This window comes from Nonomuraea sp. KM90 (assembly GCF_052246675.1).
GTDB lineage: Bacteria > Actinomycetota > Actinomycetes > Streptosporangiales > Streptosporangiaceae > Nonomuraea.
The window spans coordinates 57,672-102,982 of sequence record NZ_JBQQCB010000028.1; the positions used below are offsets into that span (position 1 = coordinate 57,672).

General features: G+C 72.8%; 40 protein-coding genes. 20 read left to right on the forward strand and 20 right to left on the reverse strand.

What is annotated here, in order from left to right:
- Positions 1-15 precede the first annotated feature (15 nt).
- The 7 genes from ACTWPW_RS26730 to ACTWPW_RS26760 are packed head-to-tail and all read left to right on the forward strand — an operon-like array spanning position 16 to position 6,061.
- Complete coding sequence (locus ACTWPW_RS26730) at positions 16-549, forward strand: SigE family RNA polymerase sigma factor (protein ID WP_375110770.1); 534 nt, start codon at positions 16-18, stop codon at positions 547-549.
- A complete protein-coding gene (locus ACTWPW_RS26735) occupies positions 546-1,715 on the forward strand; it encodes a hypothetical protein (RefSeq protein WP_443170237.1) in 1,170 nt (389 codons plus the stop codon). Before ACTWPW_RS26730 ends, ACTWPW_RS26735 begins: the two co-directional genes overlap by 4 nt.
- 53 nt (positions 1,716-1,768) lie before the next feature.
- Positions 1,769-2,986 carry an ABC transporter substrate-binding protein gene (locus ACTWPW_RS26740; RefSeq protein ID WP_375110772.1) on the forward strand — a complete coding sequence of 406 codons (1,218 nt, stop codon included), beginning with the start codon at positions 1,769-1,771 and terminating at the stop codon, positions 2,984-2,986.
- The gene (locus ACTWPW_RS26745) at positions 2,983-3,843 is read left to right on the forward strand and encodes a carbohydrate ABC transporter permease (protein ID WP_443170238.1); all 861 of its coding nucleotides are present in this window, start codon (positions 2,983-2,985) and stop codon (positions 3,841-3,843) included. The genes ACTWPW_RS26740 and ACTWPW_RS26745 overlap by 4 nt, the downstream gene beginning before the upstream one ends.
- Positions 3,843-4,658: a carbohydrate ABC transporter permease gene (locus ACTWPW_RS26750; protein ID WP_375110774.1), complete on the forward strand. Its 816-nt coding sequence runs from the start codon at positions 3,843-3,845 to the stop codon at positions 4,656-4,658. The genes ACTWPW_RS26745 and ACTWPW_RS26750 overlap by 1 nt, the downstream gene beginning before the upstream one ends.
- A gap of 43 nt (positions 4,659-4,701) precedes the next feature.
- Entirely contained in the window at positions 4,702-5,280 is a 579-nt protein-coding gene (locus ACTWPW_RS26755; RefSeq protein WP_443170239.1) for a TetR/AcrR family transcriptional regulator, read from the forward strand.
- A gap of 19 nt (positions 5,281-5,299) precedes the next feature.
- A complete protein-coding gene (locus ACTWPW_RS26760) occupies positions 5,300-6,061 on the forward strand; it encodes an SDR family NAD(P)-dependent oxidoreductase (RefSeq protein ID WP_443170240.1) in 762 nt (253 codons plus the stop codon).
- A 6-nt stretch (positions 6,062-6,067) separates the two neighbouring features.
- Here ACTWPW_RS26760 and ACTWPW_RS26765 read toward each other — a convergent pair whose 3' ends face one another.
- The 3 genes from ACTWPW_RS26765 to ACTWPW_RS26775 form a co-directional block, all read right to left on the reverse strand.
- Positions 6,068-6,778 carry a hypothetical protein gene (locus tag ACTWPW_RS26765; protein WP_443170241.1) on the reverse strand — a complete coding sequence of 237 codons (711 nt, stop codon included), beginning with the start codon at positions 6,776-6,778 and terminating at the stop codon, positions 6,068-6,070.
- Between the two features lie 42 nt (positions 6,779-6,820).
- Positions 6,821-9,004, reverse strand: coding sequence for a hypothetical protein (locus ACTWPW_RS26770; RefSeq protein WP_443170242.1), 2,184 nt, complete (start codon positions 9,002-9,004; stop codon positions 6,821-6,823).
- A gap of 188 nt (positions 9,005-9,192) precedes the next feature.
- Positions 9,193-10,704, reverse strand: coding sequence for a golvesin C-terminal-like domain-containing protein (locus ACTWPW_RS26775; protein ID WP_375110780.1), 1,512 nt, complete (start codon positions 10,702-10,704; stop codon positions 9,193-9,195).
- A gap of 290 nt (positions 10,705-10,994) precedes the next feature.
- Here ACTWPW_RS26775 and ACTWPW_RS26780 point away from each other — a divergent pair, with 290 nt between their 5' ends.
- From ACTWPW_RS26780 to ACTWPW_RS26805, 6 genes are read left to right on the forward strand one after another with little or no spacing between them, the layout of a single operon-like run.
- A complete protein-coding gene (locus ACTWPW_RS26780) occupies positions 10,995-11,780 on the forward strand; it encodes a glycoside hydrolase family 10 protein (RefSeq protein WP_443170243.1) in 786 nt (261 codons plus the stop codon).
- Entirely contained in the window at positions 11,777-12,835 is a 1,059-nt protein-coding gene (locus ACTWPW_RS26785; protein ID WP_443170244.1) for a golvesin C-terminal-like domain-containing protein, read from the forward strand. Before ACTWPW_RS26780 ends, ACTWPW_RS26785 begins: the two co-directional genes overlap by 4 nt.
- Before the next feature lie 54 nt (positions 12,836-12,889).
- Positions 12,890-13,981, forward strand: a complete 1,092-nt coding sequence (locus tag ACTWPW_RS26790; protein ID WP_375110782.1) for a sensor histidine kinase — start codon at positions 12,890-12,892, stop codon at positions 13,979-13,981.
- A gap of 50 nt (positions 13,982-14,031) precedes the next feature.
- Positions 14,032-14,853: a hypothetical protein gene (locus ACTWPW_RS26795; protein WP_443170245.1), complete on the forward strand. Its 822-nt coding sequence runs from the start codon at positions 14,032-14,034 to the stop codon at positions 14,851-14,853.
- A gap of 26 nt (positions 14,854-14,879) precedes the next feature.
- A complete protein-coding gene (locus tag ACTWPW_RS26800) occupies positions 14,880-15,191 on the forward strand; it encodes a hypothetical protein (protein WP_375110784.1) in 312 nt (103 codons plus the stop codon).
- A gap of 5 nt (positions 15,192-15,196) precedes the next feature.
- On the forward strand, positions 15,197-15,691 hold the full coding sequence (locus tag ACTWPW_RS26805) for a WXG100-like domain-containing protein (protein WP_375110786.1): 495 nt from the start codon (positions 15,197-15,199) through the stop codon (positions 15,689-15,691).
- A gap of 7 nt (positions 15,692-15,698) precedes the next feature.
- Here ACTWPW_RS26805 and ACTWPW_RS26810 read toward each other — a convergent pair whose 3' ends face one another.
- The 7 genes from ACTWPW_RS26810 to ACTWPW_RS26840 form a co-directional block, all read right to left on the reverse strand.
- Positions 15,699-15,998 (reverse strand): YrhB domain-containing protein, encoded by a 300-nt coding sequence (locus ACTWPW_RS26810; RefSeq protein WP_364114083.1) that lies wholly within the window; start codon positions 15,996-15,998, stop codon positions 15,699-15,701.
- Between the two features lie 12 nt (positions 15,999-16,010).
- Positions 16,011-16,721: a toxin glutamine deamidase domain-containing protein gene (locus ACTWPW_RS26815; RefSeq protein WP_375110787.1), complete on the reverse strand. Its 711-nt coding sequence runs from the start codon at positions 16,719-16,721 to the stop codon at positions 16,011-16,013.
- 40 nt (positions 16,722-16,761) lie between these two features.
- Complete coding sequence (locus ACTWPW_RS26820; protein WP_443170246.1) at positions 16,762-18,183, reverse strand: pyridoxal phosphate-dependent decarboxylase family protein; 1,422 nt, start codon at positions 18,181-18,183, stop codon at positions 16,762-16,764.
- A complete protein-coding gene (locus tag ACTWPW_RS26825) occupies positions 18,180-19,505 on the reverse strand; it encodes an MFS transporter (protein ID WP_443170247.1) in 1,326 nt (441 codons plus the stop codon). Before ACTWPW_RS26825 ends, ACTWPW_RS26820 begins: the two co-directional genes overlap by 4 nt.
- The gene (locus ACTWPW_RS26830; RefSeq protein ID WP_443170248.1) at positions 19,502-20,131 is read right to left on the reverse strand and encodes a TetR/AcrR family transcriptional regulator; all 630 of its coding nucleotides are present in this window, start codon (positions 20,129-20,131) and stop codon (positions 19,502-19,504) included. Before ACTWPW_RS26830 ends, ACTWPW_RS26825 begins: the two co-directional genes overlap by 4 nt.
- A 55-nt stretch (positions 20,132-20,186) precedes the next feature.
- Complete coding sequence (locus ACTWPW_RS26835) at positions 20,187-20,609, reverse strand: hypothetical protein (RefSeq protein WP_443170249.1); 423 nt, start codon at positions 20,607-20,609, stop codon at positions 20,187-20,189.
- Between the two features lie 90 nt (positions 20,610-20,699).
- Positions 20,700-23,231, reverse strand: coding sequence for a glycoside hydrolase family 9 protein (locus ACTWPW_RS26840; protein WP_375110792.1), 2,532 nt, complete (start codon positions 23,229-23,231; stop codon positions 20,700-20,702).
- A 168-nt stretch (positions 23,232-23,399) separates the two neighbouring features.
- On the opposite strand from ACTWPW_RS26840, the gene ACTWPW_RS26845 reads away from it, so the two are divergent.
- Positions 23,400-24,431 (forward strand): ABC transporter substrate-binding protein, encoded by a 1,032-nt coding sequence (locus ACTWPW_RS26845; protein WP_443170250.1) that lies wholly within the window; start codon positions 23,400-23,402, stop codon positions 24,429-24,431.
- On the opposite strand, the gene ACTWPW_RS26850 is transcribed toward ACTWPW_RS26845, so the two are convergent.
- A complete protein-coding gene (locus ACTWPW_RS26850) occupies positions 24,355-27,831 on the reverse strand; it encodes an ATP-binding protein (protein ID WP_443170251.1) in 3,477 nt (1,158 codons plus the stop codon). The two genes, ACTWPW_RS26845 and ACTWPW_RS26850, sit on opposite strands and share 77 nt — an antisense overlap.
- Before the next feature lie 174 nt (positions 27,832-28,005).
- Between ACTWPW_RS26850 and ACTWPW_RS26855 the strand changes: the two genes are divergently transcribed.
- A complete protein-coding gene (locus ACTWPW_RS26855; protein WP_375110795.1) occupies positions 28,006-28,479 on the forward strand; it encodes a hypothetical protein in 474 nt (157 codons plus the stop codon).
- A 52-nt stretch (positions 28,480-28,531) separates the two neighbouring features.
- Complete coding sequence (locus ACTWPW_RS26860) at positions 28,532-29,800, forward strand: PucR family transcriptional regulator (RefSeq protein WP_375110796.1); 1,269 nt, start codon at positions 28,532-28,534, stop codon at positions 29,798-29,800.
- A gap of 6 nt (positions 29,801-29,806) precedes the next feature.
- Here ACTWPW_RS26860 and ACTWPW_RS26865 read toward each other — a convergent pair whose 3' ends face one another.
- The 5 genes from ACTWPW_RS26865 to ACTWPW_RS26885 form a co-directional block, all read right to left on the reverse strand.
- Entirely contained in the window at positions 29,807-30,664 is an 858-nt protein-coding gene (locus tag ACTWPW_RS26865) for an SGNH/GDSL hydrolase family protein (protein ID WP_375110797.1), read from the reverse strand.
- A gap of 45 nt (positions 30,665-30,709) precedes the next feature.
- Positions 30,710-31,837 (reverse strand): alkaline phosphatase PhoX, encoded by a 1,128-nt coding sequence (locus ACTWPW_RS26870; protein ID WP_375110798.1) that lies wholly within the window; start codon positions 31,835-31,837, stop codon positions 30,710-30,712.
- Positions 31,838-31,963: 126 nt separating this feature from the next.
- Complete coding sequence (locus ACTWPW_RS26875) at positions 31,964-32,599, reverse strand: GNAT family N-acetyltransferase (RefSeq protein ID WP_443170252.1); 636 nt, start codon at positions 32,597-32,599, stop codon at positions 31,964-31,966.
- A gap of 23 nt (positions 32,600-32,622) precedes the next feature.
- Positions 32,623-34,116: an APC family permease gene (locus tag ACTWPW_RS26880; RefSeq protein ID WP_375110800.1), complete on the reverse strand. Its 1,494-nt coding sequence runs from the start codon at positions 34,114-34,116 to the stop codon at positions 32,623-32,625.
- A 25-nt stretch (positions 34,117-34,141) separates the two neighbouring features.
- Positions 34,142-34,774, reverse strand: coding sequence for a GOLPH3/VPS74 family protein (locus ACTWPW_RS26885; RefSeq protein ID WP_375110801.1), 633 nt, complete (start codon positions 34,772-34,774; stop codon positions 34,142-34,144).
- Between the two features lie 312 nt (positions 34,775-35,086).
- Between ACTWPW_RS26885 and ACTWPW_RS26890 the strand changes: the two genes are divergently transcribed.
- Together ACTWPW_RS26890 and ACTWPW_RS26895 are read left to right on the forward strand one after the other, a co-directional pair.
- Positions 35,087-36,769 carry a carbamoyltransferase C-terminal domain-containing protein gene (locus ACTWPW_RS26890; RefSeq protein ID WP_375110802.1) on the forward strand — a complete coding sequence of 561 codons (1,683 nt, stop codon included), beginning with the start codon at positions 35,087-35,089 and terminating at the stop codon, positions 36,767-36,769.
- Positions 36,770-36,836: 67 nt separating this feature from the next.
- Positions 36,837-37,649, forward strand: coding sequence for an N-acetylmuramoyl-L-alanine amidase (locus ACTWPW_RS26895; protein WP_443170253.1), 813 nt, complete (start codon positions 36,837-36,839; stop codon positions 37,647-37,649).
- On the opposite strand, the gene ACTWPW_RS26900 is transcribed toward ACTWPW_RS26895, so the two are convergent.
- Complete coding sequence (locus ACTWPW_RS26900; RefSeq protein ID WP_375110804.1) at positions 37,630-38,268, reverse strand: TetR/AcrR family transcriptional regulator; 639 nt, start codon at positions 38,266-38,268, stop codon at positions 37,630-37,632. The two genes, ACTWPW_RS26895 and ACTWPW_RS26900, sit on opposite strands and share 20 nt — an antisense overlap.
- A 102-nt stretch (positions 38,269-38,370) precedes the next feature.
- On the opposite strand from ACTWPW_RS26900, the gene ACTWPW_RS26905 reads away from it, so the two are divergent.
- Positions 38,371-39,471, forward strand: coding sequence for a serine hydrolase domain-containing protein (locus ACTWPW_RS26905; protein ID WP_443170254.1), 1,101 nt, complete (start codon positions 38,371-38,373; stop codon positions 39,469-39,471).
- Positions 39,472-39,498: 27 nt separating this feature from the next.
- Here ACTWPW_RS26905 and ACTWPW_RS26910 read toward each other — a convergent pair whose 3' ends face one another.
- Positions 39,499-39,684 carry a hypothetical protein gene (locus tag ACTWPW_RS26910; protein ID WP_375110807.1) on the reverse strand — a complete coding sequence of 62 codons (186 nt, stop codon included), beginning with the start codon at positions 39,682-39,684 and terminating at the stop codon, positions 39,499-39,501.
- A gap of 335 nt (positions 39,685-40,019) precedes the next feature.
- Here ACTWPW_RS26910 and ACTWPW_RS26915 point away from each other — a divergent pair, with 335 nt between their 5' ends.
- Positions 40,020-41,144 (forward strand): SAM-dependent methyltransferase, encoded by a 1,125-nt coding sequence (locus ACTWPW_RS26915; protein ID WP_443170255.1) that lies wholly within the window; start codon positions 40,020-40,022, stop codon positions 41,142-41,144.
- A 284-nt stretch (positions 41,145-41,428) separates the two neighbouring features.
- On the opposite strand, the gene ACTWPW_RS26920 is transcribed toward ACTWPW_RS26915, so the two are convergent.
- Both ACTWPW_RS26920 and ACTWPW_RS26925 read right to left on the reverse strand, forming a co-directional pair.
- The gene (locus ACTWPW_RS26920) at positions 41,429-42,571 is read right to left on the reverse strand and encodes an FAD-dependent monooxygenase (protein WP_443170256.1); all 1,143 of its coding nucleotides are present in this window, start codon (positions 42,569-42,571) and stop codon (positions 41,429-41,431) included.
- A 38-nt stretch (positions 42,572-42,609) separates the two neighbouring features.
- The coding region (locus ACTWPW_RS26925; RefSeq protein ID WP_443170257.1) for an ATP-binding protein at positions 42,610-45,311 on the reverse strand (2,702 nt) is incomplete at its 5' end.

A 45,311-nucleotide genomic window follows, 5' to 3' on the forward strand; every position in this document is an offset into this window, starting at 1 on the left:
GCGTCTGAGAGGGTGATGTCGATCCCCCTGGAGGTGACCGTGGACGCCGCGGACGAGCAACGGTTCCGCGAGTTCGTCGCGGCGCGTTCGCCTGCCCTCATGCGGCTCGGGTTCCTGCTCACCGGTGGTGACCAGCACGCGGCCGAAGACCTGGTGCAGACCGCGCTGGCGAGGCTGGTGAGCAAGTGGCGGCGGGTGCAGGCGCCGGAGGCGTACGCCCGGCAGATCATGTACCGGCAGCAGGTCAGCTGGTGGCGGGCGAGCGTGCGGCGCGGTGAGGTGGTGCAGGCGAGCCCGCCCGAGCGCGAGGAGCGCGACGCGCACCACCAGAGCGAGCTGCGCATGGTGCTGCGCGCCGCCCTGGCCAGGCTCACCGCCCGCCAGCGCGCGGTGCTGGTGCTGCGGTATTTCGAGGATCTGCCCGAGCAGGAGGTCGCCCGGATGCTGGGCTGCTCCGTCGGCACGGTCAGGAGCACCGCGCACCGGTCCCTGGCCAGGCTGCGCGAGATCGCCCCCGAGCTGGCACAGGCACTGGAGGTGGCCAGGTGACCCGACTGCTGCGCGACACGCTGGAGGAATGGGCCGGCGAGGCCAGGGTGCCGCACGACCTGGCCGACCGGGCGCTACGGAGGCGTGCCTGGAAGCCCGTGGGAGCGGCGGTGCTGGTGGCGGTGATGATCGTGGCCGTCGCCGTGTTCGTCGGCGGCCGGCGGGAGCCGGAGCGCGTCGTCGTCCCGGCCACCGGCATCACGCTGCCGGCCCGGCCGTCGCCCGCCCCGACGGACGTGCGGACCGACACCGGGAACAGCCCGCCGGCCAAGCTGATCGCCGCGGGGGGCATGGCCGTGTCGGCGTACTACGTGACCCGGCGAGAGGAGATCTCGGAGACCGAGCAGCGCGTACGGCGGACCTGGTCCCTGTACGACCCGCGCACCGGCGGCTACGAGGAGACCCCGTACGCCTGGGTGGACGTCGCCCCAGGGCTCCAGGTGGCGGCCGTGCTCGAAGGCGACCTGATCAGCAGGCGGCTGGGCGTGCTCGACCTGAACACCCGCCGGATGCTCACCTGGATCGACCTGGAGCACCCCGTGGGGTCCGTGGCGTGGTCCCCCGACGGCACCAGGATCCTGGCCACCGCCTACTCCCGCTACCCCGACCTCCTCGAAGGCAAGGGCGACCAGGCGGCGCCACCGCGGGGCGGGAGCCCGCGCATCGGCTACTACATCGTCGACGTGCGGGCGGGGACGGCCGACTATCACGTGTTGCCGCCCTACAACCTGAACGGTCGCCAGGACCTGGGCTGGAGCCTGGACGGCACGATGATCTGGACGCCCACGGACACCGACCCGGACCGGATCTTCCTCACCCTCGACGGCCGACGGCGGGAGGCCCCCCAGGACCAGCGGTACGTCGGTTACTCGCGGATCTCGGCCACCTCGCCCGACGGCCGGCTGGTCCTGGGCCGGGACGGCCTGCCGACGGAGATCACCGAGGTCGCGACCGGCAGGGTCGCCGGCCGGCAACGGGTGCTGCAACTGCACGCCTGGGCGGACAACGACAACGTCCTCGCGCTGGGCTGCGCCGGCAGGTGCGAGGACGAGTTCGACAACGGGCTGGTGCTCGTCAGCGTGGACGGCTCCAGGATGACCCAGCTCGCCGCCAACCGTAAGAGCGACAAGGACGGCGCCTGGCGGTGGGTCCTCACACCCAGATAGCCGGATGGCGGCCGGGAGACATGACCGGGCGTTGACGGGGCAGCGACCCGGTCATGAAGCGGACCGCCCTCTTCGTGGCCGGGGTGCTGCTCATCACCGCCTGTGCCGCGCAGCCCGCGGACACGCGGGTCACGCTGGAGTTCTTCCAGTTCAAGCCGGAAGCGATCGAGACCTTCGACCGGATCATCAGGGACTTCGAGGCCGCGAACCCCGGCATCCACGTCGTGCAGAACCACACGCCCACGGCCGAGAGCGCCATCAGGGCCAGGCTGGTCAAGGACGACGTCCCCGACGTGATGGCGCTGAACGGCAACGGCGTCTTCGGCGAGCTGGCCTCGGCCGGGGTGTTCTACGACTTCTCCGGCACCCCGTCCCGCGTCTCCCCGCCCATCCAGCGCATCCTCGACGACCTGGGCGTGCACCGGGCGGGGGAGCGCAACGGGATGCCGTTCGCCTCCAACGGCAACGGCGTCATCTACAACAAGGACCTGTTCGAGCGGCACGGCGTGCGGCCGCCGACCACCTGGCCGGAGGTGGTCGCCGCGGCCAGGACGTTCCAGGCCGCCGGGGTCACGCCGTTCTACGGGACGCTGGCGGACGCGTGGACGGTGCTGCCCGCCTTCAACGCGCTGGCCGCGAACGCGGCGCCGCCCGACTTCTTCGCGCGGCGCGCGGCCGGGCGGACCTCGTTCGCCGCCGCGTATCCGGCGGTGGCGGCCAAGTTACGGGAGCTGTTCGGGTTCACCCAGCCGGACCGGCACTCCCGGACGTACGAGGACGGCAACCTCGCCTTCGCCCAGGGCAAGGCGGCCATGTACCTGCAGGGCAGCTTCGCCCTCCCGGCCATCGCCACCTCCGGCCCCCGCTTCGAGATCGGCACGTTCGCCCTGCCCGCGACCGGCGACCCCGCGGCCACCCGGCTGGTCTCGGGCGTGGACGTGGCGCTCACCATGCCCCGCGAGCCGGAGCACCCTCGGGAGTCGCTGGCCTTCATCGAGCACCTCCTGCGGCCGGAGGTGATGACCGCCTACGCGCGGGAGCAGCGCGCCGTGCCGCCGATCGAGGACGCCGCCTCCGGCGACCCCGCGCTGGCCGGGCTGATGCCGTATTTCGAGGAGGGACGGCTCACCGGCTACGCCGACCACCACATCCCGCTGGCGATCCCGCTGGAGCAGCTCCTGCAGCAGTTCCTGATCGACGGTGACCAGGCCCGCCTGTTACGCGACCTCGACCGCGAGTGGGACAAGGTCGCCGCCCGGAGCACCTCATGACGACCTCCCGCGCCTACTACTGGATGGTTCTGCCGGCCCTGGTCCTGTTCCTGGTCTTCCACACCGTGCCCGTCCTCCAGGGCTTCTACTACAGCCTCACCGACTCCCCGGGGTACGGCACGTACGGATTCGTCGGCCTGCGCAACTACGTGAACCTCCTCAGGGACGACCGGATCCTCGACGCCTACCTGTTCACCTTCCGGTTCGCCGTCGTGGCCACCGTGATGACCAACGCCCTGGCCCTGGCCATCGCGCTCGGGCTCAACGCGCGCATCCGCTTCCGCACCGCGCTGCGCGGGATCTTCTTCATCCCGAACGTGCTGGCCATCCTCATCATCGGCTACATCTTCAACTACCTGTTCGCCAACTCGATCCCGGCCGTCGCCCAGGCGCTCGGCATCGAGGCGCTGAGCACGAACCTCCTGGCCGACCCCGGGCTGGCCTGGCTCGGCATCGTCGCCGTGGCCGTCTGGCAGGCCGCCGCGTTCAACATCATCATCTATCTCGCCGGGCTGCAGACGATCTCCGACGACGTGCGGGAGGCCGCCACGATCGACGGCGCGGGCTCGTGGCGGCAGTTCAGGTCGATCGTCTTCCCGCTGATCGCGCCGTTCTTCACGATCAACATGGTGCTGTCGCTGAAGAACTTCCTGCAGGTCTTCGACCACATCGTGGCCCTCACCAACGGCGGCCCCGGCACCGCGACCACGTCGGTCTCCCTGCTCATCTACAGCGGTGGCCTGGAGGGCGGCGAGTACGCGTATCAGACGGCCAACGCCATCGTGTACTTCCTCGTCATCGTCGCCGTCTCCGCCTTCCAGCTCCGCGTCCTGCAACGCCGCGAAATGAGCGCCTGATGCGACACACCAACCCCTGGCTGACCGCCCTGATGGCGGCCTGCGCGCTGACCGTGCTCGTCCCGCTGTACTTCACCGTGGTCACCGCGCTGAAGGAGCCGGCCGAACTCGCGGGCGCGGGCTTCGGCCTGCCCGCCGACCCCCGCTGGAGCAACTTCGCCGACGCCTGGCACCTGACGAACTACCCGCGGGCCGCCCTGAACAGCGCCCTGGTCACCGTCGGCGCCGTGGTCCTGACGCTGCTGACCAACTCGCTGGTGGCCTACGCCATCGCCCGCAACCTGCACCGCCGCCTGTTCAAGGGCCTGTACTTCTACTTCGTCTCGGCCCTGTTCGTGCCGTTCCCGATCATCATGCTGCCGGTCATCAAGCAGACCTCGCTGCTGCGCCTGGACAACCAGGCAGGCCTGATCCTGCTGTACGTCGTCTACGGCCTGGCCTTCAACATCTTCCTCTACGTGGGGTACATCAAGTCGATCCCGCGGGCCCTGGAGGAGGCGGCCCGCACGGACGGCGCGGGCACGTGGACGGTCTTCTGGAAGGTGATCTTCCCGCTGCTCGCCCCCATGAACGCCACCGTGGGCATCCTGACGTTCCTGTGGGCGTGGAACGACTTCCTGCTGCCGCTGGTGGTGCTGTCCAGCCCGAGCGCCAGGACCCTCCCGCTGGTCCAGTACGTCTTCCAGAGCCAGTTCAGCACCGACTACACCACGGCCTTCGCCTCCTACCTGATGGCCCTGGCCCCGGCGCTGCTCGTCTACCTGTTCGCCCAGCGCTGGGTGATCTCGGGCGTGCTGCGCGGGGCTGTGAAGTAACTTTATTGACCGATCGTTCTCGATACTGCTAGCGTTCACGACCATGGCCAGGACCAAGGAGTTCGATCCGGACGCGGCGCTGCAGCAGGCGCTGGAGCTGTTCTGGGAGCGGGGCTACGAGGCGACCTCGATGGCCGACCTCGTGGAGCGCCTCGGAATCGCGCGGGCGAGCATCTACGCGACCTTCGGCGGCAAGCGCGAGCTCTACCTGAAGGCGCTGGAGCGTTACCTCCAGCAGCGCGATGTGGTCGCGCCGCTGGCCCAGCCGGGCCCGGCGCTGCCCGCCATCCGCGCCTTCCTCGACTCCTACGTGGCCGAATGCCTGGCCGACGAGCTGCGGCGGGGCTGCATGGTGGTCAACACGGCCGTGGAGTTCGCCACGCGCGACGCGGAGGTGTCCCGCAAGGTGACGGAGAGCTGGGCGGGGCTGGAGACGGCGCTGGCCGGGGCGCTGGTCAGGGCGCGCGCCCAGGGGGAGCTGCCGGCGGGCAAGGACCCGTACGCGCTGGCCCGGTTCCTGCTCGTGCTGCTGCAGGGGCTCAGGGTGCTCGGCCGGGCCGACCCGGACCCGCGCAGGTTGCGGGACGCGGTCGAACAGGCCATGACAGCTGTCGTGATTTGAGAACGATTGGTATGGAATTATGACTGGACGTTTTACCGGCAAGGTCGCGCTCGTCACGGGCGCGAGCGGGGTCGTGGGGCGGGCGGCGGCGCTGGCGTACGCGCGGGAAGGCGCGGCGGTGCTCGTCGCGGGGCGCGACGCGGACCGCCTGGCCGAGGTCGTGAAGCTGGCCGAGGAGAACGGCGGGCGGGTGAGCGCGTTCACCGTGGACATCACCCGCTCGGCCGAGGTCGCCGCCATGGTGGAGGCGGCGGTCTCCCGGTACGGCGGGCTCGACGTGGCGCTCAACGCGGCCGGGATCTTCGGCCAGGTGGCGCCGCTGGCCGACTACGACGAGGACACCTGGGACGACGTGCTGGCGGTCAACCTCAAGGGCGTGTTCCTGTCGATGAAGCACGAGATCGCCCACATGCGGGCGCACGGGGGCGGCGCCGTCGTCAACGTGGCCTCCAACCTGGGGGCGCACTGGCGCCTGGCGGGGGCGGGCGCGTACGCCGCCTCGAAGGCCGCGGTGAGCCACCTGACCCGCACGGCCGCCCGCGACCACATCGCTGACGGCGTCCGCGTCAACGCCATCAGCCCCGGCCCGATCGACTCGCCCATGTCCATGCGGCCCGGCGAGACGCCGCAGGACCGGGACGACCGCATGAGGGGCGCGCTGCCGATCGGCCGCGTGGCCACCCCGGAGGAGATCGCCGCCGCGGCGCTGTGGCTGTCGTCGCCGGAGTCGAGCTTCGTCGTCGGCGCCGACCACGTGATCGACGGCGGCGCCACGGCCTGACCCGCGTCAGCGCGGCACCCGCAGCCGACGCAGCACCGGCACGAGGAGAGCGAGGACCGCCACCAGCCCGAACAGCGGCCAGGGACCGAAGACCATGCTGAGCCAGGCCAGCAGGCCGGCGCTCACGAAGTCCATCGGCATGATGCCGCTGACCAGCAGGAACACGGCAACGGTCCAGTAGCAGAGGAGAAAGGCCGACACCCGCCGCACCGCCACCCCGGCGGGCCTCTCCTCGGCCGGGCCCGTGGTCCGGGTGGCGAGCAGCACCAGCAGGGCGGCACCCAGGAGGGCCACGCTCGTGCCCGTCCCGAGATGGCTCACCACTTTCGCGAACCACCTGCCGCTGAACACCCGCACCTCGGCACAGGCCTCAGCGTCGTAGTACGGCAGGCTGAGCGGCAGGAGCACGGCGAGCGACGCGAGGACCGCCGCCGAGCGCCGCCCCGTCGTCCCCGACCGCCGCCAGGCCGACGCCATCAGCACCACGAACACGGGGACGGCCGCGATCAGCGACAGCCACACCACCGCGAACGCATCCGCGCGCAGCGGCAGGAGGAGCGGCTCCATGATCCGGTCCCACACGCCGAGCGGCTGGAGGACCGACGCCGGGCAGTAGGAGAACCACCCGTATCCCGGCCCGTCCCTCCACGCCGCCCACGTCGGGTAGGCAGCGGCACCAAGGGCACCTGACCAGGCAACCAGGGCTGATCGCGACAAGCCGTCCTCCTCTGTGTCCGCGAAACCCTACTGCGGCGCACGTCATGAAGGGAGGTTGAGCGGGGTGGTCACGACGAGGTGCCATTCGCCCCCGTACGGGCTGCCGTCCATCCACGCGATCACCGGACGCCCCTCGCCGTTCAGCGCCATGGCCAGGCCGTGGCCCGCGTAATGGCGCATCTTCGCCACCGGGGTGTGCGTGCAGCGCGTGCCCGTGCAGGCGGCGACGACGAGCCGCTCGCGGTCGAGGTCCTGGTAGGCCACCAGGGCCCGCCCGTCCCGGTCCAGCACCATGGCCGGCGCCGCGTGATCCAGGCCGGGCGCGGACAGCACGACGGTGTCGGCCTGCGAGCACTCCGGGTTGCGGCAGTCGAGCAGCCTGATCGATCCGTCGGCCGAGTCCCGGTAGGCGATCAGCGGCCGGGTGTCCTCCCGGAGGAGCATGGTCGCGCCCGACTGGTTGTCGTGGTCGTCGCGGCGCCAGGGCCGGCCGCCGTGGACGGGCCGCTCCACGCGGGGCCGCGCGCAGTCGGAGTCCGCGCAGGTGATCACGGTGATCGAGCCGGTGTCGCCGTCGAAGCGGACGACGGAGGGGCGGTCGAGCGGGCCGGCGGCGACGGCGAGGCCGCGGTCCTGGTAGACCGAGGTGCGGGAGGGGAGCCTGGCGACCTCCTTCGTGCGCGGGCTGGTGCAGGCCGGGTCCTCGCAGGTGGTGATGGAGAGCACCTCCTGGTCCTCCTCGCCCTCCCGCCACGGCAGCCCGCGCACGTGGGCGACCACCAGGCCGCCGTAGCGCCCCGGCGCCAGCGCCACGAGCCGGTCGTCCGTGGCGTGCGTCGCCTCCGCGAGGGGCTTGCCGCCAGGAGCCGGGACGCAGCCGGCCGCGTCGCACATCAGCAGCCCGAGCCGGGCGCGCCAGTCGTCGTCCTCGAGCTTGTTCCCCTCCTGCGCCCACGTCGCCACGACGAGCCGCCCGCCGACCAGCCGGGCGACGGCCGCCCGCGGGTCCCCGTCGACGCCGGCCGGCTCGGCCCAGGCGTACCGGGTACGGTCACAGGTGCTGTCGGCGCACGTGAGCAGTTTGGCCTCGGCGGATGAGTCCATGAGCATGACCATGCGCGCGCCCTCGCCCGCGTGCACGGCCTGCAGGTCCCATCCGCCGAGAGTCGGTCGCGGCCGGCCGTCCGCCTGGATCTCCGGGCCCCGGTCGCGGCTCCAGGTGGCGGTGACGACCGTTTCGGTGGTCTCCAGCCAGCCGAGCGGGTTGACCAGCATCGTGCCGCCGTAGAGCAGGCCGGGCACCAGCAGCGCCCCCAGCACCGAGGCCGGCCTGGCCGAGCCCGGCCCGCTCCCGGGCAGGCCCTCGACGACCTGCCCGTACTCGGCGGTCCCGCCCCGGAGCGCCAGGCGGTGCAGGAACAGGCGGGCGATCACCGTCGCCTGGAACGCGGGGACGACCAGCCCCAGGACGGAGCCCGCCAGGCCCCGCGCGAGCTGGTTCCCGGACGCCGCCCACTGCGCGCCCTGCTGGACCAGGGCGGGGAGGACCAGCACGCCGAAGGCCAGCGTGACCGCGCTCGACCAGAAACCGCCCGTCCCGTGCCCGCGCGCGCACGCCAGCACGTACGCACGCTTGAGCGCGCCTCCCGCGGGCCGGCCCTCCAGGGCCACGATCGGCACCGCCAGCAGGCACGGGATCGCGAGCAGCGTCAGCGGGACCATCACGGCGAACGACCCCAGCAGTTCCCCGTCCCACAGCAGCGTGGCCGCCCCGGCCGCCACGATCGCCGCGAACACCACGACGCCCAGCAGCGTGAGCCCCAGGATCGCGGGCAGGCACCGGACCGCGGCCCGCAGCGCCGCGGACGTGCTGACGGGCCGGCCGGCCAGCAGCCCGGCGGCGAGCACGACGGTGGCGGGCACGACGACGGCCTGCGCTGCCAGCGAGGCGAGCAACGTGCCCGCCGTCCACACCGCCAGCGGCCGGCCCGGCGCGCCGATCAGCTCGAACGCGCCGTTGACCAGCGCCGCCGACCCGTCCACGACGAGCGCCAGCCCCAGCAGGGACAGCAGGCCGACCGGCACGAACACCAGCAGGGCGGGGGCCACGAGCCGGATCAGGTGCCGCGCCGCGGTCGCGTAGGCCGGCCGGAGCACCCCGGACCGCTGTCCGGCGGCCATGGCGTCGTCGTGGCGGGTGTCCGCCCGTAACACCGCCTCGGACATGGAGGCCTCCAGCGCAGTGGGGATCGCCTTGTGGCCAGAGCGTAGGGTCCGCGGGCCGCGTGGAAGGGGGACGCGTCCCGGTCGGCATCGGATCGAACCCGTGGCGGGACGCCGCACGTACACCTACGGCGCAGCGGACGGCCCGCGCCCGGGAGGGGGGTCGGGCGCGGGCCGTCGTGGGGGATGGGCTACCTGCTGATGCGCACCGCGTCGGCGATGACGTAGCCGGTGCCCGAGGTCCACCGGCTCACGCCGACCACGTTGTACGTGCCCGCGTTGAGGGCGAACGTGCCGATGCTGCGCCAGGCTCCACCGCCGGAGCGCTGGTCGACGTAGACGGTCTGGTTGCCGCTCGACGTCGCCACGATGTACGGCGCCGAGCTGTTGTACCCGGGATCGGCCGGATACCAGACCTCGACCTGGTACGTCCCCGCGCTGGGGATCGTGGCCGAGAACCAGGCCGGGTCACTGGCCGCGACCGGGTCGGCGAAGCGGTAGTCGGCACCGTGGCGCTGGCTGGAGTAGGTGGAGGTGCCCCAGTTGGCGCCGGCGGTGAACTGGCCGGCCGTGGCGTTGTCGACCGTGGTGCTCCACGTCGGGGTGCCGCCACCGGTCACGTAGTTCATGTACGTGGTCCAGTTCCAGTGCGGGCCCGGGTCGGTGTGGGTCGCGCCGGGGACCTCGTTGTGGCCGATGATGCCGGTCCGGGTCTTGGGGATGCCGTACTTGTCGCACAGGGCGCGCGTCAGGGCGGCCGAGGCCCGGTACATGGCGTCGGTGAACCACGAGGCGTCGCTGACGAAGCCCTCGTGCTCGATGCCGATGGACCGGTTGTTGTAGGTCGAGTTCCCGGCGTGCCAGGCGACGTCCTTGTCGCGCACCATCTGGGTGATGGCCCCGCTGGAGGACTTGACCACGTAGTGCGAGGAGACCTGGGCGCTGGGGTTCTGGAACCAGGAGATCGTCCCGGCGTACGAGCCCTGGGTGACGTGGATGACCACCCGGTCGATGTTGTAGCTGGTCTCCCGGCTGGAGACGCGGTAGTTGCTGGTGCTGGCCGGGACCCAGGCGGCCGGCGGGTAGTCGGGGCTGGCGACCGCCGCCTGCGCGCTCAGGTCGCGCGCCTTGGCGAGGGCGCCGCGGTCGGCGGTGACCTCCTGCGGCTTGACCTGCACGCCGCGCAGGTCGATGCCGAGGCCGAGCTGCTCGTAGACCGCGTCGGCGTACAGGCGGGCCAGCTCGGGTGAGGCGGCGTTGCCGTACTTGGCCACGGCCTGGTACCAGCGGCCGAGGTCCTTCCTGGCGGTCTCGTCGAGGCCCAGCCCGTCGGCGTGGGCGCGCAGCACGGCCGCGCCGCCGAGGATGTTGGCCTCGTCGTCGGCCTTGAGCCGGTCGGCGGTGAGCCCGGTGAGCTCGGCGGCCTTCTCCAGTGAGTGGTTGGTGGGGTTGCTGACCAGGTGCATCACGCCGTAGCCGCCGCTGGCGCTGGGCTCGCCGCCGTGCCCGTCGAGGTGGGTCTCGGCGTAGGCGAGCGCGACGAGCAGGTCGCGGGGTACGTCGTGCGCGGCGGCCGCCTTGGCGAAGGCCGCGGGCAGCGGGGGCTCCTTGGCCTGGGACCATGCGGGCTGGCCTGCGGCGATGAGGAGGATGGCGAGGATCGAGGTGGCGAGGGCTGCTAATCGCGTGCGGGCGAGAGTCATGGGGTGCTCCTCGTTCACAGGTGACGGGTGCAACCTATGGCAGCTTCTGACTAATGTCGATAATTGACATTACTGCGGAGTTAGGTGAAACTTTTCGCCCCGCGGTCAGGGGTCCCGGAGATTAGGTCCCCGTGAACTTCTGAAAACTATTGCGCTTCCGTGCGAATGCACTGAAACTTCCCTTCGTGACCGCGCTCCTGCGTATCGTCCTGGCGGCGCTCACCGCCGCACTCGTCAGTATCGTGGCCCCTACCTCCGCCGTCGCAGCCGCTTGCACGACAGATCCCGCCATGCCGAAGCGGCAGCTCAGAGCCATGTGGATCTCCTCGGTGGCCAACATCGACTGGCCCAGCCGCACCGGCCTGAGCGTGTCGGCGCAGCAGGCCGAGTTCCGGGCCTGGCTCGACCTGGCCGTGGCCAAGCGCATGAACGCCGTGGTCGTGCAGGTCCGGCCGACCGCCGACGCGTTCTGGCCCTCGCCGTACGAGCCGTGGTCGCAGTGGCTGACCGGCACCCAGGGCGGCAACCCCGGGTACGACCCGCTGGCCTTCATGGTCAACGAGGCCCACGCCCGGAACCTGAAGTTCCACGCCTGGTTCAACCCGTACCGGATCGCCAACCACGACGACCCGTCCAGGCTCGTGGCCACGCACCCCGCGCGGCAGCACCCCGACTGGCGCTTCGCCTACGGCGGCAAGCTCTACTACAACCCGGGCATCCCGGAGGTCCGCGACTTCATCGAGGACGCGATCATGGACGCCGTCTCCCGGTACGACGTGGACGGCGTGCACCTCGACGACTACTTCTACCCCTATCCGGTCAGCGGCCAGGCCATCCCCGACTCCGCGACCTACGCCAGGTACGGCGGCTCGTTCGGCAACGTCGCCGACTGGCGCCGCGAGAACGTCAACCTCCTGGTACGCGAGCTCGACCAGCGCATCCACGCCGCCAAGCCGCACGTGTCCTTCGGCATCAGCCCGTTCGGCATCTGGCGCAACGCCGGCACCCGCTCGGCTCGCCCACCTCGGGGCTGCAGTCGTACGACGCGATCTACGCCGACAGCAGGCAGTGGGTGAAGCAGGGCTGGGTGGACTACCTCGCCCCGCAGATCTACTGGCACATCGGCTTCTCCACGGCGGCCTACGAGGTGCTCACCGCCTGGTGGGCCGACGTGGTCCGGGGCACCGGCGTGCAGCTCGTCATCGGCCAGGCCGCCTACCGCGCGGGCGCCTCGGGGCAGGACGCCGCCTGGCAGGACCCGGCGGAGCTGAGCGACCACCTCTTCGACAACCGGCGACATCCCGAGGTGGCCGGCGACATCTACTTCAGCGCCAAGGACGTCAAGGCGGACCGGATCGGCGCCTTCACCAGGGTCGTCAACGCCCACTACACCAGGCCCGCGCTGCTGCCCGCCCGCGGCTCCGCCGCCGCCCCCGCCGCGCCCTCGATCACCTCGGCGACGCGGGTCTCGAACGGCGTGCAGCTCGCCTGGACGGGCTCGGCCACGGCGTATGCGGTCTACCGGGTGGACGGCTCACCGCCGGCGGCCGACCCGTGCTTCTTCGCCGACGCCCGCAACCTGGTCACCACGACCAGGCAGAAGACGTTCACCGACACGACCGCCGGCGGGCCGGCGTACACCTACTACGTGACCGCGCTCAACCGGACGCACCAGGAGAGCGCCCCGAGCACGGGCAAGGCCGTGGGCTCCGGCGGGGGCGGCCCGTTCAGCGTGGTGATCGACAACGCGGACGCCGGGTTCGCCGCGGGCTCGGCCTGGGGCACCTCCACGTACTCGGCGCAGCTCCACGGCGCGGACTACCGCTTCGCCCCGCCGGTCGCGGCCAGCGATCCGGCCTGGTTCAGGGCGGCCGTCCCGATCGCCGGGAACTACCGGGTGGAGGTGTGGCATCCGGCCGACGCCGGGTACAACAGCGCGACGCCGTACATCGTGGCGGCCTCCGGCGGGAACCAGACCGTCACCGTGGACCAGCGCACGGGGGGCGGGACGTGGCGGAGCATCGGCACGTTCCCGCTCGCCGCCGGGACCTACAACGTGGTCGGGGTGAGCCGCTGGACCTCCACCACCGGATACGTCATCGCCGACGCCGTCCGGATCACCGAGCTCTGATCGGCCACCCGGGGAAGGGTGGGCACGTACGGCGGGTGATCGTACGATGAACCGGTGGACGGTGCCCGCCCGCGACCTGTCGACGCGATCGCGGTCCTGGTCGCGGCAGGCTTGACGCCTGCGACCGGCTATACGGGTCCGGGCCTGGTGATCCTGCTGGCGGGGGCGCTGCCGGTGCTCTGGATGCGCTGCGCGCCCATCGTCGTCGCCTGGGTCGGCGCGGGCACCGCGATCGTGCTGCCGGTGTTGTCGGCGCTCGTCCCGTCCGCCGTTCCGCTTCCCTCCGCCGGCGCCCCGATCTGGCCGCCCGTGTGCGCGTTCGCGGCCTACGGCGCGATGGCGTTCGCGTCCGGGCGGCATCGCCCGCTCTCGCGGTGGGTGCCGGTGATCGTGCTCGCCGCCGCCGTCCTGTCCCTGCCTGACCGGCTCCCGCTGGTGGCCCGCACCGAGGCGGTCATCGCGCTCGCCGTGGTGTACGGCCTCTACACCGCCACCAGGGAACGCCTGCGCGCCGAGCTGGTGGAGCGCTCCGAGCGGGTGGAGCGCGAGCGGCTGGCGGGCGAGCTGCACGACGTCGTCACCCACCGGGTCAGCAAGATGGTGCTCCAGGCGGGCGTGCTGGCCCTGACCGCCGCTGACGACCGGGCCAGGGCGGCGGCCGAGGACATCCGGGCGACCGGCTCCGAGACGCTGGACGAGCTGCGCCACATGGTGGCGCTGTTACGGCGCGGCACCGGCGAGGGGTTCGACCTGGGGCTGCCCATGCCCGACCTGCGGCCGCTGGTGATCGACTCGGCCCGGGCCGGGGTGCCGGCGGAGCTGGCGGTGGACGGAGCGCCGGTGCCCGTCTCGGGGGTGGTGGGGCGGACCGCGTACCTGGTGGTCGAGGCGGCCCTCGCGAACGTGCGCAAGCACGCGCCGGGCGCGGAGGTGCGCGTCACGGTCCGCTACACGCGCGGCTCCGTGCGGATCGCCGTCCGCAACACCGCTCCCCGGCCCGACTCCTGGGTCACCGCCGACGACCCGGGGGTGAACCTGCTCGACCTGCGGCGCCGGGTGGCGGTGGCCGGCGGCACGCTGGAGAGCGGCGTCCAGGAGGACGGCGGGTTCCGCGTCGAGGCGATCTTCCCCACGTCACCGCCATGACTGCGCTGCGATAACCTCGTCGGGTCCAAGCCTGGGGGGTGAATCACGCGGTGCCGGAGCCACTCGACGACGCGGAGCTCGAGCGCCACATGGACGAGACGCTCGCGCGCGTGGAGTCGTTACGGGCCGGGGAGACGCCCCCGGAGCGCGTGCCGGACGCGCCGGAGGCCCGCGGCGAGGCCGAGGACGGGCGGGTGCGCGTGGTCGTCCGCGCCGGGGCCGTCCAGCTCGTCAGCCTCGATCCGCGCCTCCTGCGGCTGCCTCCTGACAGGCTGGCCGAGCTGGTGCGGGAGGCCGCCAACGCGGCGATCGCCGAGCTCCTCGGCCGCCCCACCGCCGACGTGCCCGATCTGGCCGAGCTGGCCAGGACGCTGCACCAGGTCCGCGACGAGGCCCTCTACCAGATGGACGTCATCTCCCGGTCGATCGCCTCGGCGATGGCCAGGATCCGCGAGCGGACCTCCGTGGCCGGCGACCCCCGTCCGCGTGGCCTGGAGGACCTCCTCGACCTGACGCGGCGCAACCTCGACGACGCGCTGGCCGGGGTGGACGGCCTGGCGGAGCCCGTACGCGGAAAGGGCGAGGCCGCCAGGGGGTGGGTGCGCGTGGTGGTGACCGACGGGCGGGTGGAGTCGGTGCGGATCCACCCGAAGGCCATGGTGGAGGGCTCGTACGAGCTGGGCGACCACCTGCGCGCGGCCATGAACGCGGCCTTCGAGGACCTGCCCCGGCGCCGCCAGGGCACCGGCGCGGTGGACCTGGCGGACGTGGCCCGCCGCGCGCGCGAGACGCAGCTCGCCGGCGTCGCGCAGATGCACGCCGCCACCCGCGCGCTGCGCGACATCATGACCAGCATCCAGGGACCGGAGTGAGGTGTTCGGTGGACCCCGAAGGAATCTTGTACAGGCCGGCGGACACCCACCGGGCCGCCACGGGCGTGGGGGCGTCGGCGGAGGAGCTGCGGGCGCGCCTGGCCGCCTTCGAGCGGGAGCTCACCGGCGACGGTGACGCGTTCGGCGCCGACGACCTGGGCGCCGTCATCGGGACGATCTACGGGGCCATCCACCAGATGGCGTTCGAGTCCTACGGCGACAACACGGGTGACATGGGAACGTACGCCCGCAAGCTGCAGGTGACGGGCGTCAACCAGAAGCGCAGCGAGGACGCGGCCGTGGTCGAGATCAACAACGTGCGAAAGATGCTCGGGTAGCCGCCATGGGGATGAAGCTGCCGGCCGGGCTGGCCAAGGTCATGAACCTGACCGGCCGCCAATGGCCGATGAGCGACGAGGAGAAGCTGCTCAGGATGGGCCTGGCCTGGCTCGGCATGAGCGGTGACGTGGGCCGGCTGGCCGGCTCCGCCGGCGCGCTCGCGGCGACGGCCTGGACGGTGCAGGAGGGCGCGAGCGTCACCGCCGCGCACGACGCGTGGGACGGCCCGGACTCGCCGCAGAAGAACCTGCTCGACGGCCTGACCGGCGCGGACATCATCGGTCTGGGGCTGATGGTGTGCGCCGCGATCGTCCTGGTGCTCAAGGTCAACTTCATCGTCCAGCTGATCCAGCTCGCGATCCAGCTCTTCCAGGCGATGGCGGCGGCGCCGGCCACGATGGGGGCCTCCACGCTGCAGGTCCCGATCCTCATGGAGATCACCGGCAGGCTGCTCGACCTGTGCATCACCGTGGCCATGAACGGCGTCATGGGCGGCTGAGGCCGGCTCAGGCCCCGGCGAGCCCGTTCTCGTACTCCGCCAGCGCCGACTCGCGCGAGTGGTAGGAGGGGAACTCGATGACCCGGCCGTCCTCCCGCAGGACCAGCAGCGGCCCCGCGCCCAGCACGCCTTCCTCGGGGTCGCGGGTGCGCAGGTAGGAGAGGGTGGTGTAGACGAACAGCCAGCCGTAGGGGCGCTCGATCGTGGCCTCGTCGTTGACCGCGAACTCCTCCTCGCCCTCCTCGGGAGCGAACTCCCTGGCGACGTAGTCGCGGACGATCCGCTCGGCCTCCGCTCTGGTGATCATCGCTGTCCTCCGTCACCCCGTCCGGTAGAAATCGTACTGGGAGAACCTGGCCGCGTGCGGATTCGTGTCGGCCATGCGCATGAACTGCCCGTCCAGGTACGACATCCGGCCGCCCACGTTGGCCACGTTGTAGACGTGCCCCGCACCCTCGCCGCCGCGCGCCACGATGATGCCGCGGGCGCCGGGGTTCGCCGCGATCAGGCGCTCCACGTCGTCCAGGGAGCTCAAACCCGTCATCCGGTCGCTGGCCAGGCCCTGGTAGGCGCCGCGGGCCTGGGGGATCGGCACGCCCCTGGCCCGGGCGCCGGCGACGGCGGCGCGGCCGGCCAGGATGTCGTCCACCGCCAGGGCGACCTCCGCGCAGTTCCGCTTGTTGCCGGTGGGGTTCACGTGCCGCATGGCGACCCTGGTCTCGTACCTGCCGAGGGGCCGGCCGCCGGCCTCCCGCAGGAGGCGGTCGATCTGCTGGTGGCCCTCCCGCATGGCGGTCTGCTGGGCCGCGGTCAGCGGCGTGTTGCCGCCCTCCAGCAGGTGGACGCGCTGGGGACGCAGCTCGACCAGCGGGATCTGCCCGCGCCGCCGCAGCGCGTAGCGGGCGGCCTCGTCGTCGACCCCGGCCAGCAGCTGGGGGCCGCGCCGCCCGCCCCCGCGGGCCGCCCTGCTCCTGAACCAGGGCGCCGCCTTGCGGAAGAGGCCCAATGCCGCCCCACCGAACTTCGCCATCCGGGATGTATAGCACGATCCCGGGCGTCGTATCGGAGGGTCAGCGGCTGTAGATCACCGACAGGAACCGCACCAGCACCGCCTCCCGGGCGGCGGCGGGCAGCGCGTCCAGGACGGCGTTGACCACCGCCATCTCCGGTTGCCCGGCGCCCGGCCGCAGGTCCACCCCGACCGACGCGCTCAGCTCGGCGAACGTGGCGTCGTCCAGCGCCTCCAGGTCCAGCCCCGCGACCAGGTCCACCAGCCCGTCGGGCAGCACGGCGGGGCCGCGCTCGCGGGCGGCCGCGGCCGACTCGGCGATCACCTTCAGCATGGCCTCGACCCCGGCCAGCGTGACCCCGGTGACCGTGATGTGCAGGTTGGCCGGGATGCCGGCGTAGGAGAGCTGCGGCTGCAGGAACCAGCCCCGCGCCCGGGCCTCGTCCGCCAGCACGAACACGTCGATCCCGTCACCTGCGAACGCCACCAGCGACGACTCCGGCGCCCCCAGCACCCGCAGGCCGGGGATCGCCGCGATGCCCTCGCGCAGCCGGTCCGCCGCCTCCAGGGTGGCCCGGCCCAGCTCCACGTAGCCCTCGCGGCCCAGCGCCTGCAGCGTGGCCCAGGCGCCGCCGAGCGGGCCCGCCGACCGGGAGCTCTGCACGGTCGCGTTGATGATCGTGTAGCCCGGCCAGGCGGCCGAGGCGAAGTACGCCTTGCGGCGCATCGCCGGATCGGCGAAGAGCAGGACCGAGGCGCCCTTGGGGGCGTACCCGAACTTGTGCAGATCGCAGGAGATCGACGTGACCCCGGGCACGGACAGGTCGAACGGCGGGATCGCCGCCCCCGCCGCCCGCAACCACGGCAGCAGCCACCCGCCCACGCACGCGTCCACGTGGAACGGCACGCCCGCCGCCGCGGCCACGGCGCCGATCTCCTCGATGGGGTCGATCACGCCCTGCGGGTAGGACGGCGCGGAGGCCACGACCAGGACGGTGTCGGCGCCGATCGCCTCCTCGACGTCGCGGGCCCGCACCTTGTACGTCTCCAGGTCCACCGGCACGGCGACCACCTCGATCCCGAGATAGTGCGCCGCCTTGTGGAAGGCGGGGTGGGCGGTGACCGGCAGCACCAGGTTCGGGCGGTCCCGGCCGGCCAGGTCGCGCGCGGCCTTCACGGCCAGCATGATCGACTCGGTGCCGCCGCTGGTGAAGATGCCGTGGCCGCCGCCGAGTAAGTCCGCGACCGCGCCGACGACCTGCCGCTCCATCTCGACCACGCTGGGGAAGGCGGTCGGGTCGAGGCAGTTGACCTCCAGCATCTCCAGGTACGCCCGGGTCGCGGCGTCGTTCACCTCGGCCCGCCCGGTGTCGTAGACGTAGGCGGTCACCTGGCCGCCGCGCACGGGCAGGTCGTGCTCCTTGAGCCGGGCCACCTCCGCCAGCAGGTCTTCGGCGGTCCTCCCGGCCGGGGGCAGATTCACACGCTCTCCTTGTTCCTCGTGGGGGCGAGCCGGCCGTACCGGACGACGAACGGCAGGCTGATCAGCATGAGCAGGGCGGGCAGCGCCGTGAACCCGAGCAGCACCCCGGTCAGCGCGCCCGGCGGCTGGGCGACCGGCGACTCGACCGGCGCCGAGGCGAACCCGGACACGGACAGCACCAGCGCGAACAGTCCCGGTCCGAGCGCCAGCCCGGCGGTCTCGCCCGCCGTCCACAGCCCGGTGAACGCGCCGGCCTGCGCGTGCCCCGTGCGGGCGGCGTCGGCGTGCACGGTGTCGGGCAGCATCGACAGCGGCAGCAGTTGCAGCGCCGCGTAGCAGACCCCGGCCAGCGCGGTCAGCACCAGCGTCGCGGCCAGGCCACCCGCCGAGATGGCCGGGATCAGCGCGACCGCGACGCCGCAGAAGCCGAGCGAGGCGGCCAGGTAGCAGCGCACGGGCCCGTGGACGCGCGCCAGCCAGGCCCAGCCGGGCACGGCCAGCATGCTCGGGCCGACCAGGCACACGAACATCACCGAGGTCAGCCCGTAGTCGCCCAGCCGGTACGAGGCCACGTACGGCGCTCCGGCCAGCATCACCGCCACGGCCAGCGCCTGCGTCACGAAGGCCGCCAGCAGCACGAAGAACGGCAGGTTGCCCCTGGCCAGGCGGAAGGCGGCCACCGGGCCGAGTGGCCGGGGTCCCGGCCTGGACGGCACCCAGCGGGTGGCCAGCGTCGCGGCGGCCAGCGCCACCGCCATGACGGCGCCGATCGCCACGCCCATCACGGCGTACCCGGCCCGGCCCCCGCCCGCCAGATCGACCACGGCCGGGGCCAGCCCGCCGGCCACCAGGATGCCGACCGTCAGGCACACCACCCGCCAGGACATGATCCGCGTCCGCTCGCCCCGGTCGGCCGACATCTCGGCGGGCAGGGCCACGTACGGCACCTGGAAGCAGGCGAACGCGCTGGCCGCGACCAGGAACGCCGCCCCCGCCCAGACCGCCCCCGGGACGTCCCCCGGCACCGCGAACATCAGCGCGAACGCCACCGGCAACGTCACCGAGCCGATCGTCAGCAGCCGCGTCCTGCGGCCCGTCCGCACGGCCTCGCGGTCGCTGGCGGCGCCGACCAGCGGGTTGAGCAGCACGTCCCAGATCTTGGGCGCGACCAGCACGGCGCCCGCCACGGCCGCGGGGACGCCGAGCATGTCGGTCAGGTAGTACAGGAGCAGCAGGCCGGGGACCGCCGAGAACACGCCGGTGCCGACGGAGCCGATCCCGTAGCCCAGCAGCCGGCCCCGGCCCAGCCGCGCGGCGGTCACCGGGGGTCGCCAGGCAGGCCGAGCGTGCGGTGCAGGGTCAGGTGCAGGTGGGCGCGGAAGCGGCGCAGCGCGGCCCGGTCGCCGGCCGCCCGGCGGCGGCCCTCGGCGTCGAGCACCCCGCCCTTGGCGAAGCCGTGCACGGACCAGATGACCGTCCAGACGGTGTATTCGAGATCCACGTCCGCGGAGATCAGCCCGGTCTCGACGGCGGGGCGCAGCGCGCCGGTCACCGCCGACAGCAGCGGCTGGACGTACTGGCGCTCCAGCTCGGTGATGTCGCTGGCGTCGGAGAGCCAGCGGTGCATCCACAGGGCGGGCACCTCGGGGTTGTCCACGCAGAAGTCGAGGTAGTCGTCGGTCAGCCGGTGGATGGCGGTCACGGGGTCGTCGCCGGGCAGCCGGCCGAGCGCCGTCTCCAGCGCCGCCTTCTCCGCCCGGTGCGCGGCCTCCATGACGGCGAGATACAGCTCCCGCTTGCCGCCCACGTGATAGTTGACGGTGGCGATGTTCAGCCCGGCGGCCTCGGCGATCTGGCGCGTCGAGGTGCCGTCGTAACCGAGCGCCGCGAACAGCTGCGTCGCGACCTTGAGGATCAGGCCGGCCTGTGTGCTCTCCGCAGGGGTCATGCGACCGAAGGTAGTTCGGTCACCCCCTCTCGGTCAATCACTTGATGGAGAGCGCTCAGTCCGGCGCCCAGTACTTCTCCATGAGCTGGTCCAGCTGCCGGACCATCGGCTGCCAGCTCGCCGGGAGGCTGTAGCGGCTGGCCCGCCGCTTGTCGTAGGCCAGCGTGTACTTGATGAAGTCCGCCCCCGGCGGCTGTACCTCCGAGCGCCCGATCCGCAGGTGCCTCAGGTGGGCGCGCAGCCGGCGCTTCTCCTTGGCGGTCAGGCACTTGTCGATGGTCGGCCCCGTACGCCGGCTGAGCCGCACGCACCCGTTGCCGTAGACGATCACCCGGTCGTCCAGCCCCGCGAAGCCGCCCTGCTTGCGGAAGTCCACCAGCGCCTTCCTCGGCGCCACCCCGGCCTGCGCCGCCGGGGCCATGGACGTGCTCGGTGCCAGCAGGAGCACGGGCAGGAGTACGATTCTCCAGATCCTCATGCCCTCTTGGACGTTTCCCGGCCCCGAACGGCTCACCGCGGCATCCCCTGGGCGTACGGCGGTTGGGCGTACGCCCAGGGGATCACCGTGCTACTTGCAGCGCGCGCCGTTGAGGTGGAACACCTCGGGCGCCGGGTTCGGGCCGGCGGCGTTCGTGCCGTTGAACCCGAACGTCACCTTCTGGCCCGGCTTGATCTTGCCGTTCCAGCCCAGCGCCTTGGCCGTCACCACCGAGCCCGACTGCGCCAGCGTCGCGCCCCAGGCGTGCCCGGCCCGCTGGCCGCTCAGGAACGACCAGCGCAGGCTCCAGCCGTCCACCGCCTGCTTTCCGGTGTTCTCGATCACGACCTGCGCGGTGAACCCGCCGGGCCACGAGCCGTGCGCCGAGTAGCCGACCCGGCAGTCCGAGCGCTCGCTCTTGTCCGCCAGGAACGCCGCGACCCAGGCCAGCGGGGAGTTCCAGTTGATGGTCAGCTCGTTCGTGGCCCACGACTCGATGTGGTCGATGTAGCAGAACTGCGGCTTGCAGCCCTGGAGCAGGCGCTGCGCGAGCGGGTCCTGGATGCTGGAGTTCGGGCCGCCGGCCAGCGTGCCGATCGGCGGGTTGGGCAGCTCGGGGTCGAGCTGGCGGGCGTACCAGCGGCTGTGCTGGTTCTTGGAGGCCACCTCGCCGTAGCCGGTCACGTACGACTGGTTGAGCGCGTTGCGGCCCAGGATGTAGTCCATGCCCTCGCGGACGGCCGCCCGGTACTTCTCGTGGCCGGTCAGGTCGTACGCGGTCGCCACGACGACCAGGTTGTTCAGCACCAGGTTGTTGGAGCCCCAGTCGAAGTCCGGCGGGTTGTACGGCAGCCCGTACGGGTGCTCCTTCTGGATCGCGAGATACTTCTCGGCACCCTCGATCACCGACTGCCGCACCCGTGCCCGGTCGGGCAGCGCGTTCGGCACGGTGGCCAGCTCCAGGCGGCCGAGCTGGGCGGTGTTGCCCCAGTCGAAGCCGCGCTCGCGCCAGACGTCGCCGGTGTGGTGCGGCGAGGCCAGCACGAAGTCCCTGAACTCCTTCTCGCCCGTCGTGATGTACAGCTCGGCCGCCGCCCAGTAGAACTCGTCGCTCACGTCGCCGTCGCTGTAGGCGCCGCCGCCGGTGCCGTCGTTCGGGTCGGCGTACTTCTCCGGGTTCGCCCTGGCGGCCGCCCACGCCTTGCGGGCCGCCTTGAGGTTGCTGGCGGCGAACGCGGCGTCGTACGGGGCGTACAGCCGGGCCGCCTGCGCCGCCGTCGCGGCCAGGTTGAGCGTGGCGGCCGTGGAGGGCGGGTGCAGCTCGCGCAGCTGCGGGTCCAGGTGGGGCAGCAGGGGGAGGCCGGTCCAGTTCTGGTCGTGGATCTTGTGGTGCGCCATCCCGGCGTACGGTTTGCCGTCCGGCACCTGCATGCTCAGCAGGAACTCCTGCTCCCAGCGGGCCTCGTCCAGGATGTCCGGCCGGCCGTTGCCGCTCTCGGGGATGTTCAGCTGGCCGTCCGTGAACGCCGCCCGGTCCCGCTCGTACGCGGCCATGAGCTGGTGGACGGAGATGCCGCCGTTGACGACGTACTTGCCGTGGTCGCCGGCGTCGTACCAGCCGCCCTTGACGTTCAGCGTGTAGTCGCAGACGCCGGGCTGGCACGGCACGTCCACGTCGCCCTGGTTCGGCGCGGCGTTGACGTGACCGGCCGGCCGGCCGTACCCGGGCCGGAGGCTGTCGAGGATCTCGATCCCGCTGCGCTGGGTGTAGTAGAACTTGAGCGCGTCCGAGGGGAGCCGGTCGTAGATGTCCGCCCTGATGTCGAACGGCCTGCTCGTCTCGCCGTCGGCCGTCAGCGTGTAGCCCTCGCCGGGCTTGCGGTACGCGCCGAAGTCGAGCGTGTGCACGTTCTGGCCCGAGCTGGCGTCCACGCCCCTGGGGGTGGTCCGGCCGCTCGCCACGGTCTCCTTCTCGGCGTTCCTGAGCTCCCAGTCCAGGGCCTCGGTCGCGGCGGTGACGACCGTGGCCTTCTTGGGCCCGGCGGGCAGGTAGCCGACCATGTTCACCCGCACGCGCGGGCCGGTGTCAGGCTCGTAGACCTCGGGTTCGGCGCCGCCCTTGAGCGACACGTCGTCCATGCAGAACCTCCAGGGCTCGACGCTGCCGCCCAGCTGGAACACCACCTGGGCGTTCGGCAGCGACGCGGGGGCGGTGAACGTGTAGGAGTAGCTGTTGCCCGAGACGCTCATCTCCGGCGCGGCCGACAGGTACTGGGTCCAGGGGTCCACCGGTAGTTGGATCAGCGCCCGGCCGACCTTGGCCGGGGTCGCGGCGGCGAAGAACCGGTAGGCGTACGTCTCGCCTTCCACCAGCGGGATGTCGTTCTGGCCGATGATGACGTCCCACGGGTTGGCGGTGCCGCCGGGGATGTCGGCGCACAGCCGGCCGCCGTCCACCGCGAGGGTGACGTTGCCGGTTCCCCACCAGGGGGCGGTGCCGGTGTCGAAGGTGCCGTTCACGATCTGCTCGGGTCCCTCGTCGGCCGCCGCGTGCGCGGCCGGGGCGGGGGACAGGGCGACCATGGTGAGGAGGGCCAGTAAGGCGGCCCGGCATCGGGTCATGGAGGTCCTTCAGGGGGTTGGGAGCGCTCCCAAAAATGGCGCGAATCCGATCCTCCTTTCCCGCCGCCGCGCCGTCAACGGCTGCGCACCGCCCGGCCCGGAAGACTGTGAAACTTTCATGCCCCGGTGGGCAGGGGGAGCCTGTGCGCGTCGCGAACCTGAGGGGCCGTGTCCCCTGACCGCCGGCTCCGTTTGGGGGTCCCGCTGTCCCTGTCCGGCCGGCACGCCCGGTTCGGGCGGCAGGCGGCGCTCGGGCTGGAGGTCTGGGGGGCTCTCGGCGCGTCCGTGGACGTGGTCGTCGAGGACGATCGCAGCGATCCGGACGTGCTGGAGGGTGCCGTACGGCGGCTGGCGGGGCGGTGCGACCTGCTGCTGGGGCCGTACTCGACGCAGCTCGCGCGCCGGGCGGGGCGCGTCGCGGCGGAGCTGGACCGGCTGGTCTGGAACCACGGGGGTTCCGGTGATGACGTCGAGACGGCGCATCCCGGGCATGTCGTGTCGATACCGGCACCGGCCGGCCGTTATGCCGAGCCCTTCGTCCGGCACCTGGTGGACGGCGGCGACCGGACGCGGCTGCTGATCGTCCAGGGCAGGGGCCGCTTCGGGCGTCAGGTGGCGGACGGGGCGGAGCGGCTGGCGGGCGAGGCGGGCATCCCGGTGACCCGCGCGGGTCCCGGTGAGGTGCCGGCCGGCGGGCCGTGGAATCTCTTCTGCGCGGGGTCCTTCGACGAGGACGTCGAGATGATCAGGCGGGCCCGGGCGGGCTCGCGGGTCATGTGCGCCGTGGCGGCCGGGGTGCGGGAGTTCGGGGCGGCTCTCGACGAGCCGGGCGGGATCTACGGTGTCGGGCAGTGGTTCCCCGGCAGCGGGGGTGAGGCTTGCCTGGGGATCTCCGAGCGCGAGTTCCTGGACGCTTACCGCGTCCGGGTCGGGCGGTTGCCCGACTACCCCGCCGTGCAGGCGGTGGCCGCGGCGATCATCGCCACCCACTGCGCACTCCGGGCGGGGGGAGCCGGGCGGGAGGAGCTGTGGGCCGTGGCCGCCGGGTTGGAGACGAGCACGCTGTTCGGTGCCTTCGCGATCGATCCGCGAACGGGCGCGCAGACCGCCCACCGGGCGGTGCTCACCCGGTGGGCCGCCCGGGAAGCAGCGGCCGGCCTTCCGGCACGGCCGGTCCTGGTCGCGCGGCGGGGGCGATAGGCCCCGGGGGCTGAGGGTGCGGTGCGCGGTGCGCGACGGGTCGTCGGGGCTGAGCGTCCTGTCCGTGAGGTGCGATGGGCTGAGCGTCCGGTTCGCGGTGGGCACGGCCGAGGTGCCGGGCGACCTCCTCGGCCCTGCGGCGGTCGTACGGTGCCGCCAGGCGGTCGGCGGCGGCCACGGCGTGCTCGGCCGCCCTCCTCGCCGCCCTGTCCCTGCCCGCCGTGGCCAGCGCGAGGGCGCGGGCCCAGCCGATCCTGGCCGCCGCCCCCGGGTTGCGGGCCGCGTACCGGGACAGGTGGGCGGCGAGGCGGCGCGCGACGGCCCTGTCCGGCCCGGGGTCCAGCGACCAGAGCAGCTCGGCGAGGCCGGCCCAGCATTCGAGCATGCCGGGCTGGGCCGCCGGCAGCCGCTCCGCCAGCGCCAGCGCGTCCACCAGCGCCTGGCGGGGCGTGGGGCGGTCCGGGCAGGCGGCGGCGATCGGCGGGTCGAAGCGGGTGGGGGCGGTCAGCAGGTCGAGGCGGGCGGTGGCGGTCAGCAGGCGCATGTCCTGCACGATCCGCATCACCCGCCCGTCCCGGAGGCCGAGCTCCTTCTCGTACGCGACGCGCCGGTCGGTCGAGGCGCGGGCCGCCGCCACCAGCTCCCGGACGTGCTCCACCGGCACCCCGTCCACCCGCAGCAGCGCCTCCGCCCTGCCCGTCAGGCACCAGTAACGGCCGATGTCGTCCCCGCCCACGCGCTTGACCGACAGCTCCTCCGTCTCCGCGAACAACTCCGCCGCCACCCCGAAGTCACCCCGCCACAGCGCGGTCTCGGCCAGCATGCCCGCGCAGTTCTCCGCCATCCGCGGGTCGAGCGTCCTGGCCCTGCCCTGGGTGAACGAGCGGTGGGCGGCGTCGAACGCGCCCGAATGGAGCTGGTCGAGGCCGCGTGCCAGCAGGGCGCGGTTGGCGGCGTCGGTGGGGTGCCCGATGCCGGCCAGGGCGCGGTCGGCGAGCCTGCCGTAGCGGTCGGCCAGGCCGTGACGTCCCGCCATGCGGCCGATCGTGGCGAAGTTCGCGTAGGCCTCGGCCCGCAGGGCGGGGTCGTCCGCCCGCTCGGCGGCGTTGAGCTGGCGCAGCGAGGCCACCAGCATGGTGGGCAGGTCATGCTGGTGGTAGGCGAGCCTGGCCAGCAGCGTCAGCGCCTGCGCGGCCTCGGGACCCGCCGGATCCGTCCGCGCGGCCGGCGCGAAACGCCTCCAGCCACCGCCGGATCCGCTGAGGGACAGGAGGCGGTGTGTGGCCTGGCGGGCCGCGGCGCGGGTCATCGCGGCGACGCGGGTGGCGGGGGAGTCGGGAAGGGGCTCGCCGAGAATGGCGAGCGCCTGGTTCGCCAGCTGAGCGGCCTCGCGCTCCCTGGCCATCTGGTACGCGCTGACCCCGGCCATCCACGACCACCGCGCCCGCAGGTGCGCCGGCTGCCCCGGACGGGCGAGGTGGCGGCGCACGACGGCCCCGGACTCCTCGTACAGGCGTAATCGCAGGCACAGCGTCCAGTAGCGGTCCAGGAAGCCGGGCTCGCCGGAGACCGTCCAGGCCAGCCGGATGTTGTCCATCTCCGCGCCGAGCACGTCGGTGGCCTCGGTGTCCGAGGCGTCGTGGAGGGCGGGGGCGTGCCGGTCGAGCAGGCGGGCGAAGTGGGCGGCGTGACGGGCCCGCACCGGGGAGCACTCCGGGAGGCGGGCGGCGGCGAACTGCTGGACGAGCGGGTGGATGGTGTAGCGGCCGGCGGGCGTGAGCTCGATCATGCTCTGGTCGACCAGCAGGACCAGCACCTCGGGGGTGGTGCCGGCCACCTCCAGGGCCGAGCACAGCGTGCAGCCGCCCCTGAACACCGACAGCGCCGCCAGCGCCTCCTGCGCGGCCGGCTCCAGCAGGCGCCAGGACGTCTCGAAGACCGTGCGCATGCAGGCGTGCCGCGCGCGGGCGGCGGGCCCGGCGGCGGACAGCAGGCCGGGGTCCACGCCGAGGCGCTGGGCCAGGTCGGCGCACGGCACGGCCCGGAGCAGGCCGGCCGCGAGCTCGATCGCCAGGGGCAGGCCACCGGTGGCGGCGCAGATCGCGGCCACGCGCGCGGCCTCGCGTTCCGGGTCGAACGCCGGCCGGGCGGCCAGCGCCCTGGCCACGAACAGGGACTCGGCGGCCGGCGCCGGCAGGCCCTCCACGGCGACCGTCACCTGGCCGGGCAGGTTCAGCCGCCGCCTGCTCGTCGCCAGGATCCGCACGGCCGGGGCGGTCCGCAGGATCTCGCCGATGACCCGGTCGAAGGCGGGGAGGTGCTCGAGGTTGTCGAGGACGAGGAGGAGGTGACGCGTGGCGAGGGCCGACAGCAGGAGGTCCGCGGCGGGGCGCGGCGGTGAGAGATCCACGCCCAGGCGGCGCGCGAGCGTGGTGACGGCCGCCTCCGGCCGCACCCCGGCGAACGACACGAACGCCGTCTCCGTCCTCGGCGCGAAGGCGGCTCCAGCTCTCGGCGCGATTGCGGTCTCGGCGCCGGGCCGGGTCTCGGCGGCGGCGGCGATGGCCAGCCGGGTCTTGCCGATGCCGCCCGGCCCCAGCAGGGTGACCAGGCGTTCGCGGGCCAGCAGCGCTCGCAGCCGGTCCACCTCGGCCGCCCGGCCGACCAGCTCCGTGCCGGGCACGGGCACGGCCGCGCGGCGGGCGGGCACCGGCCGGGGCACGAGGTCCCGCCGGAGAGCCACCGTCTCCGGCGCGGGCGACACGCCCAGCTCGTCCGCCAGCCGCCGCCGCAGCTCGTCATAGCAGGCCAGCGCCGCCGCCCGGTTGCCCGCCCGGGCCAGGGCCGACATCAGCAGCCGGTGCGCCTCCTCGTCGTACGGATCGAGCGTGGCCACGAGGCGCGCCAGCCGTACCGTCCGGTCGGGTTCGTCACCGTCCCCGGAGCGTACGAGCAGCCCGCGCAGCAGTTGCCGCACCCGCTGCCGCTCGCACTCCAGCCACCCGGCGAAGGCGGGCGCGTCACAGAAGGAGACCCCGTCCATGAACGGACCGCGCCACAGCCGCAGCGCCTGCGCCACGGTCGCGGCCCGGTTGAGCTCCCGGTGGTCGACGTAGCAGCCGTCGCCGGCGCGGAAGCGTACGTGCTCGCGGGTGATGTCGAGCCAGCCGCCCACCTCCCTGCGCAGCTCCGACAGCGCCAGGCGCAGGCTGCCCCGGGCGTTGGCGTCGGGGCGCTCGCCCCACAGCAGCCCGGCCAGCTCGGTCCGGGAGCGGGGCCCGGGGGTGGCGGCGAGATAGCAGAGCAGGGCGCGGCTCTTGGCGGAGCGGATGCCCAGAGGTGCCCCGCCGACGGACAGGTCAGGCGTGCCCAGCAACAGCAGGGTCAGCGAGTCTCCCATAGAGCCGGAGGGTAGGCGCGAGCCCGCCTCCCGACTGTGTCAAACGGTACGTACGGCATGTGCTCTCCACTACTGACCTGGGCTCTCACGATGCGCTCACGCGGCCTGCCGCAGCCTGAGGCCGTGTTTCGCGAACGTCGCGAGACGCCGGTGAAAGCCCTCGAAGGAGACAGCATGCGCTCTCACAAGCTGATCGTCTCGCTCGGACTGGTGGCGGGGCTGGCGGTGCCGGCCGCGCTGGCCGCGAGCCCGGCCGCCGCGGCCAGCCAGTGCCGCGTGGAGCTCTACGACATCGACAATCTCAACATCGCCGAAAGGGACGGGAAGGACGAGCTCCGCTTCCTGGTCGGCGGGAACCTGTTCCCCAACAACAGCTACTACAACATGTACAACGGCGGCGACGGCGACCCCGGCGACTTCGGGTACCCGTCCACCGTCGTCACCAGCACGGGGACCGTGTCCTTCAACCTGCGCGAGGTCCAGCCGCCCGCCGTCGGCATGGGCGACAGCCTCGGCTCCGTGGTCGCCCACGGCACGGTGTGCGCCCCGCTCGCCGTCGGCGCGGTCGACTACGAGGAGGACTACATCGACGGCACCCACGAGACCTTCTACTCCTACCGGGTCAAGCTCAAGCTGACCGGCCTGTGACCGATCCGGCATGAAGCCCCGCCGCGTCCCGGCGGGGCTTCACCAATTCCGGATGTTCTGGGAGGGTTCGAGCGTGGTCCGCGCCCTCACCCTGGCCGGGTGCCCCGTGCACGAGCTGCTCGACCGCCAGGCCGCCAGGCTGGCCAGACGGCTCGTACGCGGCTTCGCCGAGCAGATCCCCCTCTACCGGCGGCTGCCGAAGGAGGCGCTCGACGGCGACATCACGGCCATCACCGAGCACAACCTGCGCCTGATCTCGCGCGTCATCCGCGACCGCCGCCCGCCCGCCAGGGCCGACCTGGCGCCGCTGCGCGAGTCGGCGGCCCGCCGCGCCCAGGAGGGGGTGCCGCTGGAAGCCCTGCTCGCGGCCTACCACCTCGGGGCCCGCATGGTGTGGGAGGAGCTGTTCGCCGGGGCGGGGCCGGGGGACGTGAGCGACGTTCTGGAGGCCGGGCGCATCATCCTGCTCTACATGGAGGCGGCGACGACCGCCGTGGGCACCGCCTACCTGGAGGAGCGCGAGAGCCTGCTCAGCCAGGAGCAGCACGCCATGCACGCCACCGTCTCCGCGCTGCTCTCCGGTGACCGGGCGGCCCTGGCGGGGGTCCGGCTGGCGCCGCGCTACCTGGTCCTGGCCGTCGCGGCCGGCCGGCATCCCGACGAGGACGGGCCCGGCGGCGCGATCGCCGCGCGCCGCAAGCTGCACCGGATCAGCACCGCGCTCCAGCGGCACGTGACCGAGCCGGTGCTGCCCGCGCTCGACACGACCGGGGGGCTCGTGCTGGTCCCGCTCCAGGGCACGAAACCGGCCGTCGGCGAGCCGGTCCAGGAACCCGGCGAGCCGTACCAGGGCGCGGAGCCCGCGGTCGGCGAGCTGGCGGCGGCGGCGGGCAAGGCGGCGGGCGTGCCGGTGTGGCTGGCGGCCGAGTGCGCGCCGCCGCAGGGGGTGCCGGCGGCGGCGCGGCTGGCCGAGGAGGTGCTGGAGGTGGTACGCGTCTTCGAGCAGCCGCCGGGCGCCTACCGGCTGGCCGACGTGCTGCTCGAATACCAGCTCACCCGGTCGAGCCAGGCCACGGCGCTGCTCGCGGGGCTGCTCGACCCGCTGCTCGACAACCCCGACCTGCTCAGGACGCTCACGGTGTACCTGGACACGGGCCTCGACCGGCGGCGCACCGCCGAGCTGCTGCACGTGCACCCGAACACCGTGGACTACCGCCTGCGCCGGGCCGTCAGCCTGACCGGGCTCGACCCGGTCGACCCGGCGCACCTCCAGCGGATCGGGGCGGCCCTGGCCGCCCGCCGTCTCACCGGCCTTCGGTGAGACACCTCATAGGGCCTCGGTGACCGCGGCCGTCACGGCTGTGGCGAAGCCGCGCATGCCGAGCGCGTTCGGGTGGAACGGCGCGGCGGGCGAGGCCGGGACGTACGGCTCGATCCACCGCACGCCGGGCGCCGTGCACGGGTCGTGGCCGACGCTCGGGGTCTGCAGGTCGATGAAGCCCACCCCCGCGGCGGCGGCCTGCTCGGCCAGCATCTGGTTGAAGTACGTCAGCGTGGTCCTGATGTAGTTGGCGTCCGACCGGATGATCGGGACACGCGGGTAGCAGCCGTTGGGCGGCGCGTACGTGGCGTAGCCGACGACGAAGACCCGGGCCTGCGGGGCGCGGGCGCGGATGTCGCCGACCAGGGTGGTCAGCCGAGGCCGCAGCGCGTCGGTCTCGACCCGCCACTTGTCCTGGCCGTTCACGATGTAGTCGTCGTTGCACGCGTCGCCGACCGGCGGGGGCAGCAGGTTCAGGCAGTCCTCGATGAAGTCGGTCAGCCCGAGGTCGTTCGCGCCGATCTGCACCGTGACCAGCGTGGTGTCCTGGCTCAGCGCGTCGAGCTGGGGCGCCACGTCGCCGAGGTCGGTGCTCTGCGACTCGTACATGTCCCTGGTGTCCGCCCCGGAGCAGGTCACGTCGCGGAACGTGGCCGCGCCGATGGCCTGGGCGGTCAGGCGGGCGTAGTTGCGGTCGGAGCGCCAGCAGCCGTAGTCGGGGCCGATCTGGTTCGGCACGAGCGGTCCAGAGGCGGCCGAGTCGCCCAGCGCCACGTACACCTCCGCCTGTGCGGCGTGGGCGGGCGGCGCGAGGCCCAGGGCGAGCCAGACCGCGGCGAGCATGATGATCATCCGTCGGACCATGAGGACTCCTTCCGGCAGGGGTGGGGGTGCGGAATCCGTGGTCGGTCAGCGGCGGAAGGGGCCGGTCACCTCGTACGTGATGCCTCCGGTGCCCGCGGCCTCGCCGCTGGTGCCGCGCTGGGAGGAGAAGTAGAGCCGGCTGCCGTCAGGGGAGAAGGCCGGGCCGGTGATCTCCGAGCTCGCCTGGCCGTCGAGGCGCATGACGGGGGCCACGACGCCGTCGGGCGTGATGATGTTGATCTCCATGTTGCCGCCGTCCTCGGCGACGTAGAGATCGCCCGACGGGCGGCCGGTGATGTTGTCCACGCCGTCGAGCGTGCCCGTGCCGTCGTAGACGGCGGTCACGGTCTGGCGGGCGGTGTCGTACGCCCAGACCCTGCGGTCGCCCTTCGCGGTGAAGTAGCAGATGCCCGCCGCGTAGTGGCAGCCCTCGCCGCCGTTGAAGTGCCGGGCGGCCGAGACCTGGTGCCTGGTCTGGCGCTCCAGCACGGCGGGCGACGGGTCGGGGACCGGGCGCCACTCCACGGCGTCGCCGCCGAGGCCGCACAGCACGTCGAGCCGGCCGCTGGACAGGTCACCCCAGGTCGTGGGCGTGAAGCGGTAGAAGCAGCCGTCGGACTCGTCCTCGGTCAGGTAGATCACCCGGTGGTCGGGGTCGCAGGCGGCGGCCTCGTGCTTGAAGCGGCCCATGGCGGGGCGGGACTGGGCGGAGCGGGCGCCGTACGGGTCGGTCTCGTAGACCCGGCCGCGGAAGATCTCCTCGCACGACAGCCAGGTGTTCCACGGGGTCGCGCCGCCCGCGCAGTTGAGGTTGGTGCCGCTCAGGATCCGGTACGCGCGCTCGATGGAGCCGTCCGCCCTGAACTTGATCGCCGAGGCCCCGCCGATCAGCGGCACCTCGGAGTTGGACACGTAGATCCAGCCGGCGCCGTCGGCGAAGCAGGCGCCGCCGTCGGGGGCCGGGTGCCAGAGCGTGCCTCCGACGCTCCGGCCCGACCTGGCCACGACGCGGCCGGTGAACCCGGCGGGTAACGCCATGCCGTTGGCGTCGGGCGCGCCGAGCGGCCCGTACGGGCTCGCCCCCGCCGACACCGAGGCCACCGCCTCGTGCCACACCGCCCCCGAGAAGGCCACCGACGCGGACATGGCTGTGATGAACGTACGGCGGCGCATGGCGGCTCTCCACTGGTCGCGGTTCGATTCGCAGACAAACGATGAGCCATGCTCGTCATTCTGTGAACTGGACAGCGGAGTAAATGTCGGCGGTCAAATCTGTGACGCCTCACAAACCGCCGCGAATCAGGGTGAACCAGGCCGCCACATCGGCCAGAACAGCGCCCCGTCCGGCAACGCGAACGGCTCCCGCGCCTCGTAGCCGTGCCGCGCGTACAGGTCCCTGTTGCGCGGGTCGCTGGCCTCCAGGTACGCCGGCAGCCCGCCCAGCCGGGCGTGGTGGTAGCGCAGCAGCGCCGTGCCGAGCCCCTGGTTCTGCCGGTCCGGGTGCACCGCCAGGAAGGCCAGATAGTGGTGCGGCGACGACGGATGGTTCTTCTCGAACAGGTCGTCCAGCACCCGGAAGCGCTCGACCCACTCGCCCGTGGCCTCGGCCAGCCGGCGGTCGTAGTCGAGCGGTCCGGGCAGCGGAGACGTGTGCGGGAACCACACGGCGACCGCCGCGTCGTCGATGAGGTGGACCTCCCCGTGTTCGAGGGCGTGGTCGACGAAGATGCGGAAGTCGGCGGTCATGATCCGGTGTCGCGACCGGCGGTCGGGCACCAGGTACGCCATGGGCCTCAGCCCGGCGAAAGCGGTCGCGACGAGCTCGGCGGCCCGCCCGGCGTCCGCGGCCGTGGCCGCGCGCACGGCGGGCCGGATCGCGAACGTCTCGCCCGCGGTGCGGTCGAGTGGCGGCCAGGCCGCGAAGGTGTCTCCCATGAACCCAGGTCTCCTCTCCTCGGTCATGCGGTGTCCTGGGCGCCGCCGGCGGACGTGGCCGCCTTGGCGCCCATCCCAACCGCAGCGTAGACGCCGGGTTGCCGGGCGCGCAGCACCAGGGCCCACACCACGCCCAGCACGGCGGCCACGCCGTAGGCGGCGGGCAGCAGCCAGGCCAGCGGGTCGCCCTCGCCCACGCCGAGCAGCGCCCAGAAGTTGTCCAGCGCCAGCCACACCATCACGGCCAGCGCGATCGTGGCCGGCACGGGCGCGACCAGCCGCCGGGACAGGGTCTCGCCGCTCGGCTCGCGGGCGAAGAACACGATGATCGCGACGGAGGTCACGAAGATCAGCAGCAGCACGCCGAGGCCGCCGAACGAGCCGCCGTAGAAGAAGAGCTGCACCAGCGGGTCGAGGCCGAGGGCCGCGTACAGCACGATGACGGCCAGGCCGAGCACGGACTGCGCGATCGAGCCCGCCTGGGGCGCCCCGCTGCGGGGCCGCGTACGTCCGAAGACCGCCGGCAGCACCCGCTCGCGGCCGAGCGCGAAGAAGTAGCGGGCGGTGGTGTTGTGGAAGGAGACCATCGCGGCGAAGACGCTGGTCACGAAGAGGACCCTGGCGATGTCCACCACGGTCGTGCCCAGGTGCCCTTGGGCCAGCACGAAGATGGTGTCCGCCTGGTCGCGCCGCGCGGTGGCCACGATGTTGCCCGGGCCGATGGCGACCGTCATGGCCCATGCCGAGAGGGCGTACACGACGGCGATGATCGCCACGGACGCGTACGTGGCCAGCGGCACCGTCCGGCGCGGCTCGCGGCTCTCCTCCGAGAACACCACGGACGACTCGAACCCGACGAACCCGAGCGTCGCCAGCACCAGCAGGGCCCCCACACCCGGCACGAACAGCGCGGACGGCGAGAGGGTCTCGACGGGGTAGCCCCCGGCGGGGTTGAGCAGGTCGGCCAGGTCGAACAGGAGGATGACCGCCACCTCGGCGGTCAGCAGCACGGCCAGCAACCGCCCGTTGACGTCCACCCGCATCAGGCCCAGGACCGAGACCAGCGCCCAGGCGACCAGCGAGACCACCCACCAGGCGGGCGTGATCCCCAGCCAGGCTTCGAGCAGCGGCGTCGCCGCCGCCCCGAACACGCCGTAGAGGCCCACCTGCAGCGCGTTGTACGCGATGAGCGCCACCCAGGCGGCCGCGATGCCGGCGGGCCGGCCCAGCCCTCGGGTGATGTAGGTGTAGAACGCGCCGGCGTTGGCCATGTGCCGGGCCATCGCCACGTACCCGACCGCGAACACCGCCAGCACGGCCCCCACCACCAGGAAGGCGATCGGCAGCCCGGTGATCCCGGTGACGGCGTAGCCGTTGGTGATCACCCCGGCGACGACGGTGAGCGGCGCGGCGGCCGACAGGACGAAGTAGACGACCGAGGGCGCGCCGAGGCGGTTGGCGGCGAGCGCGCCGGCGACCGGATCGGTTCCGGCGCCGGGTGTTGCGGTACGCGTCATGGTTCTTCCAGGGGGGTGCGGAGGGTCAGGTGCGATAGGTCAGTACGGCGTCGCCCACGGCCGCGCTCACCTGGCGGCTCAGGTCGCTGAGCGGCTGGGGCATGGTGGCCAGCAGCGTGGTCAGGTAGTGACGGGCGGCCCGCCGGTCGTCCGGGTCGTCGAGCACGGTGTCGGTCAGGCCGCAGGCGTCCATGAGCGTGGCCAGCGCCATGTCCTGCGGCGACAGCGGCCGGCACTGCGCCAGCGCCAGCCGCAGCCGGGCCATGGGCCACATGGCCCGGCTGAAGTCGGTGGCGAAAAAGCGGGATTGTTTGCGTTTGAGGATTTTCGGGGCTTCGCGTACGAGCAGCCCGTCGTTCCGCAGCCGCCCGCTCACTTCTTCGACCGAACGTTGTGCGAGATAGGCCAGCCATGTCCGCACGTCGGTATGGTGCGGCGAATTCCCGAGATCGGCCAGCACCTTGTCGGCCACGTTCTCCTTGACCGGCCGCGCGTCGGTCACGTCGAGCCGCACGCCGCGCACGGCGATCCGCTGGTGCAGCACCAGCTCCCCGATCAGCGCGCCGGCCAGCCCCAGAGCCACCCCCTGCTCGTGCAGGCGCGATCTGCCCGAGCCGGTGGTATCCCAGGAGACGAGGAAGAAATCATCGGCCAGCACCTTGAATCGGTCCGCTCATTATCATCTATATAGGACAACCAGGCGGCGGGACGCCACCAGCCGAAATATCTATCAAGAACGCCGGAACCCGGGTAGACCCATTTGCCGGCAAGTCAGAAAATCGGTGGCATTAGCGCGCAATATGATGATTTATCCAATTTTTTGGTGGCCTGGGGCCATGTCCGGTTCCCTCGCCTCCCCCGCCCGGCCCGCTCTGCCGGTAAGAGCTGACGTGTCCCTTACGCGGTTGGGAGATCCACTTGTTCTGGCGTGGGGTATCGGTGCCCGTGATCACGATCAGGAGGCACGGGAATGGCGGACTTTCCCATTGTTGTCGGTGTAAATCGCACCCAGGATGGTTCCATCGCCGTCGCGGTGGGCGAGTCGGGCATGTACAGCCTGCAGAAGGAGCGGATCAGCCGCCGCAAGCACCACTGGGGCCGCCTCGGCGACCTGCCCGACCGCTACCTTCCGGCCATGCCGCTGCTGAAGGAGCCGGTGGACCTGGTCGTGGAGGGCTACTCCTCCGACACCGAGATCGAGCACGTGTGCGCGTACCAGCAGGAGACGCGCGAGACGCTCGGGCTCAAGGACGGCGCGCCGATCGTGCTGGTCTCGCACCACCTCTCGCACCTCTACAGCGCGTTCTACCCCTCGCCGTTCGAGGCGGCGGCGGGGCTGGTGATCGGCGCGCAGGGCAGTCGGGTCAGGGACTTCACCGAGCACGTCGACCTGCCGCCGGGCACCGGCGGCGACCTGCTGGAGGTGGCCTCGTTCTACCGGTGCGCGCGCGGCCGGATCGAGTGCCTGGCCAAGCAGCTCTGGGACGGGGACTGGTCCAGGCCCGCCGGGCTCGGCTGCTTCTACGCGCTGCTGACCAAGCTGTTGTGGCCCGAGGGTGAGGGCAACGAGGCGAAGGTGATGGGGCTGGCGCAGTTCGGCGACCCGGACGCGCTCGCCCTGCCCGACCTCGACGTACGCGGCCACGAGGTGCACATCCCGCCCGCCTGGACCCGGACGTTCACCCGCCGCGACGCCTTCGTGTACGAGCCGGGCGGCGAGGAGTTCCGCCGGGCCGCCAACCTGGCCGCCGCCGGCCAGCGTGCCTTCGAGCGGGCGCTGGCCGAGGTGGCCGGGTGGCTGCACGCCAGGACCGGACTGGACGCGCTGGCCTACGCCGGCGGCGCGGCCCTGAACTGCGCGGCCAACGGCCGGCTCGTCCGCGAGTCCCCGTTCCGCGAGGTGTTCGTCCCGCCCGCCCCGCACGACGGCGGCACCGCCGTGGGCTGCGCCCTGTACGGGCTCATCACGTGCCTCGGCGTGGACAGCCGCTTCCGCTGGACGGACGACTTCCTCGGCCCCCACCCGGACGAGAGCGAGATCGAGGCGGCCGTGCGCGGCCTGCCCGCCGACCTGTACGCCGAGCGGCCCGAGAACCTGGTGGACGAGCTGGCCGGGCTGCTGGAGAGCGGCCGCGTGGTGGGCCTGCACCGGGGCCGAAGCGAGTCGGGCCCGATGGCGCTGGGCAACCGCAGCATCCTCGGCGACCCGCGCAACCCGGATTTGCAGGACTACCTCAACTTCGAGGTGAAGGGGCGCGAGTGGTTCCGGCCGCTGGCGTCGCTGGTGCTGGCCGACCACGCCGAGCGGATCTTCGAGCTGGACCGCCCGGCCCCGTTCATGCAGTACACCGCCGCCGTGCGGCCGGAACACCGGGACCGGCTGCCGGGTATCACGCACGTGGACGGCACGGCCAGGCCGCAGACGGTCGAGCGGGAGAGCACCCCGTTCCTGCACACCCTGCTGACCAGGTGGAACGAGCGCACGGGCACGCCGGTGCTGATCAACACCTCGCTCAACGGCCCGGGGCAGCCGCTGACCGAGGCGCCGGAGCACTCGATCGAGACCCTGCGGGAGACCGGTCTTCACGCGCTGGCGATGCCCCCGTACCTCATCCGCAAGCGCGACGAGCCCCCGCTGCCCGGGGACCGCTAGCCGACACGAAATACCAGGTCAAGGCGGGTCTTGGGAATCACGGCCGGTGCCGGGTACGGTCGATGCCATGCGCGCCTACCGCACCGGAACCGTGGCACTGGTCACGCTGGCCGTGCTGTCCGCCGGGTGCGGCGGCGGCGCGGTGCCCGCGGCGCAGGAGGCGGCGCTGCCCGCCTCGCCGCCCGCCACCCAGTCGCCGGGCACCCGGTCGCCCGCCCGGAGCCCGTTGGCCGGGAAGGTCGTGGTGATCGACCCCGGGCACAACGGCGGCAACGCCTCACACCCCGAGGAGATCAACCGGCAGGTCGACATCATCACCGGCCGCAAGGCGTGCAACACCACCGGCACGCAGACCGACGCCGGCTACCCGGAGCACGCCTTCACCTGGGACGTCGCCGGCCGGCTCAAGCCGATCCTGGAGGGGATGGGCGCCAAGGTCGTGCTCACCCGGCCCGACGACAAGGGCGTGGGCCCGTGCGTCACCGAGCGGGCCGCGATCGGCAACGAGGCCAGGGCGGACGCCGTGCTGTCCATCCACGGCGACGGCGCCGCGCCGGACGGGCACGGGTTCCACGTGATCATGCCCGGGCTGCTGCCCGGGCACAACGACGACGTGGTCAAGCCGTCCCGCAGGCTCGGGCACGACATCCGCGACGCCTACCGCAAGGGCACCGGCATGCCGTACGCCACCTACACCGCCAATCAGGGCTTGCAGACCCGCACCGACCTGGGCGGGCTCAACCTGTCGAAGCGGCCGGCGGTGTTCATCGAGTGCGGCAACATGCGCAACAAGGGCGACGCCGCCAAGATGTCCGACCCGGCCTTCCGCCAGCGCATGGCCACCGCCCTGGCCGGCGGGCTCAGGCGCTTTCTGGGCTAGCGTACGCGCGCAGGAACACCGCGACGGCGGACTCCGAGAGGCGGTCGAGGTCGGCCTCCGAGTAGTGGTCGGCGCCGCCCCAGAACATGGCCTTGTTGACCGGGATCCACAGCAGCAGGCCCACGAAGTGCTCGGCGGCCAGCTGCGGGTCGTCCGCGCGCAGCAGCCCGCGCCCGGCCAGCCGCTCGAAGGCCGTGGCCATGGTCTTGAGCGAGCGCTCGAAGCCCTGCTCGTACCAGGTGCGGCCGAGGTCGGGGAAGCGGTCGGCCTCGGCGATCACCAGCCGGCGCAGCCGCAGCAGCTCGGGCCGCATGAGCTGGTCGAGGAAGCGGCGGGCCAGCTCGCCGAGGTCCTTCGCCAGGTCGTCGCTGTCGTCGAGGGTCGCCGTGATCATCTTGGCCAGCCCCTCCACCTGGCCGGTGGTGTCCATGATGATGCTGGTGAAGAGCTGTTCCTTGTCGGTGAAGTGCTTGTAGACGGTCTGTTTCGACACGGCGGCCAGTGAGGCCACCTCGTCCATGCTGGTGCCGACGTAGCCGTTGCGCAGGAACACCGGGAGCGCCGCCTCCAGGATCTGCCTGCGCTTGCGTGCCGCCCGGCCGTCCTCTTCCGCTGCCATGACCGCCCTCTCTCGTCCGACGGAAACAGAGTACTAGACAGTTCCGTACCGATGTGAGTACTGTACCGTCTAGTTCCGAAGATGAACAAGGATGGAGACGTCATGAGCGACCTTCAGCAGCAGGTGCAGGAAGCGGCCGACAGGCTCGTCGAGTCCGGCGAGGAACGCGGGCTCCAGGTGGCCGTCTACCGGGACGGCGTCCAGATCGTGGACGTGGTCGCGGGCGTGGCCGACCCGGAGACCGGGCGGCCCGTCACCCCCGGCACGCCGTTCTACAACTTCTCGATCGGCAAGGGCGCCACCGCCACCGTCGCGCACGTGCTGGCCGAGCGGGGGCTGTTCGGTTACGACACCCCGGTGGCCGAGCTGTGGCCGGAGTTCGCGCGGCACGGCAAGGAGGGCGTCACCGTACGGCACGTGCTGTCGCACACGGCGGGCGTGCCCGGCGTGCCGCTCGACACCACGCCCGAGGACGTCTGCGACTGGGGCAAGATGGTCGCCGCGCTGGAGGACGCCGAGCTGTGGTGGGAGCCGGGCACCAAGGTGGGCTACCACGCCTACACGTTCGGGTTCCTGGTCGGCGAGATCGTCCGGCGGGCGACCGGCAAGCCCATCTCCCAGGTGCTGCGGGAGGACGTGGCGGGGCCGCTGGGCGTGGCCGACGAGCTCTACTTCGGGATGCCGGAGAAGGAGCACTCGCGGCTGGCGAGGCTGGAGGACGTGCCGATGGACATGTCGGCGTTCGGGGAGATGCCGGCGGACCTGCCGATGTTCAAGGCGGGGCCGATGACGCTGATGCCGAACGCGGAGCTGGGCAGCCGGCCCGACTATCTGTCGGCCGACATCCCCGCCGGGGGCAAGACCTCGGCCAGGGCCATCGCGCGGATGTACGCGGCGCTGCTCGGAGAGGTGGACGGGACGCGGCTGATCGCGTCCGAGCGGCTGCGCGAGGCGACGGCCGTGGTGTCGAGCGGCATCGACGAGGTCTTCGGCATGCCCTCCACGTGGGGCCTGGGCTTCGGCATCGGCGGCCCGGCCGCCACGGCGGAGGAGAGCCCGACCGTCTTCGGGGTGCCGGGGGCGGGCGGCAGCGCCGCCTGGGCCGACACGGCGACCGGCATGGCGTTCGCGCTGACCAAGAACCGGCTCACCAACGACTTCGCGGCGGCCGAACTGCTCGGCGGCATCGTCACCCGGGCCTAGCCCGGACCTGGCCCGCCCTGTGCGGGCTCAGCCGTCACGGCACAGCGGCTTGCCGCCGACCACGCAGGCGATGTCGTCCAGCTGACAGCTCAGCAGGGTGCCGTCCATGCCGAGCACCAGCACGAGGTCGCGCCGGTATGAATGGGCCAGTATGACCCTGCCGACGACACCGTTGTCCAAGATCACGGTTGGGCGGCCTGCCGCATAGTCCATGCCCTCGTGGCTCCTCTCAGGTCCGGAACGAGCCCCGCACCGGACCCGTCCCCACCAGGATGCACAGGCTCGGGCCCTGAGCGCATCGGTCGGGCGGCTGTATTTCAGGTCCGTCCGGGGAAGGACCCACTACTTGCGGGGACGACGCTACTAGTGTTTCCGGAGTTGCACCGGTGTCAGCAAAATCCCGGCATTCCTCCCTGCGGATACGCGGTGAATTGAGAACGTGTTCTATTTAGACGGTCTGACCGGTCGATGGGGCACGTCGCGCGGCGGCCGGAAACCAGCTAGTAATATGTCGCCCAAGTTGTTCGCGGCGAAGGAGACGGCCACCCGTGACCGAGCTAGAACGCGTTCCGCCCGGCGTGGACCCTAGCGTCCCGAGCTCCGCCAGGGTGTACGACTACCTGCTCGGCGGCAAGGACAATGTGGCGATCGACCGCGCCGTGGCCGAGAAGCTGCTCGCGGTCGCCCCCGACACCCGCCTCGTCGCCAGGGCCAACCGCCACTTCCAGGTCGAGGCGGTCCGGCACCTGGCCGAGCAGGGGATCCGGCAGTTCCTCGACCTGGGCACCGGCATCCCGACCTCGCCCAGCATCCACGAGACCGCCCGCGCGGTGAGCCCCGCCTGCCGGGTGATCTACGTCGACTACGACCCCGTGGTGCGGCTGCACGCCCAGGTGCTGCTGGCCGACGCCCCGGGCGTCGCCGGCATCCAGGCCGACCTGCGCCATCCGGCGGAGATCCTGGCCGACCCGCACGTCACCGGGTTGATCGACTTCGACCAGCCGGTGTGCGTGCTGATGGTCGGCGTGCTGCACTTCGTGATGGACGAGGAGGACCCGGCCGGCATCGTGGCCGCCTTCAGGAAGCGCATGGCGCCGGGCAGCCACCTGGTGGTCTCCCACGCCATGGCCGAGAGCTCCGCCGACGCCATCGCCCAGCTCCAGATGGCGACGGCGGGCTCGCCCGCGCAGGCCCGGTTCCGCACGCGGGACGAGGTGCTGCGGCTGTTGGACGGACGGGTTCGAGCTGATCGGGCCCGGCCTGGTGCCCGTCCAGGACTGGCACCTCGGTCCCGACGAGGTCCACCTCCCCCTGCTGGACGAGATGCCGAAGCTGCGCGTGGACGGGGCGGTCGGCCGGCTCAGAGCCTGATGCCCTTGATGATCCTGGCGAGCTCCGGCACGAGCGGCTCGCCGGCCATCACGGTGACGACGACGCCCTTGCGCTCCACCCAGCCGGCGTACCGGCCGTGGCCGAGCGCGCCGTCGCCCTCCTGGGTGAGCACCCGACGGCCGCCGATCTTCACGGTTGTCGTCTCGCCCGAGAACGTGCCCAGCTCCAGCGGCGCGTTCTTCAGCTGGCCGAGCCTGCGTGCCTGCGGCCAGCACACCACCCGCACCCACAGCGACCTGTGCGCCCGGTCCACGTCGTCGCGGTCGTCGGACCACTGGTAGCCGTACTCGGTCAGGCCGTCATGCCGGGACGCCACGACCCGGCCGTAGGCGAAGCCCTTGGGGAGGTGGCCGACGAGGACCCCCTTGATGGCCTTCCCGCCCCTGGGCGGCTGGTCCGACTCCGTCCGCTCCAGCTCCGCCTTGGACGGGACGGGACAGGAGGGGCGGGCGGCGGCCTGCGCGGGCACGGCGACCAGGGCGGCGGCGACGGGCGCCACGGCGAGGGCGGCCAGTACGCGATCTGTTCTCATGCCGGTGTTCGATGCGGCCGGTGGGACAAAGGTTCAGTACTGCTTCAAAGTGATGTCGGTGGCGAACTTGTCCCCCATTTTCATCATCAGATCCAGCAGGAAGCGGTATTTGAACATCCAGTTGCGCATCCGGAGGCGGGCCGGGGTGCCGGGGGCGAGGAAGGGGCCGGCGTTGCCGTTCTTGGCGACTTTGGCGTACGGGCGTATCTGGCGCTCGTACTCGGCGAAGGCCGTGCGGTGATCGCCGCCGGCCGCGGCCAGCTCGCCCGCCAGCACGTACGCGCCCACCACAGCCAGGCCGGTGCCGAAGCCGCCCAGGGTGTTGCCGTACGCCGAGTCGCCGAGCAGCACCACCCGGCCCTGGCTGTAGCGGTCGATCCTGACCTGGCTGATCGAGTCGAGATAGACGTCGCCGGAGCGCGCCACCGCCCGCATGACCGCCGGGGTCTGCCAGCCCATGCCCGCGTACGCACGCGCCAGGATGTCCTTCTGCTGCCCCATGTCGTAGCGGTCGTAGTCGAGCTGCCCGGAGGCGAAGACGAAGAACGCCGGCGCCTTCGGCCCGCCGACGGCGACCATCCTGCCGGGCTCGTTGTACATGCTCGGCACCGTCCCGAAGTCCCCCTCCACCTCCACCAGGGCGTAGTGGTGGCCGAGGTGCCGGACGAACGCGGACTCCGGGCCGAAGGTGAGGCGGCGCACGTTGGAGTGGATGCCGTCCGCGCCCACGACCAGGTCGAACGTGCGCGGGGCGGAGCGTTCGAAGGTGACGTGGACGCCGCCGGCCGTTTCGGTGAGCGAGGTGATCGAGTCGCCGAAGACGTACTCGGAGTGGGGGGCCGTGTGCTCGTACAGGAGCCGGGCCAGGTCGCCGCGCGTGATCTCCACGTCGCCGCCGGTGAACTCGCCCGGCACGACCGCCAGCCGGCGGCCGTCCGCGTCCACGATCTCCTGGTCGGTGCCGCCCGTCTGCAGGCGGCGCACCTCGTCCATGAGTCCCATGCGCCGGAGCACGGTCTGGTGGGTCTCACCCTTGAAGTCGACGGCCTGGCCACCGGGGCGCAGGGCCGGGGCCTTCTCGACGACGGTGACGGTGCATCCGTGGCGGACGAGCCAGTAGGCGAGGGCGGGGCCCGCGATGCCGGCGCCGGAGATGAGGACGTTGCTGTTTCGCATGCCACGAAGCTTCGTGAGCAGCGCTGACAGCGGGGCGACTACCGGCTGACAACGCCCCGCAGGACTGTCAGCGCCTCGTCCCGGCTCATGGCCGCGCCCCTGGCGTACGCCGCCGCGAACGCCTCGGGCCCGAGGATGCCGGTGGCACCGGCGGCGGTCACGGCCACGTCGTGATCCCCGACCACGGCCATGCCGCGCACCGCCGCCCCGACACCGAGCAACATCGCCGCCGTCTCAGCCGCCGCCTCCCGCCCCTTCCCCGCCGCCTCTCCGCTCCCCGTCCCGCGCTCCGGCTCGGCCCCTGGCCCGCTCTCCAGCCCGCTGCCCGTCCCGCGCTCCGGCTCGGGCGCCGACCCGATCGGTGATCCGGGCTCCGGCCCCGAGGTCGCAGCCCCGTGCGTCGCCTCGAAGAGGGCCTGGCCGGCCAGCCCTTCCGCGACCTCGGCGACGTCATTCGCCAGGGGCGAGCCCAGCGCGGCCGCCAGCGCCTCGGCGTGCATGCGCGCGGCCCGCTCCGCGTCGCCCTGGGCGGCCGCCAGCCGTCCCAGCGCCGTGTACACGCGTGACCGCGTCCCTCCGGCGGTGAACGCGCCGGTCTCCGAGCCGGACCGCGCCGCGTCGAGCCGCCGGGCGGCCTCGGGCAGATCGCCCTGGAGCCGCGAGATGTCCCCCAGCTGCAGCTGCACCCATGCCATCAGCTCCGGCCGGCCCAGCCGCCGCTCCAGCTCGGCCGCCCGCTCGTTGTCGGCACGGGCGGCCTCGGCGTTCCCCGCCCGCCAGTGCGCGTGGCCCCTCCTGCTCAGCACGTCCGCCAGCTCGTCGAGCGCGCCGAGCTCCGTGAACAGCCCGAGCGCCCGGTCCCACAGCTCCATCGCCCGCGGCCAGTCACCGCGCCAGCTCGCGATCAGGGCCAGCCAGTCGTACGCCTGCCCCATGCCCCACCGCTCGCCCACCGCGCCGAAGTCCGCCAGCACCCGCTCCAGCTCGGATTCCGCCTCGGCGAGCAGGCCGCCGTGCAGGGTCATCAGCGCGCTGCCGAGCCGATCGAGCGCCCGGCTCCACGGGTCGGCGCTGAGCATCCGCCGATCGTGCTCCGACATCATCCCGCCCTCGGGCGGCCCGGCGATCATGCCCCAGAGCGCCACGCCGAACCGGTAGCGCATCGGCCGGTCGAACGACCCGACGATCGCCCGTGCCCGCTCCCAGTGCGGTGACCCCGCCTCCGGTACGGCGTGCAGCACGGCCATCACGTATTCCTCGGCTCCGGCTCCATGGGCTTCATGAGCGAGGTGGTCGAGCGGCCCGGTGCCGACGGCGTCGAGCAGGCGTACGGCGTGCCGGGTGGCCTGACCGCGCCGCCCGGTCAGCCACCAGTACATGCCCAGCGCCGCCACCAGCCGCAACGCCGTGGGCCTGTCGTGCTCCACGCTCCAGCGCAGCGCCGCCTGCAGGTTGGCGTTGTCGGCCGACAACCGGGCCAGCCACTCCAGCTGCTCCTCCCGGTAGAGGTGGTCGTCGGCGCGCCCCGCGAACTCCAGGAACCAGGCGGCGTGCGCCTGCCGCAGCCGGTCCTCCTCGCCCGCCTCCGCCAGCCGCTCCAGGCAGAACAGCCGGATGGTGTCGAGCATCTGGTAGCGCTCGCCGTCGGTCTCCACCAGCGATTTGTCCACCAGCCCCGCCAGCGTCTCCGCCGGCTCGGCCATCCCCGTGTATCCGGCCGGTGCCTCTTCCGCGCCGGTCGGGTGGCAGACGCGCTCCACCGCCTCCAGGGTCGCGCCGCCGGCGAACACCGACAGGCGCCGGGCCAGTGCCTGCTCCTCGGCGTCCAGCAGGCTCCAGCTCCACTCCACCACCGCGTGCAGCGTCCGGTGGCGGGCGGCGGCGGTGCGGTCGCCGCGCGAGAGCAGCCGGAACCGGCCGTGCTCGGCCAGCCGGTCGGCGATCTCCGCCACCCCGAACGTACGCACCCGGGCCGCCGCCAGCTCGATCGCCAGCGGCAGGCCGTCGAGCGCCACGCAGATCCGGAGCACCGCGTCCAGGTTGGCGGGATCGACGGTGAAGCCCTGCCGTACGGCCGCCGCCCGGTCGGCGAACAGCCTGACCGCCGGGTAGCCGAGCGGGTCGTCGGCCCCTGGCGGCGGGGTGGGCAGGGGCGCGAGCGGGACCAGGTGCTCGCCGGTGAGGCCCAGCGGCTCGCGGCTGGTGGCCAGGACGGTCAGGCCGGGGCATCGGGCCAGCAGGTGGCGGGTGAGCGTGGCGGCCTCGTCGATGACGTGCTCGCAGTTGTCCAGCACGAGGAGCAGGTCCTGCTCGGCCAGCGCGGCGACGAGCCGGCCGGCGGCCTCGTCGCCGTCGGCGGCGGGCGGCCTGAGCGCGGGCTCCCGCAGCCCCAGCGCCCCGAGCACGGCCCGCGCCACCTGCCCGGCACCCCCGTCCACAAGCGACAGATCCACGAACACCGCCACACCGGCTCCGCTCCGGCCCGCCTGACCGGAGCGACCCGTCCCGCCCGCGCCGGTTCGGTCCTGCGGGCGGGAGTCGTCCGGCACGTCGGCGACGGTGCGACCCGTGAGTCGGGGGCCGCGCGCCACCCCGGCACCGGCCCCGCCCGTCCAATCGGAGCCCTCCGCCGGGCCGGCACTGCTCCGGCCCGCCACACCGCCCCCGGCCCGGCCCGGCAAGCGTGAGTCGGTCGGCAGGCCGGGGCCGGTGGGCAGGCCGGAGTCGGCCGGTAGATCGG

Excerpts from the sequence above, each read along its gene's own strand:
- ACTWPW_RS26910 (WP_375110807.1), bottom strand. The coding sequence starts at position 39,684 with ATGGACTATGCGGCAGGCCGCCCAACCGTGATCTTGGACAACGGTGTC.
- ACTWPW_RS26770 (WP_443170242.1), bottom strand. The coding sequence starts at position 9,004 with ATGTCCGAGGCGGTGTTACGGGCGGACACCCGCCACGACGACGCCATG.
- ACTWPW_RS26830 (WP_443170248.1), bottom strand. The coding sequence starts at position 20,131 with ATGACCCCTGCGGAGAGCACACAGGCCGGCCTGATCCTCAAGGTCGCG.
- ACTWPW_RS26870 (WP_375110798.1), bottom strand. The coding sequence starts at position 31,837 with ATGCGCCGCCGTACGTTCATCACAGCCATGTCCGCGTCGGTGGCCTTC.
- ACTWPW_RS26730 (WP_375110770.1), top strand. The coding sequence starts at position 16 with ATGTCGATCCCCCTGGAGGTGACCGTGGACGCCGCGGACGAGCAACGG.
- ACTWPW_RS26920 (WP_443170256.1), bottom strand. The coding sequence starts at position 42,571 with ATGCGAAACAGCAACGTCCTCATCTCCGGCGCCGGCATCGCGGGCCCC.
- ACTWPW_RS26750 (WP_375110774.1), top strand. The coding sequence starts at position 3,843 with ATGCGACACACCAACCCCTGGCTGACCGCCCTGATGGCGGCCTGCGCG.
- ACTWPW_RS26775 (WP_375110780.1), bottom strand. The coding sequence starts at position 10,704 with ATGACTCTCGCCCGCACGCGATTAGCAGCCCTCGCCACCTCGATCCTC.
- ACTWPW_RS26855 (WP_375110795.1), top strand. The coding sequence starts at position 28,006 with ATGCGCTCTCACAAGCTGATCGTCTCGCTCGGACTGGTGGCGGGGCTG.
- ACTWPW_RS26880 (WP_375110800.1), bottom strand. The coding sequence starts at position 34,116 with ATGACGCGTACCGCAACACCCGGCGCCGGAACCGATCCGGTCGCCGGC.
- ACTWPW_RS26900 (WP_375110804.1), bottom strand. The coding sequence starts at position 38,268 with ATGGCAGCGGAAGAGGACGGCCGGGCGGCACGCAAGCGCAGGCAGATC.
- ACTWPW_RS26760 (WP_443170240.1), top strand. The coding sequence starts at position 5,300 with ATGACTGGACGTTTTACCGGCAAGGTCGCGCTCGTCACGGGCGCGAGC.
- ACTWPW_RS26755 (WP_443170239.1), top strand. The coding sequence starts at position 4,702 with ATGGCCAGGACCAAGGAGTTCGATCCGGACGCGGCGCTGCAGCAGGCG.
- ACTWPW_RS26805 (WP_375110786.1), top strand. The coding sequence starts at position 15,197 with ATGGGGATGAAGCTGCCGGCCGGGCTGGCCAAGGTCATGAACCTGACC.
- ACTWPW_RS26865 (WP_375110797.1), bottom strand. The coding sequence starts at position 30,664 with ATGGTCCGACGGATGATCATCATGCTCGCCGCGGTCTGGCTCGCCCTG.
- ACTWPW_RS26780 (WP_443170243.1), top strand. The coding sequence starts at position 10,995 with ATGCCGAAGCGGCAGCTCAGAGCCATGTGGATCTCCTCGGTGGCCAAC.
- ACTWPW_RS26905 (WP_443170254.1), top strand. The coding sequence starts at position 38,371 with ATGAGCGACCTTCAGCAGCAGGTGCAGGAAGCGGCCGACAGGCTCGTC.
- ACTWPW_RS26840 (WP_375110792.1), bottom strand. The coding sequence starts at position 23,231 with ATGACCCGATGCCGGGCCGCCTTACTGGCCCTCCTCACCATGGTCGCC.
- ACTWPW_RS26890 (WP_375110802.1), top strand. The coding sequence starts at position 35,087 with ATGGCGGACTTTCCCATTGTTGTCGGTGTAAATCGCACCCAGGATGGT.
- ACTWPW_RS26850 (WP_443170251.1), bottom strand. The coding sequence starts at position 27,831 with ATGGGAGACTCGCTGACCCTGCTGTTGCTGGGCACGCCTGACCTGTCC.
- ACTWPW_RS26745 (WP_443170238.1), top strand. The coding sequence starts at position 2,983 with ATGACGACCTCCCGCGCCTACTACTGGATGGTTCTGCCGGCCCTGGTC.
- ACTWPW_RS26835 (WP_443170249.1), bottom strand. The coding sequence starts at position 20,609 with ATGAGGATCTGGAGAATCGTACTCCTGCCCGTGCTCCTGCTGGCACCG.
- ACTWPW_RS26810 (WP_364114083.1), bottom strand. The coding sequence starts at position 15,998 with ATGATCACCAGAGCGGAGGCCGAGCGGATCGTCCGCGACTACGTCGCC.
- ACTWPW_RS26740 (WP_375110772.1), top strand. The coding sequence starts at position 1,769 with ATGAAGCGGACCGCCCTCTTCGTGGCCGGGGTGCTGCTCATCACCGCC.
- ACTWPW_RS26895 (WP_443170253.1), top strand. The coding sequence starts at position 36,837 with ATGCGCGCCTACCGCACCGGAACCGTGGCACTGGTCACGCTGGCCGTG.
- ACTWPW_RS26875 (WP_443170252.1), bottom strand. The coding sequence starts at position 32,599 with ATGGGAGACACCTTCGCGGCCTGGCCGCCACTCGACCGCACCGCGGGC.
- ACTWPW_RS26860 (WP_375110796.1), top strand. The coding sequence starts at position 28,532 with ATGTTCTGGGAGGGTTCGAGCGTGGTCCGCGCCCTCACCCTGGCCGGG.
- ACTWPW_RS26815 (WP_375110787.1), bottom strand. The coding sequence starts at position 16,721 with ATGGCGAAGTTCGGTGGGGCGGCATTGGGCCTCTTCCGCAAGGCGGCG.